Consider the following 51,845-nt stretch of genomic DNA (forward strand, 5'->3'; position numbering starts at 1 on the left):
TCAGTACCTCGAAAGAACTAAACCGGGACGTGCGCGTCTTTGCCTATGTGCGTCTTGAAAGCTACGCCGGCGCAGCCAACCTGGACAGCCCGCTGCACCTGCAATCGACTGGCAGTTCGGTCGGCCTGGCCGTGGCCTGGACGCTGGGCCGTTCCGAGCGCCGCGCCGCCAGCCTGTGACCGAATTTCGCGCCACGTAGCGGCAAGTCACGCACTGTTTGGCACCTTTGGTCGCATGGCGCTGGTGGGCAGCAGCAAGGCCCGGCACAGTCCAGTCATCGCCTGACACTTCAAGGACCTGACCGTGCCTTATCGAATTTTCACCATGCAGCCGGAGCCTGGCCCGGCCAATGGACCGGCGGCCGGGCACTATAGTAAGGGCTTGACCGGCCGCCAATGCCTGCACCCGACCATTTTTCGAAGGAACGCTCCATGAGCCCCGCCATGACCCCGGAAGAGATCGACCGCCTGGCGCGCAAGCGCGCCGGGAAAAAAATCGGCTGGTACATCCACGCCTTTGTTTATATCGTCGTCAACATCGGTCTGGCCCTGCTGTCGAGCTTCAGCGGTCGCCACTGGGCCGTGTTCCCGGCACTTGGTTGGGGTTTGGGGCTGCTGGTGCACGGTCTGGTGGTATTCGTCCAACCTTTCGGCAGCGGCTTTCGCGAGCGCCTGGTGCAGCAGGAACGGGAACGCTTGCAACAACAACAGCGCAAGCCCTGACTCCCATGACGTCAAAGACCGTCGAGCGCTGGGCGGCACTCACGCTGCTGCAGCACAGCCTGCCCAGCCTGACCATCAACACCGTCATCGCCCTGAGCCTGACGGCTTTTGGCGACGGCGATTTTGCCACCAACCTGGTCTATTCGCACTGCATCGGCATCAGCATCTGGCTGCTGATCGAAGTGGGCCTGCATTTCCTGATGCCCAACCGCAAACAGCAATGGCGCCGCCTCTATCTGATCGTGCCGCTGGCTGTCACCGCGGGCTACCTGGTGGGCCTGTACACGGCGGCCTGGCTGATGGGTCATCAAACCGAGGGCATCTGGTCCGAGCATCCGCGTCTGGTGCTTGGCTATCTGCTGATGAGCCTGGCCGCCGGCGGCGCCATGAGTTATTACTTCCTGAGCCGCGAGCAACTGGCGGCCGCGCGTGAAGACACGGCGCAGGCCGCGGCCCAGACCGAAACGGCCCAGCGTCAAGCGACCGAGTCGAAACTGCTGCTGCTGCAAAGCCAGTTGGAGCCGCACATGCTGTTCAACACACTGGCCAATCTGCGCGCCTTGATTGGCACCAATCCGGTCGCCGCCACCGACATGCTGGACCGGCTCAACGCCTACCTGCGCGCTACCCTGTCGGCCTCGCGCGCCAGCTCGCACAGCGTGCGCGCCGAATTCGACCGCCTGCACGATTACCTGGAACTGATGGCGGTGCGCATGGGGCCGCGCCTGCGCTACACACTGGACCTGCCGCCCGAACTGGCCGAGCTGGCGATGCCGCCCCTGCTGCTGCAACCGTTGGTGGAGAACGCCATCAAACACGGGCTGGAACCCAAGGTGGAAGGCGGCAGCATCACGGTGCGGGCGCGCCTTGCGGCGGGACGGCTGACGCTGGAAGTGCAGGACAGCGGTGTCGGCCTGCCTGCCGGTGCGGCCACGGCGCAGGGCTTTGGCCTGGCGCAGGTGCGCGAACGGCTGGCCACCAGTTATGGCGCGCAAGGCACGCTCGAACTGACCGCCGGCGCCGCTGCCGGCACCAGCGTCAGCGTCACATTTCCTTCCGAACCATGAGCCCGCCATGAGCCAAGCCGCCACCGCCCTGATCGCCGAAGACGAACCGCTGCTGGCCGCCGCGCTGCAGGCCGAACTGGCGCGCGTCTGGCCCGAACTGCAAATTCTGGCCGTGGTGGGTGACGGCGTGTCGGCCGTCACGCAGGCGCTGCGGCTCAAGCCCGACGTGCTGTTCTTCGACATCCGCATGCCGGGCCTGAACGGCCTGGAGGCCGCGGCCGAACTGGCGGACGCCTGGAACTCCGACGGCCAAGGCGGCACGCCGTTTCCGGCGCTGGTGTTTGTCACCGCCTACGACCAGTACGCCATGGCCGCCTTCGAGGCGCAGGCGATGGACTACCTGCTCAAGCCGGTGCAAAGCGGGCGGCTGCAAAAGACCGTGACCAAACTACAGCAGGCGCTGGTCAACCGGTCGCAAGCGGCTGCCAATTTCGAAACCACCCTGGGCCAGTTGCGCGGCCTGCTGGGCGCCAGTGCGCAGGCACCGGTGGCGCCGCTGAAAGTGATCCAGGCCAGCGTCGGCAGCACCATACGCATGGTGCCGGTGCCGGAGGTGGATTATTTCGAGGCCGCGGACAAATACGTGCGGGTGCTGACAGCCAGCCGCGAATACCTGATACGCACGCCCCTGAAGGAACTGCTACCGCAACTCGATGGCAACGCCTTCTGGCAAATCCACCGTGGCACGGTGGTCAACGCCGAACGCATCGACAGCGTGACGCGCGACGAAGCCGGCAAGCTCAGCGTCACCCTGCGCGGCCGGCCCGAGAAGCTGCCGGTAAGCCGCCTCTACGCACACTTGTTCAAGGCGATGTAGTTCCCGTTGCCAGGTTCGCAACGGGCGGCATCTGAGCCAGTTTTTCGCACGCCAGGCGCGTCTGATCATCCACGGGGAAGTAACTCTCCATGCGCAATTCATCCAGGGTGATCTGCTGCGGTGCAGAGAAACTGGTGACCACGGTCAAGAACCGCAGCGTGAGCGGACCACGTTCCAGCCACAGCGAGAGGGTCGGTTCACTGGCGCTTGAAAAGTCCGGCTGGCGCCAGTATTGCGGCACATCGGGATAGGCCAGCACGCGCTCCAGCAAGGCCCAAAGACCGGCATCGTCGGGCCGGCTCAAGGCCTCGCGATGCAGGCGAGCCACCATGTACTGCCCCACCTGTGACCAGTTCTTGAGAAAAGGGCGCGCCAATTGGGGGTCAAACACCAGCGCATACAGATTCAGCGGCAGCAACCAACGGGCCGGCTCCAGCACGAAGCGCGAGAACACGGCATTGGCGGCATGGTTGGCGCGAAGAACGTCATAGCCGGCGTTCATCACCACCAGGGGAAACGGTTCCTGCTGGTGCAGCATGCGCGCGATGGTCATGTCGATGGCCGGGTCGATGGCTTCCAGTGCCGGCTCAAGAAAGCGCTCCGCGAACAAAGCCGCGCGCAGCACCGTGTTTTGATCGCGCAGGGGAACCGCCAGCGTGCTCAGCAGGCGCAGCACCATCTCCTCGCTGGGGCGGGCTCGGCCCGACTCCAAAAAGCTCAGGTGGCGCGCCGACACGTCGGCCGCCAGGGCCAGATCGAGCTGCGACATGCCGCGCCGGCCGCGCCAGTATTTGAGCAATGCACTGAATAGTTTGTCGGCCATGCGGGCACTTTAGCAGCCACGTACTGACCGGCAATTACCTGCGCAGGTAATTGCCGGGCGTCGCCAGGATAGGCACCATCGGAAACCTCTTCACCAAGGAAATTGCCATGAACCGAAAAATCTTTCTGAGCCTTGCCGCCGTCATCGCCCTGGGCGTTGGCAGCGTCGCCCTGTTGTTCCCCGCCGACTTGCTGGCCAGCAAGGGCACCGTGCCCAGCGAAGCCGCCAACGTGTGGATGCGCGAGGTCGGCGTGCTGCTGCTCAGCCTCGGCGTCATCGCCGGCCTGATGCGCGGTCATGCCGACTCACCCACCCTGAAGACCTTGATGCTGGGCAACCTGCTGGTGCAACTGGGACTGTTTCTAACGGAGATTGTTGGTTATGCCAACGGCGTGATCACCAAGTTGTCCGGCGTGCTGCCGAGCTCCGCTTTGAACCTGCTGCTGGCAGCCGGCTTTGCCTACTTCTGGGTCACTATGGGAACTTCCAAAGAACCTGCCGCAAGAGGTTCTCGCTGATTCGGAACAACTGATGGCATGCCAAACCCCGTTCAGCGTACTGTGAGGATCAGGCTGGTGGGGCGCTCAGCGCAGCGGCATGAAGGAGGAGACCGAAGGTCGGGGGACAGCCGCGGAGCTGAGCGCCCCGCCAGCCTGATCTCTCATACAGAATTGGTGTGCGAGCAGCGCAAACCACCAGCGCTCGTTGCCGAGGGTGCCGCAGGCCTTCTACTGGTATCCGTTCCAGCGCATCAGCCGGTGGTCCTTGGCTTCCTTGAGCAGGTCGCGCGAATGCTTGGCCAGCACGGTGTCGGGACCGCCCAGGCCATCGAGTTCCAGCGCCAGCGCCTGGATGGCGACGCCGTAGTCGCCTTCGGCGGACTTGGTCAGCCAGCGCCGGGCCAGCATCACGTTGCGGCCGACCCCCTCGCCCTCGGCATAGGCGTTGGACAGCAAAAACATGGCTTGCGGATTGCCCTGCCGGCTAGCTTCCTGCAACCAGTAAACGGACAGCTCCGGGCTCGCCGCAACGCCCTGCCCGTACTTGGCCATTCTGGCCAGCATGAAGCTGGCTTGGCGGTCGTTCTGCTTGGCCGCCGCCTCGAACCAGACCCAGGCCTGGGTGAAGTCCTGCGGCAAGCCCAAGCTGCCTTCATGCAAAGCCTTGGCCAGATGAAACTGGGCTTTGGCGTCGCCCCCGGCAGCAGCTTTTTGCAGCCAGGCCACCGCTTCGGTCTGCGTCAGAGGCGTTTGCGCCCGCACCAAGCCCAACTCGCGTTGCGCCACCGGCAGGCCCTGACGCGCCCAGCGCGTCAGGCGGTCGATGGCAGCCGGCTGGTGGGCCTGCAAGGCCAGCATACCGGTCGATTCAATTTGCGAGCTGGTGGGCGGCCCGTCATCCGGCAGCGCACAGGAAAACAACAACACCAGCAGCGGAATCGAAAACCATGCCTTCATTGATTCAGATCGATGGCATATTTGGCAAAGCCGCTGGCATCCAGGACGCCCTCGGCCTTCACCCGGCTCAGGCCCAGCGTTTGCGCGATCGCCAGCTTGCCCGGTGCCGAGCGCAGGATCACGGGGCCGGCGGTAGCCACCTTGACAAAGCTCCAGCTTTGTGCCGTGCCGTTTTTGGCAGCCGTGACCTTGCCCTGTTTCCTGACATAGTTGCTGACCACGGCCTGGTTCGCATCGGGCGACTTGATGATGGTCTTGCTGCCATCGATGCCGGGGAAATTGCCGCCGCCGCTGGCGCGGTAATCGTTGGTGGCGACGATGAAGTCGTCGCCGGCGGCCACGGCTTTGCCGGCATAGGTGAGGTTGACGATGCGGCTGCCCACCGGTTTGGTGACGTCGATCTGGTACTGCAAGGCGTTGTTCTCGGCGTAGAACACATCGTAGTTGTAGATCGTCGAGTAAGACGGCACCAGGTCCTGCTCACCGCCCTTGTTCGGGTCAATGGTGGCGAACTGCTTGGCCGCCGCCTCCAGCCAGTTCTTGAGGTCCGAGCCCTTGATCTTGACGGCTTGCAGATTGTTATTGCCATACAGGTACAGGTCGCCCGGATTGCGCACCTGCAAGCCAAACGGTGCCGCCGCCGTTGCCCCCGGTGCCACGTCGGTGAAATCGGTCGGCCCGTTGCGTCCGGCCTTGAACGGCGCACTGCAGGAAATCACCGGAATCGATTTGTAGCTGGCGAGGGTGGCGTCGGTGGAACTGGCAATGAAGTTCTTCACGTAGTCGAGCTGGGCCTGATTCACGATCTGGATCGCACTGACATCGCCCACCAGTGCAAAGTAGGCCGACATCTCGAAGTCGGTGGTGGTTCCCAGCGGCTGCGTGGCGTAGGCGATGGTGGCCTTGTGCTCGGCATCGATCAGCGGCGCAACGCTGGCGTCGGCCGCCACATTGGTGACGCCGTCGGTGTATTTGAAGCCGCGCGATTCCACGCTGGCCTGGTCTTTTTGCACCACCCATTTGCCAGCCTGGTATTTCAGCACCATCTTGATGATGCCCAGGCGCCGGCCCCAGCTCTGCCCCATCACGGTGGGAACCCCGTTGACCAAGCCCTTGACGGCGTCCACCTGATCGGTTGGCAAGGCCGCCAGCGAAGCATCCAGGGCCGGGCCGCCCGGCTCCTTGGCCTTCGGAAAAATCAGATGCGAGTGCCCGACCATCAGCGCGTCGATGCCAGTGGTGGTCAAGTGCAGGCTGCCGTTTTCCATCTTCGGGCTGTAAGGCGAGGCATCCAGTCCGCCATGCGACAGCGCCACCACCAGGTCGGCGCCCTTGCTGCGCAATTCAGGCACATATTTTTTAGCCGACTCCTGGACACCGTTGACGGCCACCTTGTCGGCCAAATTCTTCTGGTCCCAGTCCATGATCTGCGGCGGCACAAAGCCCAGGATGCCGACGTTGAGCTTCACGCTGATCAAGGCGCCATCGGGCTGGGTCGCGGTGAATTGTTTTTCGATCAAGGCGTAGGGTTTGAAGATCGGCTGCTGGCTGCTGACGCCCACCACGTTGGAAAGTACCAGCGGGTAGTTGGGCGCGCCGCAGTTGGCGCCTTTTTGCACGCCGGGAACGCCGAAATCGGTGTTGCTGACCTGGCTCAGAAAATCCAGACCGTAGTTGAACTCGTGGTTGCCCAGGCCGCCGCCGTCGAATTTCAGGGCATTCATGACCTTGTGCAAGGCCAGCGTGCCGCTGCAGCTCACCGGCGACGCCACCGCCTGATAGTCGCCCAGCAAAGTGCCCTGGATATTGTCGCCATCGTCCAGCAACACCGTGTTGGCGTTTTCGGCACGCGCCGCCTTGATCAGCGTCGCGGTGCGCTCCAGGCCCAGACTGGTATCGGCTTTCAGGCCGTAGTAGTCGTAGCTGAGCAGGTTCTGATGGATGTCGGTGGTCTCCAGCAGTGCGACATTGAGCGTGGTGCCTTCGGGGATCCCGCTATCGCTGCCGCAAGCAGTCAAAACAGCCAGTGCGACAGCCGACAAGGATAATATTTTGTACATGCATTCTTTCGAAAAATGGGTCTGAAAAACAGCGGCGCAATGAGCCCGAAGAAGGGCCGGCGCACGCCGTCGGCCCCGATTGACGGGACGCACTTTGAATGTTGCAGATCAAAGTGACAGCCTCGTGACAGGCACCCTGGAGCGAGCTGCTTTTGGCCAGCCAAGCCCAGCAGAAAACTCAGTCGATCAGGCGATCGCCTTCATGAAACGGAAAAGGTCCGTTGAACAAGCCGCTGGCCACCTGGTGGCTGACCAGCCGACCACCATGCGGCAATGCATGCAGGCCAAAGCCGGGCGGCTCCAGCGTCCAGTTTGAGGCGGCATCCGCCGCCAGGTCCAGACAGACCTGGTGCGCCGGTGACGGTTGGGTCGCCGCCAGCGTGCCGCCAAAGCGCACCTGAATGGCGCGGTGCAAGTGGCCGCAAATCACACGCTCCACGTTGGGGTGCCGCGCCACCAGCGCCTCCAGCTCGGCCGCGCCGTCCAGCAGACCGATGGCATCCATGTGGCCGATCAGGGTCTGGAACGGCGGGTGATGCATGGCAATGACGACGGGTCGGCCCCGATGCGCCTCCAGTTGCTGCGCCAGCCATTGCAGACGCTCGCCGCACAGGCCGCCTTCGCTGGCGCCGGCGACCACGGTATCGAGCGCAATCAATTGCAGCGTGCCGACCGCCACGCCGAACTGGACAAAGCCGCTCACGCCCAGGTAGGCGTGCTCCGGAAATGCCTGACGCAGCTGAACGCGGTCGTCATGGTTGCCGGGCATCAGGTACACCGGCATCGCCAGCGGAGCCAGCAAGTCGCGCAGATGCCGATATTCGGCGGCGCGGCCGAAGTCGGTCAGGTCACCGGTGATGACCACGGCGTCGGGTTGCTGCGGCAGCCGACCGATGGTGGCTATGGCCTGTTTCAGATAGGGGGCCGTTTCGATCCGGCCATAGGCCAGACGGCCGGGCTCGCGGATGTGCAGGTCGGACAGTTGCAGCAGCAAGGTGGGCATGGGCAACTCCGCTCTCAGGCCGCTTCGTCGCAGGGGATCAGCCGGCTGGGCTGGATGCGCACGCCCACCGCATCGCCCGGCCGCGCGGCGTGATCGCGCCCTACATCGGCCGTCAGCGCGGGCTGGTCGGCCAGCGTCAGCGTGAGCTGCACCCGGTCGCCCAAAAAGCTGCGCCGCGCAATGGTGGCCCGGCCCCAGCCGTCAGCCATGGCGCCCACCTCGATGTCTTCCGGGCGCACCAGCAGCGTGGCGTGGCTGGCCCAAGCGTCCGGGCATGGCAGCGCCTGCCCGCCCAGCGGCACCACGTGGCCGGCGCGCGCCAGCGCGTCGCGCTGAAGCCGGTTGACGCGACCCAGAAAGCTCGCCACGAACGGGTGCCCCGGCGTGCGGTACAAGGTTTCGCCGTCGCCCACCTGCACGATGCGGCCGGCCTGCATCACGGCCAGCCGGTCGGCAATGGCCAGCGCCTCCTGCTGGTCGTGGGTGACGTAGATGGCGGTGATGTGCAGGCGGCGCAGCAGTTCGGCCAGCTCGTCGCGCAGCGATTCCTTGAGCTTGGCATCGAGCGCGGTCAGCGGTTCGTCCAGCAGCAAAACGCGCGGCCGCACCGCCACCGCGCGTGCCAGGGCCACGCGCTGGCGCTGGCCACCGGAGAGTTCCGCCGGACGCTTTTTCTCCAAGCCATTGAGGCGCACCAGGTCGACCAGTTCGCCGACGGTGCGCCGGCGCGTGGCTTCGTCGACGCCGCGAATGCGCAAGCCGTAGCCGATGTTGGCTTCCACCGTCATCTGCGGAAACAGCGCGTAATGCTGGAACACCATGCCGATGCCGCGCTTCTCGATCGGCGTGGCGGTGACGTCGCTGTTGCCGAACAGCAGGCGGCTGCCGCTGTCGGGCGTCTCCAGCCCGGCGACGATGCGCAGCAAGGTGGTCTTGCCGCAGCCCGATGGCCCCAGCAAGGCCAGCACCTCGGCCGGCTCGACCCGCAGCGACGTGGGCTGCAGGCCGCGCGTGCCATCAGGGTAGGTCTTGGCGCAGTCGATGATGTCGACGCGCGTGCGTTCAAATTCCATGGTGTCTTTCAATCAGGTTTCCGATCGCCTGCAAGCCCCATAGCACGGGCAGGATGACGAGCAGAAAGACCAAGGTGTAGGCGGAGCCGATTTCAATGCGCATCGAGGCGTAGCTGTCGGCCAGGCCCACCGGCAACGTGCGCGTCAACGGTGTATGCAGCATCCAGGTCAGGTTGAATTCACCGACCGACAGCGTGAACACCATCAGGCTGCCAGCCACGATGGCGGGCAGCACCACCGGCACCAGAATGCCCAGGAAGCGCTGGGCAAAGCCGGCGCCCAGCGAGCTGGCGGCTTCTTCCAGCGCGCGCAACTCGTCGCGTGCAAATGCAGCGCCCACGGTGCGCACCATGAACGGCAGGGTGAACACCATGTGGCCGACCAGGATGAAGGCAAAGCTTTGGCGAAAACCCCGCATCTGGCCGTAAGCCAGAATCAGCGCCAGCGCGGTGGCCAGGCCCGGCACCGCGACCGGCAGCGTCAGCAATTCCTCGAACAGACGCGCCGAGCGCGACTTGCTGCGCGCCAGCGCATAAGCGCAGGGCACGCCGATCAACAGGTTGCCCAACACGCACAGCAGGCCCAGCGCCAGCGACCAGACCACCGTGCCGCCGTAACTGTCCAGCACCTCCTGCAGCCAGCGCAGCGTGAGGCCGCTACTTAGCCCCAGGCTGTAGTTGTTGACCAGACCGGCCAATACCGACAGCCCCAGCGGCGCCAGCATGAAGACGCTGACCAGGGCGGTCAGCGCCAGCAGCAGCGGTGAGCGTTGACGGGCAATGCTCATGCTATCAAGCCCCCGCCGCCACCGGGCCGGCGGCCCGGCGCGCGGCAAACAAGGCCAGCCAGGTGATCAGGCCCAGCGTGATCGACAAGCTGGCCGCCAGCGCGAAGTTGGCGTAGTTGGTGAACTCGTTGTAGATCGTGATGGGCAACACCTCGAACTTGCTGGCCAGCGTGAAAGCAGTGCCGAAGGCGCCCATGGCAGTGGCAAACACGATCGCGCCGCAGGCCAGCGTGGTGGCGCCCAGCTCCGGCAGCCAGACGTCCCACACGACGCGCCAGCGCGAAGCGCCCAGCGAGCGCGAGGCCTCTTCCAGTTGCGCGTCCATCGCCGCCGCTGCCGCCGTGTAACTGGCAATCGCGCGCGGCAGTGAGAAATAGAGATAGGCTAGAAACAGCCCCGTCAGGCCATAGGCAAAAGTGCTGCGGCCCAGGCCCAGCCAGTCGGTCAGGTCGGCCACCAAACCCTGGCGACCGCCCAGCAGAATGATGAAGAAGCCGATGATGACGCCGGGAAAAGACAGCGGCAGCGTCAGCAGCGACAGCAGCAATTGCCGGCCGCGAAAGCGATGCCGCGCCAGCGCAATGCCCACGGCCGCACCCAGCACCAAGGTGAGCAATGTCACCGCCACTGAAAGTCCCAGCGTGTTGAGCAGACTCTGCAGATAGCGGCTGTCGCTCAACACGGCGAAGTAAGTGCGCCAGCCGTTCTGCGCCGGCAGCACCAGCAGTTGCACGATTGGCAGCAGCCAGAAGGCGGCAAAGAAAGCGACGGCGGGCGCCGCGCAGGCCCCCAGCCAGCGCCGGGAGGAAAGACTGCCGGAATGCATGTAGGGTCGCTTGCGCGCAGGCTTACTGCACTTGCTTCAGATAACGGTCGGAAAAGCCTTTTTGCGCCGCCGCCATCCGGGCATAGTCCACCGTTTTGGCACGCGCGTATTCGGCGGCCGGCAGGAAGCGTGATTTCACTTCGGCCGACATGGCGCTGGCGCGCACCGGGCGCAGATAGGCATTGGCCCAGATCGCCTGGCCTTCGTCGGACAGCACAAAGTCAAGCACCTTGCGTCCGTTGTCGGCCTGCGGCCCCTTGGCCACCAGGCTCATGACATACGGCACCACCAGGGTTCCCTCGACCGGGATCACGAACTGCACGTTCGCCTTGTCCTTGTACTTGGCGCGGTAGGCGTTGAAGTCGTAGTCCAGCAGGATCGCGATCTCGCCGGAGAGCACGCGCGCATAAGAGGTCTGCTTGGGCACGATCGGTTCGTTTTTCTGCAGCGCCTTGAAGTAGTCGATGCCGGGGCCGAAATTGTCCAGCGTGCCGCCGCGCGCCTGGTTCACCGCCACCGCGCCGACATAACCGACGAAGGCCGAGGCCGGGTCCAGGTAACCGATCAGACCTTTGTACTCGGGCTTGAGCAGGTCGGCCCAGGACTTGGGCACCGGCTTGCCCTTGAGCGCGTCGACATTGACCATGAAGCCCAACGTGCCTGAGTGAATGGTGAACCAGTGGCCTTGCGGGTCTTTCAGTCCGTCGGGAATGTCGTTCCAGGCGGCCGGCTTGTAGGCCGCAACGACGCCGTCTTTTTGCGCCTGAATGGCAAACGTGACGCCCAGGTAGGTCACGTCGGCGACCGGGCTGGCCTTCTCGGCCACCAGTTGCGCCAGCGACTGGCCGGAGTTCTTGTTGTCGGGTGGCACCGTGACGCCGGTCCTGGCCTTGATGGCGCGCAACTGGCTGCCCCAGTCGGCCCACTCCGGCGGGCAGTTGTAGCAAATGGCGGTTTGCGCCATCGCGGCAACACTGCCGGCCAGGCCCAGCGCCAGCAGGGCGCCGCGGGCAAATTTTTTCGACATGATCTTCACGGCTGATTCCTTATGAGTGATTGCGGGAAGTTCGCTGAACTGCGGCTTCTTCATTTCGATTAAAAGACATTCGTGTGACGAGCAGATGACAGAACCCGCCAACAGAAACACCCTCCGTGGGGATGCAAGCCGCCTTGCGTCCGCGTAAACTTCGCCCGGTAATTCGAAATCTGCATTTCGTCGCGTCCCGATGGCGACTCCGGCCCCGAAGGCGTACCTTCGCAGCCTCTGCGAAAGCACTTGAAACGTACCATCATGCCCATTCATCCCGCCCCTGCTCCCGAGCTGGCTGCCAGCCCTCTTCCCGGCCGTCGTCGTTGGGTCAAACTCACGCTGGCGGGCCTTTGCGTCGCCATCGCGATCGGCTCGCTGGTGGCCTGGCGGGTCAGTTCGGCCAAGAAGGAAGAGAAGAAACCGAACGCCCCGATCACCCTGGAATTCGCGCCCGCCGACCTGACCCAGGTGGAGTTGCGCAGCCTGTCCCGGACGCTGCCGTTTTCCGGCTCGCTGTCGCCGGTCATTCAATCGACGGTGAAGTCCAAGGTGTCGGGCGAAGTGCGACGGGTGCTGGCGCGCGAGGGCGAACGCGTCAACCAGGGACAGGTGCTGGCGCAGATCGACACCGCCGATTTGCAGGCCCGGCTGGATGCCCAGGTGGCGGCGCTGGAAGAAGCCAAGGCGCGCTGGTCGATGGCCGACAAGAACCGCGAATCCAACCTGAAGCTGCTGCAGCAGAACTTCATTTCGCAAAATGCCTTCGACACCGCCAACAGCACGTTCGAGGCCAGTGCGGCCTCGGTGCGCTCGGCCGAGGCGCAGGTGCGTCTGGCGCGCTATGCCATGCAGGACGCCGTGGTGCGCGCGCCGGTCAGCGGCATCCTGGCCAGGAAGATGGTCAACAGCGGCGAGAAGGTGGGGCCTGACAGCCCCATGTTCAGCGTGGTCGATCTCAGCAAAATGGAAATCGAGGCGCCGGCGCCGACCTCGGAGATTCCAGCCATCCAGGTCGGGCAAATTGCGTCATTCCAGGTCGATGGTTTCGGCGAGCGTGTTTTTGAAGGCCGCGTGGAACGCATCAATCCGATGACCGAGGCGGGATCGCGTTCCGTCACCCTGTACCTGTCGGTCGCCAACCGTGACGGCGTGCTCAAGGGCGGCATGTTCGTCAAGGGTTTGCTGGTGCTGGCCAGGACCCCGGCAACCCCCGTGGTGCCGATCACCGCGCTGCGCGAGGACGCCGGCCAGAGCTATGTCTTCACGCTCGAAGGCGGCAGAATAGTCAGACACAACGTCACGCTGGGTCTGCGTGAAGAGTCGGCCGGGCTGGTGCAAGTCAAGAGCGGACTGGCAGCCGGCGTGCAGGTGGTCAGCGCGCGCATGGTGGGGCTCAAAGCCGGCGCCAGTGCGCTGCTGAAGGCGCCGCAAACCGCCCCCGCAGTGCCACCCAGCGCCGCCAAAGCCGGCTAGGAGATCGGATCATGTGGATCACCAAGACCAGCATCAAGCAGCCGGTTTTCGCCACCATGGTGATGGTGGCGCTGCTGGTGCTGGGCATCTTTTCGTACAACCGGCTGCCGGTCGAACAGATGCCCAACGTCAGCAACCCCTATGTCTTCGTCTCGATCGCCTACCCCGGCGCCTCGCCGGAGCAGGTTGAAAACGACCTCATCAAGCCGATCGAAAATGTGCTCAACACCGTCAACGGTGTCAAGAAGATTTACGCCACCACGCGCGAGGGCGTGGGCTTTTTGCAAGCGGAATTCCGCTTGAGCACCGACATGGCGGCCGCGACCCAGGAAGTGCGCGACAAGGTGGCGCAGATCCGTCCCGGTTTCCCGCGCGAGGCAAAAGACCCGCTGGTCAGCCGCGCCGACTGGCAGGACCAGCAACCGGTGGTCAACCTGGCGGTGATCTCGGACCAGCACAACCCGCGCGAACTCTCCACCCTGACCGACCAGATCATCGTCAAGCGCCTGCAGAATGCGCCCGGCGTCGGCGCCGTCAACGTCAGCGGCAGCGTGGTGCGCCAGGTGCTGATCTACCTGAAGCCGGCGCAGATGCAGTCCCTCGGGGTCGGCGTCGACCAGGTGATTGCGGCGATCCAGGCCAGCAACCAGGACTTTCCCTCCGGCACCATCAGCAGCGGCGCCACCGAGCAACTGGTGCGGGTGGAAGGCAAGCTCAAGGAGCCCAAGGACTTCGAGAAAATCATCGTCACCCGCCAGGGCGGCGCGCCGGTCTATTTGCAGCAGGTGGCGCAAGTGGTCGATGGCGAACAGGAAGAAACCTCGATCGCCCGCATCAACGGTCAGCGCTCCATCGGCGTCGCTGTCTTCAAGGTGCAGGACGCCAATATCGTGGAGACCGGCGAAGGCGTGCGCCAGGCGGTTGAAGACCTGCGCAAGCTGCTGCCGCCGGGGGTCCAGATCAAGACCATCTATGCCACCTCGGACGGCATCAAGAGCTCGCTCGACAACGTCAAGGCGACGATTCTGGAAGGGGCCTTGCTGACGGTGCTGATCGTCTTCATGTTCCTGCATTCGTGGCGCAGCACCATCATCACCGGGCTGACCTTGCCGATCGCGGTGCTGGCCACCTTCATCGCCTTGTACGCGTTCGGCTTCACGCTGAATTTTCTGACCCTGATGGCCTTGAGCCTGTGCATCGGGCTGCTGATCGACGACGCCATCGTGGTGCGCGAAAACATCGTGCGCCATCTGGGCATGGGCAAGAGCCACTTCCGGGCCGCCAACGAGGGCACCGAGGAAATCGGCCTGGCGGTGATGGCCACCACCTTTGCCATCATCGCGGTGTTTGTGCCGATCGCCTTCATGAGCGGCATCATCGGGCGCTACTTCCTGCAGTTCGGCATTACCGTGGCGGTGGCGGTGCTGGTTTCCCTGTTCGTCAGCTTCACACTGGACCCGATGCTGTCCTCGATCTGGCTGGACCCGGCCGGCGACCGCTTCAAGCGCGCGCCCTGGCTGGGACGGCTGATGAACCGGGTCGAACAAGGGGTGCAGAAGGCGCACCGAATTTATGGCGCCCTGCTGAACTGGGCGCTGTTGCACCGGATCAAGGTGCTGCTGATCGCAACGGCCCTGTTCCTTGCCAGTTTCGCCATCGTGCCGCTGGTGGGCACCGAATTCGTGCCGGAGAACGACGAGGGCTTCATCTCCCTGCGGCTCAACACACCGATCGGCTCCAGCCTGGAATACACCGACGCCAAGGCGCATCAGGCGGAGGACGCCTTGAAGACCTTCCCCGAAATCGTGATCGCCGAAACCAATGTCGGCACCGACGACGGCAAGAACTACGCGCGCATCAACCTGAAACTCTCCGAGCAGAAGATCACGCACCGGCGCTCGCAGAAGGAACTGGAAAAAGCGATTCGCGCCAAGCTCGCCAGCATCGCCGGCGTCGAACTCTCGGTCGGCTGGAACAAGCCGATCTTCATCTCGATCCTCGGGCCCGATGCGCAGAAACTCACCGAGTTGTCGCAGGGCGTGATGAAGGAAGTGGCCAAGATCAAAGGCATCACCGACCTGGAAAGCAGCGAGCGCGGCGCCAACCCGACGCTGGCGATTCGCGTCAACAACGAACTGGCCAGCGACCTGGGCCTGAGCACGGCGCAGATCGGCCAGGCGCTGCGCCCGCTGATCGCCGGCGACACCATTTCGCACTGGCAAGCGGCCGACGGCCAGAACTACGACGTCAACGTGCGCTTGCCCAAATCCGGCCGGCGCATCGCCGGCGACCTGGGCGACCTGTACCTGACCAGCAGCCGCACTCATGCCGACGGCACGCCGCAGATGGTGCTGCTGCGCCAGGTGGCCGAGTTCGTCCCGACCTTCAGCGCGCAGCAGGTCAAGCGCATGGACCTGCAACGCCGCGTCTCGCTCTATGCCGGCGTCGAGGGCCGCCCTTCCGGCGACGCCGGCAGCGAGGTCGAGGCGCTGCTGAAAAAGATGGAGCCCGAGCTGCCGCCCGGCTACCGTTTCAACGTCGGCGGGCAAACGCAGGACATGAACGAGTCGTTCAGCGCCATGCTGGCGGCGCTGGGCATGGCCGTCATCTTCATCTACCTGATCCTGGCCTCGCAGTTCGGCAGCTTTGTGCAGCCGCTGGCGATCATGGCATCCTTGCCGCTGGCCTTGATCGGCGTCTTTCTGGCGTTGCTGATCACCGGAACCACGCTCAATCTATTCTCCATGATCGGCTTCATCATGCTGATGGGGCTGGTGACCAAGAACGCCATCCTGCTGGTCGACTTCACGAACCAGGGCGTGCGCGAGGGCAAGTCGCGCAACCAGGCGATCTTCGATGCCGGCCAGGTGCGCCTGCGCCCGATCCTGATGACCACCCTGGCGATGGTCTTCGGCATGCTGCCGATGTCGCTGGGCCTGGGCGACGGCGGCCAGACGCAAGCGCCGATGGGCCGCGCCATCATCGGCGGCGTCATCACCTCCACCCTGCTGACCCTGGTGGTGGTGCCGGTGCTCTACACCTATCTGGACGCCTGGGGCGCCAAGGCCAAGGCCTGGTTCACCCGCAACGCACAGACCCCCAGCGACGCCGCGCCGCAGCCGCACGCCGGCGGCGGCAGCGGCGCCGACCCGGTGCTGTCGGACAAGCATTCCGACTATTGATGTTTGCGGAATTCACCAGTTGTCATTGCGGACTTGATCCGCAATCCATGCGAGTTGTCATTGCGGACCTGATCCGCAATCCATGGATCCCGGGTCAAGCCCGGGATGACAGCTACCGGGCTGGGATGACAACTGTTGGCCCGGGATGACAACTACCGGGCCACGACGACAACTGGCGGGTCTGCATGACAACTGCCGGGCCGGTCCCGGACTTTGGCGGCTGCGGTCTGTTTTTCAGAAGGTCCAGGTGGCCGCGACGTAGGCTTGGCTGCGTGCCGGCAACTGCATCAAGATGGCGTTGGCCGGACCGCCGTAGCCGCGCCAGCCGCCTTGCAGCTGGACGCGGTCGCCTTTCCAGAGCAGCGCCGCCGTGACGATGCGGCCGCCGTCGGCCGGCTGGTACAGCAGGTCCAGCGAGGGCTGCCAGCCCTCGTGCTCCCAGCTCAGGCGCAGGTACAGGTTGCTGCGGCGCAGGCTGCTCGAAGCGTTGAAGGCATCGGCCTGCCAGGCCAGGTTGCCGGCCGCCGCGCTGGCCGGTGCGCCCAGCGCCGGCAAGCCGGCCAGCAAGGCATTGCGGCTTTGCCAGCGCTCCCACTCGCCATCGGACAAAGCCGTGCCGTCCCACCAGGCTTCCGCCAGCACACTGAGCTGGCTCTCGTTGGTCCAGGTGCCGCCGATCAAGGCCTGCCCGGTGTGCTGCACGCTGGCCGCCTGCCACGGGTTGCCGCGCAGCAGGCCGCTGGCCAGCGGATCCATGGCCAGGCTGTCGGCGCGCTCCAGGTAGCGCAGCGAGCCGTGCAACTCCAGCGCATCGCTGGCGACCCAGGCCGCAGCGGCGCCCAGGCTGGCACCGGTATGCGCGCCGACGCGGGCGAAGCCGTGCCAGTCCAGGCTGCCATCGCGCCGGTAGACGCGCGCCGCCAGCGCCGGCTCCTTGGCGCCCAGCGTATCGCTGGAGGCCGTCGGATTGACCCAGACCCAGGACCAGGCGGTGGCAGCGTTGAAGTGCTCCGCCATCAACACCGGGCGGCCCTCGGTCAAGGTGTTGACCAAGCTGCGGCGCTCTTCCTGCTGCACCACGTCGTTGGGGCGAAAAGCGTAGCCCACGTCCCAGGCCACGATCTTCTTGCCGGCGCTGAACTGCCAACTGCCGCCATCGTGGGTCGCCACCAGTTCGTTGAACCAGGCGCGGCTTTGCGTCGGCAAGCCCTGTGGCATTTGCTGCTGTAGCGTGGCGCTGGCGTTCCAGCCACGGCCGCTGCTGCGCAGTTCGGTCTCCAGCGTGGCGCCGTTGCCTGGCGTGCTGGAGGTGCCGGGGGCCAGCTCATTGGCCACTGCCAGCGGCCCCATCGTGTTGGCCTGGCGCTGGTCCCATTGCAGCCGGACCTGGCCGCTGATTTGCGGACCGGCGCCGGAAGTCTGCGCGCCGCAGGAGCAGGCAGAGGCCAGCGCCAGCGCGCCCAAGGTGATGCGGTGCATGGCTTACTCCAGGGGCGGGTTGCGCACCAGGAACATCGGGTTCAGCCACTGCGGCGGCACCTGGCGTTCCTTGCGGCTCAAGTAGCGCACATGGGTGGTCTTGTGGTTGCTGACCTGATCGGCCAACACCATCTCGGTCACCATGGTCGGCGCGCCGGGCTTGTCCATGACAAAGCGCGCCTGCTTGGCCAGCTTGTCCGACAGCACGTACAAATCGGCGCGCACCGGCTCATGCCGCGTCTTGCCTATCCACAGCTCGATGCGCTGGTAGGTCACGCCCTTGCGCCGCGCGTTCAGGCTCAGGTGCAGGCAGGTCTGCTTGGCCGCCGCGGCGCCCTCCTCGCACGCTTCCTCGCCCGCAAGCTTGCCGTTGTAGTCCTCGGCCCAGCTCATGGTGGCGACGTCGCCGGTGGAGGCATCGCCCAGCAGCTTTTGCATCGGCGTGATGCGCAGCGGGCGCTGGCTGCTGGGCATCAGGAGCCAGAAGTCGTCGCCCAGCATCAGCACTTTCTGGCCTTTCTCGGCCGGGCTTTGCATCAGCACCAGCGACTGGCGCCCGGTCTGCGCAAACACGGTGTAGCGGCGCTCCTTGTCGGGCGAGCCGTCGGCATTGAGCACATTGATCTGCGTCTCCACCTGCAGGTTGTCGGCGCTCATGCGGAACTTGTCGGTGGCTTTCAGCAAGGCCGTGACGTCCTGCGCCTGGGCCGCCAGTGCGGCCAGCGTGAAGGCGGCCGCGATGAAGTATTGAATTGGTTTCATGGAAGTCTCTTGTAGACAAAATTGAAGTTGGCTGTCATCGCAAGCTCACTTGACTGTCATCCCTGGCTTGCTTGACTGTCATCCCGGGCTTGACCCGGGATCCATGGATTGCGGGTCAAGCCCGCAATGACAGAATTGGCGGCATTGACAGAGCTAGTCGCAATGACAGAAGTGGCGGCAATGACAGACGTGGCGGCAATGACCATCCTTATCCTCAAGGTTTCAGGTATGGGCCAGGGCATCCACCACTGGCATGTTGACGGTCTTGCGGGCCACCCAGACCGAGGCCAGCACGGTCAGGGTGACCATGGTCAGCATCGTCACCAGGTAGACGGTCAGGTCGAAGGTGATGATCAGCGGATAGCCTTTCGACTGGCCTGGCGGCGGCGGCATCTCGACCGGCACCACCAGCAAGAACACGGTGACCGCGATCGCCACCAGGGCGCCCGCCATGGCACCGACACCGCCCAGCACCATGCCCTCCAGGCCCAGCGTGCGCAGCAACTGGCGCGGCAAGGTGCCCATGGCGCGCAAGGTGCCGATTTCACGGGTGCGCTCGATGATCGCCATGGCCATCGCATTGGTCACCACAAACACCACGATCAAGCCGATGATGAGTCCCAGCGCGCCGAAGATGCGGTTGTACAGGTCGCGCACCGACTTGTAGAAGAAAGCCTGGTCCAGCCAGGTCTGCACCGTCAGCGCCGGATTGGCCGCGGCAAAGCGCTGCCGGGCCGCGTCGGTCAGGTCCATCCGGCTCAGGAAGACACCCAGAGTGGAGACTTTTTGCGTGTTGAGCAACTTCTGCGCGGTCGCAATGTCGGTGTAGACGAGGCGCCGGTCCATGTCCGGCACGCCGGTGGAAAAGACGCCCTTGACCCGCACGTCCATGGCGTTCAGGGCGCCCTCGGTGGTGCTGGCCAACAGCGTCAGGCTGCTGCCCGGCTTGGCTTTGAGGCTCTTGGCCAGGCCTTCGCCCAGCATGACCTCGGCCTCTTTGGAGCCGCTGGCCAACACGTCGCCGGCGGTGACGGTCAGAAACGGTCCCTTCACGGCAAACTCGCTGTCCGGGTCGATGCCGGCGGCCAGCATCACGGTGGACTTCTCGCCGTTGCTGATCAAGCCGCTGAACTCCACGCGCGGCAACACCTGGCGCACTTGGGGGTCGGCCAGCAGACGGCTGCGCAGCTCGCCGGCATTGTCCAGCCCATGCTGCAAGGGGATGTCCTCGTCCTTGTTGAACTGGTCCGGCTTGCCGATGATCAGATGCCCGGTGCTGCGCGCCGCCATCTCGGACAAGCCCCGGTAGGTGGACAAGGCAAACCCTGCCGCCACCAGAATGGCCGCCGTGCCCAAGGCCGCAATCGACACCGTGACCAGCGAACGGCGCCGGTTGCGCAAGGTGTTCTGCACCGCAAATTTCAACCACTTCGTCGAGATCATTGCAGCCTCCCGTCGAGCAGCGCCAGCACCCGGTCGCAACGGCCGGTCAGGCGGCTGTCGTGGGTGGCAATAACAAAAGCGGCGCCCTCGGCATGGCCCAGTTCGCGCATCAGGTCCAGCACCTGGTCGGCGGTGTGCGAATCCAGGCTGGCGGTCGGCTCATCGGCAATCACCAGCCGCGGGCGCTTGACCAGCGCACGGGCAATGGCGACGCGCTGGCGCTGGCCGCCCGACAAGGCATCGGGCCGGTGCTGCGCGTGCTCTTGCAGGCCTACCGCCTTGAGTTGCGCCGCCACCCGGTCGCGCCGCTCGGCCATCGGCACACCGGCGATGAACAGCGGGTAGTCGACGTTGTCAAACACCGTCATGACCGGCACCAGATTGAAGTTCTGGAACACAAAGCCCAGCGCGTCGCGGCGCAGCAAGGTGCGCTGCACTTCGTCCAGGCCGTTGACCTTTTGACCGCCCAGCACGATGTCGCCCGAGTCGGGCGTATCGATCAGGCCGCACAGGTTCAGGATGGTGCTCTTGCCGCTGCCCGAGGGGCCGGTCAGCGCCAGCAGCTCGCCGCGCTGCACGCTCAGGTCCACGCCGCGCAGTGCCGGTATCACGTGCTGGCCCAGATGGTAGGTCTTGTGCACCGCGTGCAGTTCAACAACGCTGGCGCTCATGATGCCAGCGCCTTGAGTTGGGCACGGGCCGCTTCCGCCTGCGGCGCACCGGTCTGGATCACCTGATTGAGGTATTTGTGCGCGTCGTCCAGGCGCTTTTCCTTGGTGGCCAGCGCGGCACCGGCCAGCCAGACGTTGCCCCGGAACTCCAGCGGGCTGCTGGCCAGCAAGGGGCTCGACAAGACCTCGTTCAAGAGCTTGGCGCCGCGCGCGCCGCGGTTCATGAAACCGGGCACCGCCAGAAAAGTATTGGCCGCCACAAAACGCACTTCCAGTACCGCCGGGGTGCTGTGCTGCAAGGGGGCGTTGTGCGCGGCGGTCAACAGCGCCAGCGCCTTGTCCAGCAGCGCCATGCCGTCTTCGGCGTAGCTCATCTTCTTCCAGGGCAGCCAGGTGGTGGTGGCCAGCATCGCCGTGCTGGCGCCGGCGTAAGCCATCAGCACCGGATTGGCGGGCTCGCTCCTGAGCAAGGCGTTGAAGCTATCGGCGGATTTTTCGATCGCCGTGTCGCCGCCCTTGGCGGCTTGCAGAAACTGCTCGAAAGCCGGCTGGAACTGCGCCTCCGGCAGCGCCTGCGCCGAGACCGACAGCAGCACGGCCGCGCCGACCGCCAGCAGGCGAAGCGAAAATTTGGGTGTCAATTTGAATGTCATGGGTAAGTCCTCTTGATGAGAAATGATGCGAACGGGCTGAAGCGTATTCAGCCCGTGCTACCCATGCACCCGGATTGCGACGAAGCGCCTTGCGCAGGCGCGAAACGTCTAGAAAGTGGCGTGAGACAAAACGACCTCAGTCACGGCGATCATGCCCGCCATGGCCGCCGCGCTCGCCGTCACGGCCTTGATACTCATGGCGCTCCTGCCGCTGCCAGCCGCGGCGGTAGCCGGGGTAGCGCCAGTCGGCCTGAAGGTAGACGGGCGGTGCCACATACATAGTCGCCGGGCGCGCATAGACCACCGGACGCGGCGCCACATACACCGGGCGCGACTCGTACACCGTTTCGTAGACCGGCTGGTAGCTGGGTTGCACCACCATCATGGGCGGCGCGCTGCTGACCCCCAGTTGCACACCGGGCGAGGACAGGCCCAGCGACCAGAACACGTTTTGCGCCTGTGCCGTACCCGCCATGCCCAACGTCGCCAGGGCCACGCCGGCCGCCACCACCAAGCCAGATGTCAAACGCTTGATCTTCATGAGAGTTCTCCTTCTAAGAAACACACGGGGCAGAGGTTTGCCCGTGTGTGTCTAACGCGGCCGGGGCGCCTCAGGATGGCGTCGTTTGTGTGAAATAGATTGCCAGACGTAACAGAGGCGGCTTCTCCGGGGCCGCTTCAGGCCAGTCGAAAAGCGCTACTTCAGCGTATATCGGCGTCTAAAATCGCCCAATGAGCTCCCCTACCCCCGCAACACCCAAGCCAGCCGCAGCGGCTGCCAGCGAAACCGTCAAACCCAGCAACTTCCTGCGCCAGATCATCGAGCACGACCTGGCCAAGGGCACCTACGCCACGCGCCACTGGGGCGGTAGCCCGGGCGACGCGGCGCACCATGCCCAGGGTGGCCTCGACCCGGCCAAGATCCGCACCCGCTTTCCGCCCGAGCCCAACGGCTACCTGCACGTGGGCCATGCCAAGAGCATCTGCCTGAACTTCGGCCTGGCACGCGACTATGGCGGCGTCTGCCACCTGCGCTTTGACGACACCAACCCCGAGAAGGAAGATGTTGAATACGTCAACTCCATCCTCGACGCCGTGCGCTGGCTGGGCTTCGAGTGGAACGGCGCAGCGGATGCCGCGCCCTACCAGGCCAGCGACTACTTCGACTTCATGTACCGCGCGGCGGAATGCTTGATCGAGGCCGGCCACGCTTACGTGGACGAGCAAAGCGCGGAAGCCATGCGCGACAACCGCGGCGACTTCGGCAAGCCCGGCGTCGACAGCCCGTTCAGGGGCCGCACGCCCATCGAGAACCTGGCGCGATTCAGGGAAATGCGCGATGGCCAACACGAAGACGGCGCCATGGTGCTGCGCGCCAGGATCGACATGGCCAGCCCCAACATCAATATGCGCGACCCGGCCATCTACCGCATCCGCCGCGCCACGCACCACAACACCGGCGACAAATGGTGCATCTACCCCATGTACACCTACGCGCACCCGATCGAGGACGCGCTGGAGCAGATCACGCACAGCATCTGCACACTGGAGTTTGAAGACCAGCGCCCGTTCTACGACTGGCTGCTGGACCGCTTGTGCGAAGGCGGCCTGCTGGCGCAGCCGCATCCGCATCAGTACGAATTTGCGCGCCTCAATCTCACCTATGTCATCACCAGCAAACGCAAGCTCGCGGCCCTGGTTTACGACAAGCGCGTGAGCGGCTGGGACGACCCGCGCATGCCCACCATCGTGGGCCTGCGTCGGCGCGGCTACACGCCCGAAGCGATTCAACTGTTTGCCGAGCGCATTGGCGTGACCAAGAGCGACAGTTGGATCGACTACAGCACTTTGGAAGGCTGCCTGCGCGAAACGCTGGACGTGTCGGCGCCGCGCGCCATGGCCGTGCTGGACCCGCTGAAGCTGGTGCTGAGCAACTGGGACGAGGTGATGGGCGCCGGTACGCTGGATGATTGCAGCGCCCCGCTGCACCCGCACCACCCGGAACTGGGCCAGCGGCAATTCAAGATCGGCAAAGAGGTGTGGATTGACCGCACCGATTTCGAGGAAGTGCCGCCCAAAGGGTTCTTTAGACTCTATCCCGGCAACAAGGTGCGCCTGAAATACGGCCATGTGATCGAGTGCACCGGCTACAGCAAAGAACCCGAAGGCAAGATCCGCGAGGTGCACGCGGTGCTGGTACCCGACACCAAGAGCGGCACGCCCGGCGCCAACGCCGTCAAGGTCAAAGGCGTGATCACCTGGGTCGCGGTGGCCGACGGCATCCCGGCCGAAGTGCGCCTCTACGACCGCCTGTTCACCGACGAACAACCCGATGCCGGCGGCAAGGACTTCATCGAAAGCCTGAACCCCAACAGCCTGAAAGTGGTGCGCGCCATCGTGGAGCCGTCACTGGCCAGCGCGAAGACTGACGACAAGTTCCAGTTTGAACGCCACGGCTACTTTGTGGCGGACCGAGTGGATCATGCGGCGGGCAAGCCGGTGTTTAATCTGGCGGTGGGGTTGAGGGATGGGTGGGGGAAGTAATGCACAGCACGCGCTTTGATTTGCCGGTGGTACTGACAGAACATGCCAGACTGCGCATGGCAGAGCGCGACATGAATGCCGCTTTGGTGCTGGAAATCATTGATACCGGCAACCTCAAAGATGCAGGCAACGCCCACTATTGGCTATACAAATATCTGCCCGCCCGCACAGACAACTTGCTTTGTGTCGCCGCTGTGATTGAAAATGCGGTAGTGGTCAAAACCATCATGCACCACTGGGAACCCTTGCCATGAAAAGTATCTACTTCGAAAACGACGACATTCTGCAAATCCGCGTATCGGACAAGCCCATCGTGCGCGAAGTATCGCAAGACTGGCATACCAACGTCAGCTACGCCGAAGACGGCACGATTGTCGAAATCGTGCTACTTGATGCCAAGAAGGAAGGCCTGCTGCCACTTGAGTTCAGGAAAGCAGCTTGACCTCTGGCCTGGCAATTGTGTCGGGAAGCAACAACGTCTTTCGCGACTTGGGGTTTCCGAAAGCCGAAGCACAAAACTTGTTGCTGCGCGGTGATCTGGTCATACACATCCGCAAAGTGATAGACAAGCTCGGCATCACGCAAGCCGAAGCCGCCAAGCGCGCGGGCATCACGCAACCGCGCATGAACGATCTGATCAAAAACCGTACGCACAAATTCACGCTGGATGCACTGGTGAACGTCGCCGCGCAGTTGGGCTACACCGTGAAGTTGTCTTTGAAGAAAGCTGCCTGATGCATCGCATCACTGCCTCGGTCCTGCCCGACGCCAATGGCTGATCGCTTGCCAGCTCTGGAAATGCATCTGGCACACTCAAGCCAATTGCCCACGGTACTGCACGTCGCACTTATGCGGAGGAACCAGAAAAATGGCTCAGTCTAAAACAACTCGCTCTGTGAAGAGCACCGCCTTAACCCGCCCGGCGACGGCGCAAGGCAAAATTGCTCAAGCATTGAAACACGCATCCAGCCAAGCCAAGAAGCACCTCGCAGCGCAGGGTCTGAAGTTGCCTACCCAAAATTGGGCCGGCTCAGCCGTGCGCAACCCCGTTTGCTGAAAGCGGTGAAAGCGATTGTCGAACCCTCACTGGCCAGCGCAACGGCGGATGACAAGTTCCAGTTCGAGCGGCATGGCTACTTTGTGGCGGACCGGGTGGATCATGCAGCGGGCAAGCCGGTGTTTAATCTGGCGGTGGGGTCGAGGGATGGGGGAAAGTAATGAAACCGCCGAAAGGGAAGAAGGCTCCACATGAAAAATCTAGTATCACCACATGTCTTACTCATAGGAAATCCGTATACAACAATAAATAACCTCAAGGGAATACTTGACGATATTGCATTAGAAAACATTAAGAAAGCGGTAATTCTGGAGATTCAACTGCTATTTCAACTTGGCATGGATCATTATTCGTTTGCAAAGAATATTGATCAAAAATACTGGCGACAAAAAGTATCACGCCTTTATTATGCTGCTTACAACATACGGCGAGCAATTCAACTTCAAGACAGTGGTAAGTATTCAACTGATGTAAGTGATCACAAAGATATAGATAACCTGCCACCCAGCCTGAATCAACGAACAATTCACGGCTCGATGCTTAGACAATTGCGAGATGATAGAAATTTGGCGGACTACAGTCACCTCGGACAAGAAGGAGATCTGTTCGCAACCACAAAAGAACTAGAGCAAAAGGTTGATGAGTTCTTGATCGATTGTAGAAATTATCTTAAAAAGGCTGGGATTATTTTATGATTACGAAAACCATCGAACAATCCGCAGGAGGAGTTGCTGAAAAAGTGGCGGCTCAACTTGGTGGTATAAGCCTCGACTGGAGTATAAAACGTCGTCCAGATGGTGAATACATTGTTTTTGAGTCAGCCTCACCCAGTGCAAAAATTATTGCCGCATGCGACATTGTCAATGAAAATCTTGAAGATACTTCTGATTTCAAAGATAGACTGATAGTTGGAAAGAGAAAGGTAAAGCCGGCCTCTAGGCTTTCACTTCCTGAAACGAAGCTATTTCGACGAGAAATATCGGAAAGCCTAACTGTCGACAAAAATACCTTTGGACCGGAATTCTTGGAACGCTACACTCCATCGGTTTCAAATTTCGAGGAGATAGTAGTAAGTAATGCCAATTGCATTGTTTTTGGTCGACGTGGCGCCGGCAAAAGTAGCCTTTTGGGATATGCGATGCATCAACTAAGGCGTATTGATGGTCAGTATGCATGGATTGCAATGCAGACATACAACGGGCGTAAGGATTTCCACTCAATCCCGTCAATATTGGTTGAAATAATTCAACAACTCAAATCCAGTGGAGCCAACGGAAGCGACGCAGACGAAATATCTATGAAATTTGGTGAAATTGCCGAATCCGAGTCTTCAAACAACAGGACTCAAGCAAGAACGCTAAAACTAATACCAAAATTGAGGGCATTGATTGCAACTATTGCTTCGCCCAAGCGGGCATTTACTATTTTTATTGACGATTTGCACCTACTCGACAGAACGCTTCAGCCTCAACTACTCAGCGCTCTATACGCATGCACGAGAGGTAATTCATCCTACATTAAAGCGTCTGGAATTGAACAACTTTGCAACCTATGGAATGCCGCTGAACAAACCGGTCTTCAAGCACCACATGATGCGCAGATACTTCGGCTTGATTACAACTTGACGATGCCTCATAAATCCCTTGAACATATTGAGGGGATTTTAGATGCGCACGCTAAGTATTGTGGACTGCCGGGCATAAGATATTTAATTGAAGATGCCGCTATGGCTCGATTAGTTCTTGTTGCTGCTGCCGTACCCAGGGATGCACTAAGTTTATTTTCTCAAGCAATAGCAAAGGCTTTAGTTAAATCACAAAGAATGGTGACTGTAACTGCAGTAAATACTGCAGCATCAGAAGCTGCGCAAATAAAATTACAAGATATTCAGAGTGATATTCCGTCAGGTGACGATTCCATTTCAGAACTCCTAGATCGCGTGAAGGATTTTTGTATTGCAAGAAAGAAAACTAACGCTTTTCTATTCAAAATTGATCATAATACCAGTGACTGGGGTGCGATGCAAAAGCTTGTTGCTCTTCGTTTAGTGCATACCCTCCACGAGGGTATTACACCATCGAGTGCTGGAGTTGTTTACCAGGCTTTGATGCTCGACTTCGGATTCTACGTTGGTATTCGAGCCGCTCGAAGCGTTAAAATATTCCCAGCAGATTTATCACAGTTGCTCGCTAAGGATTTACGGCGCCTTCCAGTTTTCGTATCCGATTGAATTCACATAGGGGAAATTGGGGGAAATCGGGGACAGATTCCGATTATTCGATGATGTCACCATGAATATTGCATACGACAAAGCAACCGACTCGCTCTATATCCACTTGGGCGACTGCGCATCGGTGGCCTCAGACGAGGTGACCGATGGTGTGGTGCTTGATTTCGATGCCAGCGGCACATTGGTCGGCCTTGATGTGCAACAGGCCGGTCAACGGGTAGACGTCAATAATTTGGCCGTGCAATCCAACTACGCTGAGCAGGACGACATCTTGCACCTCCGTATGTCGGACAAGCCCATCACGCGCGAAGTGTCGCGGGACTGGAACACCCATATCGGCTATGCAGCGGACGGCACGATTGTCGAAATCGTTTTGCTTGACGCCAAAAGAATGCATCGCAGCCGCATGGTTTCAGGAAGCCACCACGCGTAACCAAGAACAAGAACAGTTGACCCCACCATGCCTCTCTCCTGGAACGAAATCAAATCCCGCGCGCTGACCTTCAGCCGCACCTGGGCAGACGCCGCCAATGAAGACAGCCAGGGCAAGCCGTTCTGGATTGACTTCTTTGAAATCTTTGGCATCACCGACAAGCGCGTGGCCACCTTCGAGCACGCCGTCAAAAAATTGTTGGGTGAGAAAGCCCGAGTAGACGGTTTTGTCGATCTGTTCTGGCCCGGCATGCTGCTGGTGGAGCAAAAATCGCGCGGCAAAAATCTGGATGCGGCGCTGACGCAGGCGCTGTCGTACTTCCCCGGCATTGCCGAGCGCGACTTGCCGCAACTCGTCATCGTGTGCGACTTCGCTCATTTCCGGGTCCATCGCCTCACCACCAATGAGACCTTTGAATTTGCGCTCAAGGACCTGCACAAAAACATCAAGCTCTTTGGTTTCATCGCGGGCTACAAGGCGCTGGAGATCAAGCCGCAAGACCCGGTCAACATCAAGGCCGCCGAGCGCATGGGGCGGCTGCACGATGCGCTAAAAGCCAGCGGCTACACCGGGCACCCGCTGGAAGTGCTGCTGGTGCGTCTGCTGTTTTGTCTGTTTGCCGATGACACCGGCATCTTTCAACCCGCGCAATCGTTTCGTACTTTTATCGAGGAGCGCACGTCAACTGATGGCTCCGACCTGGGCTCACGGCTGGCGCAGTTGTTTCAGGTGCTCAACACCGAGGACGGCACCGGGGGCGCTGGCCCGAGCAAACGCAGCCAGGCGCTGGACGAGCAGGTCGCCGCCTTCCCCTATGTGAATGGCAAGCTGTTTGAGGAACCGTTGCCCATGGCCGATTTCACCAGTGCCATGCGCGAGGCCCTGTTGGACGCTTGCGCACTTGACTGGTCGGCCATTAGCCCCGCCATTTTCGGCAGCCTGTTCCAGAGCATCATGGATGACAAGGCGCGCCGCAATCTGGGCGCGCATTACACGTCCGAAGAAAACATTCTCAAGCTGATCAAGCCGCTGTTTCTGGACGATCTGTGGGCAGAGTTCAACAAGGTCAAAGGTAACCGCAACAAGCTGTTTGAGTTTCACAAAAAACTGCGGCTTCTGACTTTTTTTGACCCAGCCTGCGGCTGCGGAAACTTCCTCGTCATCAGCTACCGCGAGCTGCGCCTGCTGGAGCTGGAAGTGTTGCGCAGCAGTATTTCCGACAGGCAAATGGGCGTCGACATTCATGGACTCATCGGCATCAATGTCGATCAGTTCTACGGCATTGAGATTGAGGAGTTTCCGGCCCAGATTGCGCAGGTGGCACTGTGGCTAATGGACCACCAGATGAACCTGCGCGTGAGCGAAGAGTTCGGCATGTACTTCGCCCGCATTCCGTTGCGCACCACGCCGCATATCGTGAACGGGAATGCGCTGCGCTTGGATTGGAATGAAGTGTTGCCAGCGGAACGGTGTAGCTTTGTGCTTGGGAATCCACCGTTTGTGGGCGCCAAGTTCATGGATGACGTGCAGCGCGAAGACACGCGTGCCGTGTTTGCTGGTATCGACAACGCCGGGCTACTGGACTTTGTCGCGGCTTGGTATGTGAAGGCAGCGCAATACATAAAGGTGCCCAGGAAGGGACTCGAACCATCCGCCCGGTGTGCCTTCGTCTCCACCAACAGCATCACGCAAGGCGAACAAGTTGGCGTACTGTGGGGTTGGTTGCTAGCGCAGGGCATGCACATCCACTTTGCGCACCGCACTTTCAGTTGGAACAACGAGGCACGAGGCAAGGCAGCCGTGCATTGCGTGATCATAGGTTTCGGGTTGGAAGACCGGCCGGGCAAGGTGATTTACGAGTACGACAACATCAAGGGCGAACCGCATGCAGTGCCAGCGGCCAACATCAATCCTTACCTGGTCGATGCGCCCGACGTGGTGCTGCCGCGCCGTTCATCACCCATTTGCAACGTGCCGGAAATCGGTATCGGAAACAAGCCGATTGATGATGGCAATTACCTGTTTACCCGTGACGAAAAACTGGCTTTCATCGCCGTCGAGCCCGCCAGCACCAAGTGGTTCCGCCGCTGGATTGGCGCCGATGAATTGATCAACGGGTATGAACGCTGGTGCCTGTGGCTAGGCGACTGCCCGCCCGGCGAACTGCGTGCCATGCCGGAAGCCATGAAGCGGGTGCAGGCGGTCAGGGTATTTCGGCTGGCCAGCAAGAGTCCACCAACACAGAAGCTAGCTGCCACACCGACGCGCTTTCATGTTCACAACATGCCAGTGAAGTCGTACCTGGTATTGCCTAGACATTCTTCGGAAAATCGTCCATTTATCCCAATCGGTTTTGTCGAGGCATCGATGATCACAGGAGACGCTTGCCTAATGACAAGCGACGCCTCGAAGTACGATTTCGGCATTCTTTCAAGCAGCATGCACAACGCATGGATGCGCTATACCTGTGGCCGCCTTGAAAGTCGGTATCGCTACTCCAAAGACATCGTCTACAACAACTTCCCCTGGCCCGACTTGTCCCAAAATTCAAAATCAAATCAGCCGGTAGCCACAGTAGATAGATCGCAAACAGCTATCGAAACTGCTGCCCAGGCGGTGCTCGACGTGCGTGCCAAGTTCCAGTCTGGCGAACAACCCACCACGCTGGCCGACCTGTACGACCCGTTGACCATGCCGCCCGAATTGCTCAGAGCGCATCAGAAGTTGGATGCCGCCGTCGACAAGGCCTATGAGCGCAGTGGCGGCAAAAAGAGCTACAGAAGTGACGCCGAGCGCGTGGCCTTTTTGTTTGAGCTGTACCAGAAGTACACCAGCCTGCTGCCCACCGATTCCGCCCGCCCCAAGCGCCGCGCAAAAGCTGCCGCATCGCAGTAAAGTATCGCCTCCCAGGAGAACCCAAATGTCACAAACGCAAGTCCTGCATCAGCAAATCGCGCAACTCCCCGCGTTGGAGCAGATCGCCCTGGTCGAAGAAATTCTGCATCGGCTCGATGCACCCGATGTCTCGGTCGATGCCCTGTGGGCTATAGAAGCTGAAAACCGCCTCACGGCTTACCGACAAGGACAAGTCCAGGCCATTCCCCTGTCTGAAGTTTTGGCCAAATACCACTTGCCATGAACCTCAGCCTGCTACCCGCTGCCCAGGTTGAATTGGATGAGGCGGTGCAATGGTACGAAGTTCAAAGCGCCGGACTGGGTGAACGATTTTTGGTCGAGGTTGTCCACGCTTTAGCTTTGATTCGGCAGTTTCCCACGGCCTGGCATCCCCTGAGTGCCAGCACCCGGCGCTGTCGACTGAAACGTTTTCCTTATGGTGTGATTTACGCCATTGAAGACAACAACATTCTGGTGATTGCAGTTGCCCATTTACATCGCAAGCCTGAGTACTGGTCTGAGCGGGTTGGATGAAGGCGAATACAGGCGCCCGACCTGCGCCAGTTGCGGCATCAAGCTCTGCGGTCAAAAACCCCATTTAAGGTATGATCAACCCCATTATGGGTATTGCAACCAAACTTGAAAGAACGTCCAGCCTCGCAGACGCACTCTTCCCCAAGGGGCGACAGCGCGTGCTGGCGGTGTTGTTTGGCAACCCGGGCCGCAGTTTTTACGCCAACCAGGTGATTGCACTGGCGCAGTCGGGCACAGGTGCTGTACAGCGTGAACTGGCGGCGTTGTCCGAGGCTGGTTTGCTCACGGTCACCAAGCAGGGCAATCAGAAGCACTATCAGGCCAATCCGAGTGCGCCTGTGTTTGCTGAACTGCGCGGGCTGGTACTCAAGACCATGGGGTTGGCCGATGTGCTGAGGGTAGCCTTGGCGCCACTCAGCGGCCAGATTGATCTGGCGTTTGTTTATGGCTCGGTCGCCAAGCAGCAGGACACGGCCCACAGCGACGTTGACGTGATGATCGTGAGCGCAAGTCTGGGTTATGCCGACGTATTCGGCGCGCTCGAAGGCGCCGCCGCCACGCTGGGTCGCAAGGTCAACCCCACGCTGTACACGCCGACTGAAATCGCCAAGCGAATCAAACTCGACAACGCGTTTGTCACGCGTGTGCTCAAGCAACCCAGGATATGGCTGCTAGGAAGCGAGGAACAACTCCATGCACCCAGAGCTTGAAAACCTGTGCGGGGCCGGCAACCGGTACATCGTGTTTCAGGTGCTACCCCACACGCTGGGTTTGGGACCGGAGGTTTGGCGGGTGCTGGACAAGTGCCACAACACGCGCAACCTGGGCGAATACGAGGGCTTGCTCGATGTGGATGAACGCTTGGTCAAAGACCTGATCGCTGCCACTCAGGCCGTAGCTCAAGCGCTGAGCAAAAGCTGACCCCACCATGCCCCTTTCCTGGCAAGTCGCGCAACTCCCCGCGTTGGAGCGGATCGCCCTGGTCGAAGAAATTCTGCACTGGCTGGAATCAGCCCAAATTGGACCGTACAGTGGTGTTGTATGAAATATGCGGGCTTGTACGGCAAAGCCGTATAATTCGCCAATGATGCTCACCATCGTCGAAACGCCGTTGTTTCAGAGCCTTTGGCCCGACTATTGGGACGAAGACGAAAGAGGTGAATTCGCGTCGTGGCTTGCGCACACGCCCGAGGCCGGTGACGTCGTTCCCGGCTCAGGCGGCGTGCGAAAAGTTCGGTGGAATCGCAAGGGAACAGGCAAACGGGGCGGCGTACGGGTTGTGTATTTCAACCGACTTGCCAACGGTGAGATTTGGTTGCTGCTGATGTACGCCAAAAGCGCACGCGACAACGTACCCGCCAATGTGTTGAAACAGATCAAGCAGGAGATTGAAAATGCCGATGACTGAAAAGCAATTGCGAGCCCGTGACGCCAAGCGGGACATAGGCGCAGAGCTGCTGGCTTCAGTGCGTCAGATGAAGGCGGGCAAAGGCCGGGTGGTTGCCCGCGTGGAAGTTCCGCCGGTAACGGCTGCGCGCATGAAGTCTGGTCTTTCGCAGGCCGAGTTTGCCGGTTTATTGGGCGTATCCGTGCGCACGCTGCAGGATTGGGAGCAAGGCCGCAGGCAACCTTCGGGCGCGGCGCGCAGCCTGATTACGATTGCTGAGCAGCAACCAAAAGTTTTGCGACAGGTATTCAAGTCTTTGGCGGCGGCGTAGCGATCCAGAGATTTCAACAAACCCATTTAGGATCGAGGCCTTCTGAATTGTCCTCACCCATGGCCGCGTCCAACCCCACCAACTGCCCCTCCTGTCGCGCTGCCATGGCGGCGCACGTGCTGTCGAGCGTCAACGGCGGGACGGTCGAGCTGGACCTTTGCTACCCCTGCCAGGGCATCTGGTTTGATCCGCAGGAGAACCTGAAGCTGGCCCCGGCGGCGGTGGCAGAGCTGTTTCGGCTGCTGCATGAACACCGTGACGACGCGCGCCAGCCGCTCGCGCCGCAGATCCATTGCCCGCGCTGTCGCGATTCGTTGACGCAGGGTTTCGATGTGGTGCGCAGCGGGCGTTACGTCACCTACCGCTGCCCCAATCGCCATGGGCGCTTCAGCGCGTTTTCGTCTTTCATGATCGAAAAAGGTTTTGTGCGCCTGCTGACACAGCCCGAAATTGACGACATCGCGCGGCGCGTGGCCGTGATCCATTGCTCCAGTTGCGGCGCACCGGTGGACCTCCGCAAGGACAGCGCCTGCCCGTATTGCCGGGCAGCGTTCTCCCTGCTCGACCCCAAGGCCGTGGAGCAGGCACTGCAGGGCTATGCCAACGCCAGCAAGAGTGCCGCCAGCATCAAGGTGCCGGAACTGGCCGACGCGCTGGTCATGCTGGAGCGCGACCGCCAACGTACACTGCGGGACCAGAGGGCCAGCCGCGGCTCGCTGTTCACCACCGAGGTCGGGCCGGCTCTGGATTTATGGGCGCTGGGCGTCTCCATGGTCGCGAACATACTGGATTAACGACAGGCAAAGGAACCATCATGAAGAAACTCAACGTCACCATCACGCTGGAGCTGTCTGTCCCGGATGACTGGGAACTTGTCGAAACCTCTGAAGGCGGGCAAGTGGTGAAACTGCCCAACCAGCAATTTCTCGACATTGCCGTCGAACCCCTGTTTGCCAGCGATCCCGAGGAAACGTGGAGCATCAGCGAGGACGATGATGTGCTGAACGACTTTCTGGACATGATCGAGATTGAGGATGTTGCCTACGAGTTCGTCACGCACTAGGCTGAATCAGGCACTTGGCTATTGCCTCATGTTGCCAAGCTTGCCCACTGACACACGCAACGGATAGCCGTCGCCCTGCGCATCGCGATAGACGTTGGTAGTGCCAGGAATGACGATGGTGGTGGCGTGGCCCGCGCTGTTGAGGATGTTGGTCTGGATGACCAGTGCCGGGTGGCCTCGTTTGCCGGGCTCCTCTTTCTGGGTTTGGGGTTCAAAGTCCACCTCCCACACCTGGGCGCGTTTGAGCTTAGGCAAGGCCGTCTCCCGCGCTGGCGTCCATGGCCTGGTTCTCGGCCAGATGCTGTGCCGACAGCTGTTTTGAGAGGAACACCATGCGCGCCTTGATGGCGCGCTCGTTCTTCTCGAGGACGGCCTCGCGGACGTAATCCGAGGCGGACATGCTCAACGCGCTGGCCAGCGCCTTGGTCTGCTCGGCAAACTCGGCAGGCGCGCGAAAAGAAAGGGTAACGCGACTCATGGTTTGTGATTCAAATTTGCAAGACGCAACTGTGGTCACCTTTGTGTTTTAAATCGCGTGTGTTTCAGTTGCTTGCCACTTTGTTTGGATTGATCAGGTACTTGGCGCCGGTGGCGCGCTGGCCGTAGACCGCGATGGCTTCGGGTTGCAGCGCCTCGGCCAGTGAAATCTCCTTCGAGTAGCTGCTGGCAAAAGTGGTCTTCAGTTCCGCCGCCACGCGTTGCCGCAGCGCCTGCGCGGCCGGCGCGCCGATGCGCTGCAGAAACGGAAACAACAGCCAGCCGCCAATACCCCAGGCCATGCCGAAGTTGCGGTTGAACTCCGTCGGGCCGGTGTCGAGCCCGCCGTAGAGGTAGACCTGCTTGTGGGTCGTCGAGCCGTAGCGGCTGTACTCGGTGGCGCTGCGGTTCAGGGCCGCCTCCATGCAGCTGAGGATTTGCCCGGCCAGCTTGCCGCCGCCGGTGGCATCGAAGGCGATGGTGGCGCCGGTGTCCACCAGCGCCTGGGTCAAGTCCGCCATGAACGTCGGCGCGGAAGAGTCGCAAACATGGCTGGCACCCAGGCTCTTGAGCAGCGCCACCTGCTCGGGCTTGCGCACGATGTTGACCAGGCCGATCTGGTCCTTCAGGCAGATCTTGTTCAGCATCTGGCCCAGGTTGGAGGCCGCCGCCGTGTGCACCAGGGCTTTGTGGCCCTCGCGCCGCATGGTCTCCACCATGCCCAGGGCGGTCAGCGGATTGACGAAGCAGGAGGCGCCCTCGGCCGGCGTGGTGCCCGGCGGCAACAGCAAGCATTGCTCGACCTTGATGCAGCGGTACTGCGCATACATGGCGCCACCGATCAGGGCTACCGTCTTGCCCAGCAAGGCCTGCGCCGCCGGCGACGCGCCGGCCGCGACGACCACACCGGCGCCTTCGTTGCCGACCGGCAGCGACTGGCCCAGCCGCGCCGCCATGCCCTTCATCGCCCGCTCGGGAATCCGGGCTGTGACGACCGGGCTGGCCGGCGTGCCGGACACTTTTGCCGTACTGATGTCGGCCGCGCCAAACAACAGCCCGATGTCGGACGGGTTGATCGGCGTGGCTTCGATGCGCACCACCACTTCGTCCGGCGCCGGCTCGGGCGTGGCGACATTCTGTAGCGACAGTTCCAGCTCGCCGCTGGGTTTGACCAGGGAGCGAAGCTCAAGCCCTGTGAAGGCGGGATGGTGACTCATGACAGACTCCTGTGATTGAAAACCACTCTAGCACAGGGCCGAAATCAGGGTCGCAGCCAAGCCCTTGAGAAACCCGGGCTTCGCCCCAAGCTGTTTTAATTGCTACAGCCAACCGGCGGTAACAACTCCAAATTTCCATGAAAGTTTTCCATGTCTGAACTGCTCCAAAAGCTCCAATGGCGCTACGCCACCAAAAAAATGAACCCGGCCAAGGCGGTACCGCAAGAAAAAGTCGATCGCATTCTGGAAGCTGCGCGTCTGGCACCCACTTCCAGCGGCTTGCAGCCCTTTGAGATCATCGTCGTCACCAACAAGGACGTGCGCGAACAGATCAAGCCCAAGGCCTGGGGCCAGGGGCAAATCACCGACTGCTCGCACCTGCTGGTGTTTGCCGCCTGGGACAACTACACGCCAGAGCGCATCAACATGATGTTCGACCTGACCAACGCGCAGCGCGGTTCCACCAACGAAGGCTGGGAGAACTACCGCAAGATGCTGCTGGGCAACTACCCGGCGCGCGACGCCCAGACCAACTTCGAGCACGCCGCCCGCCAGGCCTATATCGGCTTGGGCGCGGCCTTGATCGCCGCCGCCTTCGAGGAAGTTGACGCCACGCCCATGGAAGGCTTCGACCCGAAGGCGCTGGACCAGATCCTGAACCTGTCGGCGCGCGGCCTGCGCAGTGTCGCCATCCTGCCGCTGGGCTACCGCGAGGAAGACAAGGACTGGCTGGTGAACCTGAAAAAAGTGCGGCGTCCGCGCGAGCAGTTCATCACCGAAGTGGCGTAAGCCACCAGTACCGTAGGCTCTTCACCGGAGCCGCCGGCGCACTGGCGGGAGTTGGGTGACAATCAATTCATGAACGCACCCGACCCCACCCTCCAGACCTCCAGCAATCCCCTGCTGCGCGAGTGGCTCGCGCCCTACGGCCTGCCGCCTTTCGAGCAGGCCCGACCCGAGTATTTCGAGAGCGCTTTCGAGGTCGCCATGGCGGCCCGCTGCGCCGAGCTGGACCTGATTGCGGCAAATCCCGAGCCGCCCACTTTCGCGAATACAGTGCAGGCGCTGGACCAGTGCGGACGCTTGTACAACCGCCTGGAATTGCTGTTCAGCAACCTCACCGTGAGCGAAACCAGTCCGGCCTTGCAAGCGGTGGAGCGCACCATGGCGCCGCGCCTGGCGGTCCATGAGAACGCGGTCTACATGCACGCCGGCCTTTTTGCCCGCATCGACAGCCTGTACCGGCAACGCCGGCAGCTTGCGCTGGAGCCGCAGGACCTGCGCCTGCTGGAGCGCGTGCATCTGGATTTTGTGCGCGCCGGTGCCCAATTGAGTGGCACCGCCCGGCAGCGTTACAGCGCCGTGGTGCAGGAGTTGGCGGAGTTGTGCACGGCGTTTTCGCAAAACGTGCTGGCCGACGAGAACGGCTTCCTGCTGGAGCTCAAGACCGAATCCGATCTGGCCGGTTTGCCGGAGTTCTTGCGCGAGGCCACACGCGCCGCCGCCGCCCAACGCGGCCTGGGCGACAACCGCCATGCCGTCACCCTGTCGCCGTCCCTGACCGAGCCGTTCCTGACCTTCTCGGCGCGGCGCGATCTGCGCGAAACGCTGTGGCGCCAGCGTTCGCTGCGCGGCGCTCACGAGGGCGCCAACGACAACCGCCCGGTGGCCGCGCGCATCATGGCGCTGCGCCAGGAGCAGGCCGGGCTGCTGGGCTACGCCAGCTATGCCGACTACGAGTTGGCCGATCGCATGGCCGGCAACACCGCGGCGGTATTGGACTTGCTCGGCAAAGCCTGGGAGCCGGCCAAGGCCAAGGCGCAGGAGGACCGAGTGGCCCTCACTGCCATGGCCCGGAGCCTGGGCCAGCCGACCCCCATTGCCGCCTGGGACTGGCGCTACCTGGCGGAAAAAGTGCGGGAGCGGGAGTTTGATCTGGACGACGGCGCGCTCAAACCCTACTTCACGCTGGACAACATGATGGCCGCCATGTTCGACTGCGCGGGCCGCCTGTTCGGAGTGCGCTTTGTCGAGCAGCAAGGCCTCGCGCTGTACCACCCGGACGTGCGCGCCTGGGAGGTGCAGCGCGCCGACGGCAGCCTGGTCGGGCTGTTTCTGGGCGACAACTTCGCGCGGCCGGCCAAGCGCAGCGGCGCCTGGATGAGCATCTTCCGCAGCCAGTCGGGCCACCGGGGTGGCACGCTGCCTATCGTCATCAATAACAACAACTTCGCCAAAGCCAGCCCGACCCTACTCAGTTTTGAGGACGTCAAAACCCTGTTTCACGAGTTCGGCCACGCTCTGCACGGCCTGCTGTCGCAGGTGCGCCACGAGCGGCTGGCCGGCACCAGCGTGCTGCGCGACTATGTCGAGTTGCCCTCGCAACTGTTCGAGAACTGGGCGCTGGAGCGTGAGGTGCTGCAACGCCACGCGCGCCATTTTCAGACTGGCGAGCCGCTGCCCGACGCCCTGCTCGACAAGCTGCAGGCGGCACGCCGCTTCAACCAGGCCTGGACCACGCTGATGTACACCGGCCCGGCGCTGATCGACATGGCCTTGCACAGCCTGCCCAATGGCACGGCGGTGGACATTGCCGCCTTCGAAACCCAGCAGTGCGACTTGCTGGGGGTGCCGCTGGACATCGGCTTGCGCCACCATCTGAGCCATTTTCAGCACCTGTTTGCCGGCTCGGGCTACGCCGCCGGCTATTACGTCTACATGTGGGCCGAAGTGCTGGAAGCCGACGCTTTCCAGGCCTTCAGCGAGAGTGGCGACGCCTTCGACACATCGACTGCCCAGCGCCTGCTGCGCCACATTTACAGCGCCGGCAACGGCCAGGAACCGGCACAGGCGTTTCGCGACTTCCGGGGCCGCGATCCGCAGGTCGAGCCGATGCTGCGCAAGCGCGGCCTGTTACCAGACTGAAAAAGACCTCAAACCGTGGCGCGCGGGCAATCGGTCCCGGGAATGAGCCGGGTCAGTCTGGCAGCGCTTCGGTCCGCGCCGCACGTCCCAGCGCGCCCTCAATCATCCGGTTGAGTTTCTCGCCGGCGCCGGTGACGGCCAGGTACAGGGTTTCGGCGTGCTGTGTCACCACCATCGGTGGGCGACCTTGCAAATGGGCTTCATGGCCTTCGATGTGATGGTCGGTATGGATCAGGATTTGCATGGTTTCTTCCGCAGTTTTGGGTAAAGGCGCAAGCCGCCTGCGTGGCAGGTGAGGCCGATCTGTCGAAAGCCAAGCTGGACACTCCACTCTAGCCGGCTAGGGTGCGGTCACTACGGAAGATTCGCACAATTGACGGGTTCAAATCAGCTTTACAAAGGAAATACCATGAGTGCCAAGAATCTCTCCACCGTCGCCAATGAAGTCATCGAGTCCTACGGCAACACCGCCAGGCATTTGATTCACGCCTCGCGCGTCGGCGGCGAGCGTGCGGTCGGTCTGGTCGAGCAAAACTGGAACCGCGCCCTGCGCGAGTCGCGCTCCCAACTGGCCGCCGGCGTGGCCCAAAATGCGACGGCGCTGCAACAAACTTTCTGCGGCTACTACCGCAAGGGCCTGAGCATGACGACCAACGGCGCGCAGGATGCGGTGAACCAGGTGGTCAACCTGGCCGCCTCCGGCGTCGATCGCGTGGCCGCCAACGCCAGCCGGTTTGAAGAAAAGACCGGCGTCACTGCCTTGAACACACTGGCTCACGCCACCCTGCCCGGTGCGCTGGCTCTGTCCACGCTGGCGGCCAGGATTGAGAAGAGCTCTGCCGGACTGGCGCGCAAGATTGCCGGTGACAAGGTGGTGGCCAAGGCCAAGCGCGCTGCAACGACGGCGCGCAAGCCACACGCGGCCAAGGCGGCCTGAATAGTCCCAGGCGCCTGGCGGCGCCGGGGCGGTGGCATCACTGCGCGCGTGAGGGTTCTGTCAGCGGTGGACACCCGTCGCCGCTGATCCACGGATAATCCAGGGCCATGGATATTTCCCTTTCTCTCTTTCCCCTGGGCTGGCAGCATTACCTGCTGGGCGGGCTGCTCATTGGCGCCGGAGCGGCGCTGCTGTTCGTGCTGACGGGGCGCATCGGCGGCATGAGCACGGTGTTCTCCAGCACCTGGTCTTACCTGGTGCGGCGGCCGTTTTTCCAGCAGTCTCGCTTTGTCGATTCGCGCAGTTGGCGGTTGGTCTATGCGCTGGGCTTGATTCTGGGCGCACTGCTGTGGTGGCTGGGCTTTGCCGGCGGCAAACCGGAGGCCACGGCGGTGCCGGCATGGCAGTTGCTGGTGGGCGGTTTTTTTGTCGGCTACGGTTCGCGCCTGGGCAATGGCTGCACCTCGGGCCACGGCATTTGCGGCCTGGGTTCGCTGCAGTTGCCATCGCTGCTGGCGGTGCTGACCTTCATGGCCACCGCATTCCTCACGGCCAACCTGGCGGCGCGGTGGCTGGCATGAGCGCCGCGCCGAGCCGCCTCAAGCAAGCGGGCGCCCCCTCGGGGGGCAGCGAGGACACGCAGTGCCGAGCGTGGGGGCTGGCATGAGCGCCAGCAACGAGACCCTGCCCCGGGCGCTGGCGACGCTGGCGGCGGGCGCGCTGTTCGGCTTTGGCTTGTCGTACGCCACCATGATCCGGCCCGAGGTGGTGCTGAGCTTTCTGCGTTTTCGGGACTTCGGCCTGATGCTGGTGATGGGTGGTGCCGTGCTGGTGGTGCTGCTGGCCTACAAGCTGACGCCGCGCCTGCTGAAGAAGCCTTTGCTGGACGACCACTTCCATCAACACCCCAGCGTCTGGAACCGTGACACCGCCGTCGGCGCCGCCTTGTTCGGCGTCGGCTGGGGCTTGTGCGGCGTCTGTCCGGGTCCGGCCATTGCCGGCCTGGGCGCCGGCAACTGGAGCCTGCTGTGGGCGCTGGGCGGCATCGCGCTGGGCGCGCTGGTACAGGGGCTCAGGGCCAAGTGAACAGGCCCTACCCCGATCGCCTGGTCCTTGGCGCCGGCGCCGCCTTGCGCCGCACAAAGACGTGCACCTGGGTCGAGCCATCGCCCACCGGCACTTCTTTCACTTCCAGATAGATCTGCTTGCGCATCAGCTCGCCGAGCTTGGCGACGCCGTAGTTGCGCGGGTCAAACGACGGGTGGTTGCGCGTCAACTGGCTGCCCAGGGCCGACAGCGACGACCAGCCATCGTCGCGCGCGGTGGCCTCCAGCGCGGTCAGTACCATGGGTTTGAGTTTGGGTAACTCGGCGGCCACTTCAACCACCACTTCGACGCCTTTTTGCTCTTCCGGCTTGGCGCGCAAAATTTCGGTGTAGATGAACTTGTCGCAGGCCGCCACAAAGGGCTCGGGCGTCTTGCGCTCGCCGAAGCCGTACACCACCAACCCGGCCTCCCGGATGCGCGTGGCCAGGCGCGTGAAGTCGCTGTCGGACGAGACCAGGCAAAAGCCGTCCACGCTGCCGGTGTGCAGCACGTCCATGGCATCGATGATGAGGGAGGCGTCGGTGGAATTCTTGCCGGTGGTGTAGGCGAACTGCTGGATCGGCTGGATCGCCAGCTTGTGCAGCACGTCCTTCCAGCCCCTGAGGTTTTGCGTGGTCCAGTCGCCATAAGCGCGCTTGATGGTGGCGGTGCCGTAGCGCGAGACCTCGGCCAGCAGTTCCTGAATCACAGACGCCTGTGCGTTGTCGGCATCGATCAGAACCGCGAGTCTTTCATTGTTGCTGGTAGCCATGGGACCTCCTGCGTACTGGGTTGACGATGTTAACTTGCTCCGACGGTTCGCCAGGGACAAAGGCATCCGGGCAGCATCTATCAAGCGGTTTGCCGCGGCCTTCAAAGTCGGCCCAACTCCATCGTCCAGTACAACCGGTAGCTGGAGGCCTCGTTGCGCGTGCAGGCCACGGCAATATCGCGAAATTTGGGGTTCATCAAGTTCTTGCAATGCTCCGGGCTGTGCGTCCATTGGGAGACGACGCTCTGCACCGTCGGCTGCCCGGCCGCAATGTTCTCACCCACATAGCTGGAGTTGTAGCCGGCCGCCCGTATCCCTTGCGCCGGGGTGCTTCCATCGGGGCGCTGGTGCGAAAAATAGTTGTTCTCCGCCATGTTGTTTGAATGCGCCCTGGCGACCTCCAGCAACTGATTGCTCCAGGTGAGCGGCGCGGCGGCGGCATAAGCAGTTGCTCCACACACCGCGCCCAGTGCACGCAAGGCATTGACCCTGTGCAACACCTCGGTCTCGATACCCGGTTTGCCATCGAGGCCGCAGTTGGCAGCCCTATCGGTATTTTTTGCGGCGGGCACCGCTGCCGTGGCCTCGGCCGCAGGGTGATAAACGCCGGCAGCAGCAGCGGTTACGCTACAACACAGGCAAAGCAGCAGAATGGGACGCATCGCCCATTTTGCGCTTGATCAGTGATCGGACGCTTACACGGATGGAACTTTTGCAAGTGAACGTATCCGTCCAAACTGGAACCGCAGTCCGACAATTACACTCGACACAGCCGCACAAGCCGTTCAACTCACCTTGAAAGTCAGCCATGAAAGCGATCTGGAACAACACCGTCATTGCCGAGAGCGATGACACCGTGCTGGTGGAGGGTAACCACTACTTTCCGGCCAGCGCGCTCAAGCGCGAGTTCATCACCTTCAGCAACCACAAAACCTCCTGCGCCTGGAAAGGCCAGGCCAGCTATTACTCGCTGCTGATCAATGGCGAACTGGTCACCGACGCCGTCTGGTACTACCCGGACCCCAAGCCCGAGGCCGCCATGGTGCGCGACCGCGTGGCTTTCGCCAACAGTGTCAAAGTCGCATGAGCGTGGGGGTAACCATGAGCGCCACCGGAGCGGTCCAGTTGCTGGTTTTTGACGTCTTCGGCACGGTGGTGGACTGGCACAGCGGCATTGCGCGCGAGGTGCAGGCGCTGCGTCCGGCAGTCGACGGCGCTGCCTTCGCGCTGGCCTGGCGGGCCGGCTACCGGCCGGCCATGCAGCGGGTGCGCTCGGGGGAGTTGGGCTGGACCCGGCTCGACGAGTTGCACCGCTTGATGCTGGACGACATTCTGGAAAAGTTTGACCTGGCCGACCTGAGCGAAGCGCAAAAACAGCATCTGAGCAAAGCCTGGCATCGCTTGGACCCCTGGCCCGACGTGCTGGCCGGTCTGACGCGGCTGAAAACGCGCTACACCATTTGCACCCTCTCCAATGGCAACATCGGCCTGCTCACGAACATGGCCAAACGCGCCGGCCTGCCGTGGGATTGCATTCTGTCGGCCGAAGTGTTCAGGGCCTACAAACCCGACCCGGCGGTCTACCTCGGCGCCGCCAAGGTATTCGACCTGGCGCCGGCGCAAGCCATGCTGGTGGCGGCGCACCAGGACGACCTGGCCGCCGCCCGCGCCTGCGGCCTGCAAACCGCCTACATCGAGCGCCCCGCCGAGTTCGGCGCGGCCAATCCGAAGGACGTATCGCCAGAGCCCGCCAACACCTGGCATGCCAGGGACTTCCTGGCCCTGGCAGACCAGTTGGGCTGCTGATCGAGCGGCCAGCCGACCACTGCGTATATAATACCCCACGGGGTATGTAAGCACATCCCGGTTTGCAGAGTGAGGCAACACTATTCTTCACTGCTTTCATAGGACACCATTCATGAGCACGTTTGACCATATCGGCCTGATTCAAAACATCAACGAGAATCTGGCACCCTTGAGAACAGCGCAGCCGCAGGCCATGCAGGCCTTTGGCAACCTGGCGCGCGCAGCCATGAGCGAGGGCGCCATCAGCGCCAAGAACAAGGAACTGATGGCCCTGGCGATCGGCATCACGCAACATTGCTCCGGCTGCATCGGTTTTCACGTCAAGGCCTTGCACAAGCTGCAATGCACAAAGGCTGAACTGGAAGAAATGTTGAGCGTCTGCGTTTACATGGGCGGCGGACCGGCCTTGATGTACGCCGCCGAAGCGTTGAAGGCATGGGACACCATGGCGCCGCAATGATCACTCAAGCCGTATCCCGCCGCCTCGCCATCGCCGGCTTGGCGAGCGCATTCACCAGTCTGGCCTTCGGTCAAATGGAGACCGAATCCGTCACGCTGGAATACGCCCGCAAGGAATTGGAGGCTGGCAAGGCCATGCTGTTCGACGTTCGCGAGCCGCAGGAACACGCCACCGGCGTGGCCAAGGGCGCGCGCTTGCTGCCGATGCGCCAGCTGGCTGCCAGGGTGAGTGAAATTCCGAATGATCCAAAGACCCCGGTCTTGCTGATCTGCAACACGCAAAACCGCTCCAGCGCAACGCTCAAATTCCTGCTCGGCAAGGGTTACACCAATGTGCGTTATGTGCAAGGCGGAATGAGCGAATGGGGCCGGCGCGGCTGGCCGCTGATCCGGCCCTGAGATGGGCTCTTTTTATCGGGACAACGCGCGTGCGAGTTGAACTATTTCAGGAAAGTGGAACATGAATTGGACAGCAAACTTATTCTCCGGCGCAACCAACTCGGCGTCGCCCGCGTGGGATGAAGACGCCTTGATCATCGACGTGCGCTCGCCGGGCGAATTCGCTTCGGGCCATGTCGACGGCGCCCTGAACCTGCCGCTGGACCGCTTTGCGCAAGACTACGCCAATGCGGCGCCCGACCAGTCACGGCAAATCATTGTCTACTGCCAGTCGGGTGCACGCTCCGGACAGGCGGCGCGGTTTTTGCAGCAGTTGAATTATGAAAAAGTGGTCAACGGCGGCTCGCCGGGCGCTGTTGCTTTGAAAACCAATCGATCCATCATCCGCGATTGATCGCTTGATCTGCCACGGGTAATGTCACTGCGCCGCAATCTGGCGCAGTGCCTGCTCGAACACCGCCACCGGCTGGCCACCCGAGATCAGATGCCGGTCGTTGATGATGACGGCCGGCACCGAATGAATGCCCTGACCGGTGTAGAAGTTTTCCCGCTCGCGCACCTCGTCGGCAAATTCATCGCCGGCCAAAATGGCACGCGCGCGCTCCAGATCCAGGCCCGCCTCCTGCACCGCGCGCAACAGTACCTCGTGCGACTCCATGTTTTGACCCTGGCTGTGGCAGGCCACCAGCAGCGCCATTTTTAGCGCCCGCTGTTTCGCCAAGTCTTCCAGCGCGGCCCAGTGCAGCAAGCGGTGCGCGTCAAAAGTGTTGTAGATACGGCCACGGCCACCTGGGTTGAAACTGAAACCGACGTCCGCCCCACGCTGGCGAATCGTGTCGCGGATCTGCGCTTGTTGCTCAGGGGTGGAGCCGTATTTTTGCGCCAGATGCTCGCCGATGTCCTGGCCACCGACGGGCATTTGCGGATTCAGTTCGAACGGCTGGAACTGGAGCTGGGCCTGCACCTCGCCTTGCAGCTTGGCCAGGGCCTGCTCCAGCGCCGACAAGCCGATGGCGCACCAGGGGCAGGAAATATCGGAAACAAAATCGATCTTCAGGGTATGACTCATGGGATGAACCTGCTGTTGGGGTCTCAGGTGGTTGGCAGCGGCTTGGACAGATAAACCGCTTCGCGCCCGACAATGGCGGCGCGCGCCGGCATCAGGATGGTGCAGTCGTCGCAGGGGGCGCGGATTTCGTCCGGGCCGTCGGTGGCTATCAGTTCGCCCTTGGCGAAGACTTCAAAGCCGACGCAAGGACGGGTGAACTTGAATTCGGGCGTCTTGATGACGCAGGTTTGCAGCAACTGGAAGCGTCTGGGCACCGGCGCTGGCGCCACCGGGTCGGCCGCCATCAGACCAAAATGCGCCAGGAAGGCGCGCGCCACGCGGGTCGCCAGATCGCTGGTGGCCTGGCGAAAATGCTGGCCGCATTCGACCACCATGGCGGCGCCGCTACCGTTTGCTTCGCCAAAATGACCGTGCTGGATCAGCGGTGTGCCGGAGCCCAACCCATCGGGCATGACCAGGTGCACGGCCGGGCGGCCGATCGCCAAAGCGACAGCGCTGTTGCGGGGAAATCCGGCATAGACCCAGAACGGCTCCACATCCTGGCTGGTGGAGTGGATATCGAGCAGATGATCGGCCTGCGCCACCAGCGGGCGCAGTTCGCGGGCGCGCCGCAGTTCGGGGCTGTCCAGCGTGCCGTCCAGCCATTCGGGCGACCAGACCCGGTTCAGGTTGTGCACCAGTTGGCGGCTCTCGAACGGATTGGCGGCATCGAACGTTTCGTACGCCGCCACATTGGCAAAGCTCAGCGTCAACGTGCCGATCAGCGGACGCACTCCGGAGTCAAGCAGATGCGTGACCGCCACCATGCCGCAGAACTCGTTGCCATGCGTCAGGGCATTGATCAGCACGTGCGGCCCCGGCTTGCCGGACTCGAAACTGTGCACGTAATCGACCCCCACGTTGCCCTGGCGGTAGCTTGAGAGGTCGCGCGGCAGCACTTCCAGTGGCGGTTGGGGCGGGGTTACAGCTTGACTCATCATGTCTCCGGTTTTGGTGGGGGCAGACGGCTCAAGCCGCGCCGCGTCCCTTCTGGCTTTCGAAATACACCACTTTGCGGGCGCGCTGCACATCGCCCAGCGGGCGGTGCTGGGCCAGTGCCTGCCAGGGGTCGAACACTGCGGCTTCCACCTGCGCCAGCAAGGCCTGACCCTTGCGCGATGCGCCGTCCTGCAGAGGCAGGGTGAGGCGGGCCACGCTGCTATAGGGGCTGCTCCAGTTGACAGAGGCGTCCTCGATCGGCGTCAGCGCCTCGTTGACAAACGGCTGCAATTGCAAATCCCATTGCAGTTCCTGGCGCGCCAGACGTGCGGCAAAGTCGGCCCCCCAGTCGGCGTTGGCGCCGGGCGTGGCGACACCGTTGGCGGCACTGGGCAGCAGCCGCACCCGCACCGCGTACGGCCCGCAGGCCATCGGCGCGGCGCTGTACAGGGGCTCGGTGGCAAAACCGCCAAACGGCTTGCCCATGGTCTTGATCATTTTGAGCAGCCGTGCCGGGCCGCCCAGCAAGCCGTAGCGCCGCAGCAGGTATTTCAGCAGTGCGCCATTCCCGTCGGACGCGGCGACCACGAAGGCGACGAATTCCTCGCTCTTGGGAAAGCCAAAGGTTTCCTGGTTGATGAGGGTGAAATCCTGGCTTTTGGCCGGGCCATTGCCCAAGGCCGAGTCGCCCTGAACACCCAGCACGCGCAGCGCAAAACCGCGGATGTCGGGGGTGCGGTCCGGTGCCCGGTCCAGGCCGCCGTTGGACAGGCGCACCTGGACGTCGAACTTGCCGGGCGCCGCAAACAAGCCATGCCGGGCGAAAGGGGGCAGATCGGCCAGTACTTCCAGTTGGCCCTGGGCCGCCGTCAACTGCTTGCGGTGCAGGGCGCGGCCAGTGCCGTATTTCTTCGACTTGCGCGCCTGAATCGCCGCAAACTGCTGGCCGTAGCCCGCAAAGCGATGGGCTTCATCGGCAGCGACTTGCTCTTGCCATTGGGTGCTGGGGGTCAGGTCCTGTTTCATGAGCGCGGCATCCTTTGGAAAATGGGCTCCGCATGGTACAGGAGCGAGCCCATTTGTGCTGCCCGCGGGTTAATGGCCCGCGTCAAAGCTGCCGCTGAGCAACTCGGGCAGGCGCTCCCGCCCCATCTTGAAGCCGCAGGCTTGCGCATGGCCGCCGCCGTGCATGCTCTCGGCCAGCGCAATGCAGTTGAAACCCTGCCGCGAGCGCAGACCGACCTTGATCAGGCCGCTTTTGTCGACGCTCCACAACAGGGCAAAAGTGCCGCTGCGTTGACACAGGATATCGCCCACCAGGCTGTGGAAAGCGCCCGGTGCATTGACCATCAGGCCGGCCGTGCCATTGAACACCAGGGCTTGCGCGCCCTCGGCAATGTCGGTGGCAAGTTGGCGGAACTTCTGGTCCATGGCGCGTCCGCGCTCAAGGTATTTGGACAATTGGGGCGCATCGAAGGCCACGATCTCGTTCCAGCGCGCAAACTCGAACGGTTCCATGTCCAGCGCCGCCAGAAAAGCGGCGCTCTCGGGGTACTGCCAGGCCCAGATGTCGCGGTCTTCGACAAAGCGCACCAGATCGGGCAGTGCCCGCTCGCTCTGAAAGAACTCCCAGGCCAATCGGGCGCCCGATTTTTTCATGTCGAAATGCACCACGCCGCAGCGGCTGGCAAAGCCGTTCAGCTTGTCGGCCGCGCTCTTGTGGTGGTCCAGCAGCACCAGCTTGGCGGCGCGTTCCTCGATGCCGTGCATGAGGGCTGGCGAAAACGAAAAATCCAGAATGTAGACGGCCCGGCCGGCGAGTGCCGGCAGGTCGTCCAGCGACTTGATATCGCCGTGGTCTAGCCCCAGAAATTCGGCCTGACCCTGGTAGAAAAGCCAGGCCGCCAGCGCCGCCGCAAAGCCGTCCGGGCAGCTGCGGCCATGGTAGATGATGAGAGGTTGAGGATCGTTTTTATCGGGTGCAATCAATAGACGCAGGGGAAGAATGGTGTTCATGAGGGAAATGATACCGCCCTGCCTGATGCAGATTGCTTTCGCAAGTCAAGAGCTGAGGCTCAAGCGTCTGTGGTCCGAGGGCGCCGGGGTGAGTGGTTTGCGTTGGTCGCATACCAACCCTGCATGAAAGATCAGGTTGGTGGGGCGCTCAGCGCAGGTAAAGGAGGAGCCCGCAGGGCGGGGGACACGGAGCTGAGTGCCCCTCCAGCCTGATCCACCCGGCAGGTTGAACAGGGTTTGACACATCATCATTTCAGGAAAGATCCATAAAATCGACGCATGGATGCCCGCACCACCCCGCCATTTTTCACCGCCCGGGTCGAGCCCGACGGGCTCCAGTTTGACGCCTGGCGCCAGCAGCCGCTGCTGGTCTCGCTGGAGCAAGGCGGCATCGATTGGCCCAGTTCCTGCCGCAACGGCACTTGCCGCACCTGCATCGGGCACCTGGTGCGCGGCCAGGTGCGTTACGAGATCGAATGGCCGGGCCTGAGCGCCGAAGAAAAAGCCGAGGGCTATGTGCTGCCCTGCGTTGCTTTTCCGTGCTCGGATTTGGTCCTGAAAATCTGATCAGTCGGCAGCCGGTTTCGCCGGCCGTGGTATTTTTTTGAACCTGATCATGCGGTCCAGCTCGATCGCATCCTTCTTCAGTTGACGCTGCGCATCGAGCTTCTTCCCGGCCGCCAGCCACTGGGCAAATTCTTCCGGCGTTTCCAGGCTGACGCAGCCGATCGCGGCGGCGCGAAAATCGTAGATCACGATCTCGGCGGCTTTTTGCAGATTGACGCGCTTGCCGCCCTGCAGCGCGCCGCGTTTGCGGCCAATCGCTTCCAGCAGGTCTTCGTCGCTCAGGGCGGCCACGGCATCGAGCTTGAAGCGCGCCTCGAGTTGCGCGGCGTAATGGGTTTTCAGGTAATCGAGCAACTCCAGCGCCACCTCTTCCTCGTTGAAGGCATTGCGCCCGATGGCGCCGCTGGCGGCCAGGTTGTAGCCGCTCTTGGCCACGATGATGCGCGGCCACAGCACGCCAGGCGTGTCATACAGGTAAAAGTCGTCGGCCAGGGAAATGCGCTGCTCCAGCTTGGTAATGCCCGCTTCGTCGCCGGTCTTGGCGGCGCGCTTGCCGGTCAGCGTGTTGATAAGGGTCGATTTGCCGACGTTGGGGATGCCGCAAATCAGCACCCGCATCGGCTTGACCATGCCGCCCCGGTTCGGCGCCAACGCAAAACAGGCCGGCAGCAGCGCCTTGGCCGGCGTTGCCACACTGGCGTCCAGCCCCAACGCCCGGGTGTCGGGTTGGGCGTTGTAATGCGCCAGCCACAAGGCGGTGCAGGCCGGATCGGCCAGGTCCTGCTTGTTCAAGACCTTCAGCGTCGGCTTGCCGGCAATGAGCTCGGAGAGCATCGGATTGGCGCTGGAACCAGGCAGCCGGGCGTCCAGCAACTCGACCACCACATCGATATTCTTGATGCGTTCGCCTATGGCTTTTTTGGTCAAATGCATATGACCCGGAAACCACTGGATAGCCATGTATTCGTTTTCTCCTGTTGCCGACGAAAGCGGGACCGTCGAGCGTGTGAGGCAGCATTATGGGTCATCCCCACGCGCCGATCGGCACGCGTTGAGGCCGGGCCGGGCCCAATGCAGATAAACTGCTGGCACCGCCTACGCACCCATCCATGACCACCGACGAAATCATCCAGTTGCTGAACCAGAACAAGCCAGCTTGCGTGCAGACGCTCCATGGCCAGGTACTTGCATTCAACCCCGAGAAAAACCAGTTGACCATGCAGTTCGAGCCGGGCCTGGACTGCTGTCACTCGGTCGATATTGTCCAGGGCGGCTACATCACCGCGATGCTGGATGCGGCGATGGCGCATATGACCATCGCCAGCGAAAAATTCCGTGTCGCACTGTCGTCGATCGACATCAACGTCAGCTTTCTCCGGCCCTCGCGCGCCGGTCGCTACACGGCCGTCGGTTCGATCGTCAAGCTGGGCAAAACGGTAGGCTATCTGAGGGCCGAACTGTTCAACGACAAAGGCGAACTGACGGCCAGCGCCACCTCCTCCGTCTACCTCACCCGCCACGCCAAATAGCGGTGACGGGCGGTCCGCTGCGCCCTAAAAATCCAGCGCCGGCCGCATCGCCGAGGCTTTGACAAAACGCCAGCGCCCGACGACGCAAGCCATCAACGCCGCCAGCGCGGCGGCCAGCACCACCAGCCACAGCGAGGTGTGCCACTGGCCGTCGTAGGCCCCGAACATGCAGGCCTTGATCGCCTTCACAACCCAGGTAATCGGCAGCCAGGGACTGATCTTGGCAAACAGGCCGCCGCTCAGTTCTATCGGCAGCACGCCACCGGAGGAAGAGATTTGCACGGCCAAAAAGATCAGGGCCAGTGCCTTGCCGGCGTCGCCCAGGGCGCGTGTCAGTGCGAACACGATGAGCAAAAACGTTGCCGCCGCAAGCGCCAGCGTCAATGCCAGGGCGCCGACATGGGCCACCTGTACCTGCAGGACGAACAGCACCGCCAGCCATACCAGCAAGGCCTGCAGCAGCACCACCAGCAGTGGAATCAGGATCTTTCCCAATACCTGCGCCGGGCGTGAAAAAAAGACCGCGCGCCGCGGCAGCAAGCGCACCTGAATCAGGAATACCGCCAGGCTGGCACCCAGCCACAAGGCGCCGGGAATGATGTTGGGCGCAAAGCCGCTGCCATTGTTCTGCACCGCGGCATCGACTTCCATGACCGGTTGCACGGAGTTGGCCAGCCCCTGCGCGCTGCCGTCCATCTTCCGGACCGATTGCGGCAGCGAGCCGGCCAGCAGGTCCAGGCCGCCGGCCAGATGCTGGGCCGCGGCACTGACTTTTTGCGTGCCCTTGCTCAGCGTCGCGGAGCCCGCCGCAAGGGTGTCGGCCCCTTTGGCCAACTCATCGAGATGAGCATCCTCCGGCAGCTTGCCGACGGCGCTGCGAATACCGCCGCTGAGCGCCCGCATGCCGGTGGCAAGAGTGCCGACGCCGCTGCTGAGCTGCTTGGCGCCCTCGGTCAATTTCTCCTGTGCCAGGCCGGCGCTCTTGAGCCCGCCATCCAGACCGGCCAGCCCGCTGCCCAACTGATCCAGGCCCTCGGTAAGGCGCCCACTGACCAGCAGGCTGTTGCCGACTTCCTCGCGAAAGCCCGCCACCGCGCCCTGCATGCGCGCGTTGCCGCTTTGAAGTTCCTCCAGGCCGCGGCCCAACTCGACGTGCCCGGCCGCCAGTGCCTCGGCGCCATCGCGCAGCCGGCTCAGCTCGGAGTTGCGCGGCCGCCTGGCATCCATGGTGCGAAGCCCGACGCCCAGTTCCTTCAAGCCGGAGGTCAATTGCGTCACCGCCGGGTCGAGCCGGCCGCTGCCCGACGACAGCGCCTCGGCGCCCTTGGCGGCTTGATTGGCGCCACTGGCAAGCTCTTTGGCGCCCAGGCGCAGTTGATTGACGCCGTCGTTCAGGCGTTCGATGTTGCTCTGCGAGCCGGCGGCATCGGACAGCACCAAGGCCCAGCGCTGTTCGTTCAGGCTGCCGTTGACCTGGCGCCCCAGGTCTTCGGCAAAACGGCGCGCCAAACCGGCGCTCTGGTAGCTGTTGCCCTCCGAGGTGTAGATCACCAGCTTGCCGCCGCCCACCTGGGCGCCCGGAATGGCATTCGAGCTGAAGTCGGCCGGAATGATCAAGGCAAACGCCAGGTCGCCCTGGCGCACCGCACGGCGCGCCTGCTGCTCATCAGTGAAATCGACATAGCCAAAGGTATGCCGGGCGCGCAGTTTGGCCACCACTTCCTGACCGACGTTGAACACGTGCTTCTGGTATTCGATGCCTTGATCGAGGTTGACGATGGCCACCGGCAAGGCACCGGTCTTGCC

61 protein-coding genes are annotated in these 51,845 nt (G+C 62.4%); 35 read left to right on the forward strand and 26 right to left on the reverse strand.

The window, feature by feature from the left end; translation table 11 throughout:
- The first annotated feature begins 431 nt into the window (after positions 1–431).
- From PHS32_RS16285 to PHS32_RS16295, 3 genes are read left to right on the forward strand one after another with little or no spacing between them, the layout of a single operon-like run.
- The gene (locus tag PHS32_RS16285; RefSeq protein WP_301080104.1) at positions 432–722 is read left to right on the forward strand and encodes a 2TM domain-containing protein; all 291 of its coding nucleotides are present in this window, start codon (positions 432–434) and stop codon (positions 720–722) included.
- Positions 723–727: 5 nt separating this feature from the next.
- Positions 728–1,789 carry a histidine kinase gene (locus PHS32_RS16290; protein ID WP_301080105.1) on the forward strand — a complete coding sequence of 354 codons (1,062 nt, stop codon included), beginning with the start codon at positions 728–730 and terminating at the stop codon, positions 1,787–1,789.
- A gap of 7 nt (positions 1,790–1,796) precedes the next feature.
- Positions 1,797–2,606, forward strand: a complete 810-nt coding sequence (locus tag PHS32_RS16295; RefSeq protein WP_301080106.1) for a LytTR family DNA-binding domain-containing protein — start codon at positions 1,797–1,799, stop codon at positions 2,604–2,606.
- On the opposite strand, the gene PHS32_RS16300 is transcribed toward PHS32_RS16295, so the two are convergent.
- Positions 2,593–3,429, reverse strand: coding sequence for a helix-turn-helix transcriptional regulator (locus tag PHS32_RS16300; RefSeq protein ID WP_301080107.1), 837 nt, complete (start codon positions 3,427–3,429; stop codon positions 2,593–2,595). The two genes, PHS32_RS16295 and PHS32_RS16300, sit on opposite strands and share 14 nt — an antisense overlap.
- Positions 3,430–3,536: 107 nt before the next feature.
- Between PHS32_RS16300 and PHS32_RS16305 the strand changes: the two genes are divergently transcribed.
- Positions 3,537–3,947 (forward strand): hypothetical protein, encoded by a 411-nt coding sequence (locus tag PHS32_RS16305; RefSeq protein ID WP_301080108.1) that lies wholly within the window; start codon positions 3,537–3,539, stop codon positions 3,945–3,947.
- A 210-nt stretch (positions 3,948–4,157) separates the two neighbouring features.
- On the opposite strand, the gene PHS32_RS16310 is transcribed toward PHS32_RS16305, so the two are convergent.
- The 7 genes from PHS32_RS16310 to PHS32_RS16340 all read right to left on the reverse strand — a co-directional run bounded on the left by PHS32_RS16310 (position 4,158) and on the right by PHS32_RS16340 (position 11,662).
- Positions 4,158–4,886, reverse strand: a complete 729-nt coding sequence (locus PHS32_RS16310; RefSeq protein WP_301080109.1) for a tetratricopeptide repeat protein — start codon at positions 4,884–4,886, stop codon at positions 4,158–4,160.
- The gene (locus PHS32_RS16315) at positions 4,883–6,946 is read right to left on the reverse strand and encodes a bifunctional 2',3'-cyclic-nucleotide 2'-phosphodiesterase/3'-nucleotidase (protein WP_301080110.1); all 2,064 of its coding nucleotides are present in this window, start codon (positions 6,944–6,946) and stop codon (positions 4,883–4,885) included. The genes PHS32_RS16310 and PHS32_RS16315 overlap by 4 nt, the downstream gene beginning before the upstream one ends.
- Positions 6,947–7,124: 178 nt before the next feature.
- Positions 7,125–7,949: a phosphodiesterase gene (locus tag PHS32_RS16320; protein WP_301080111.1), complete on the reverse strand. Its 825-nt coding sequence runs from the start codon at positions 7,947–7,949 to the stop codon at positions 7,125–7,127.
- Positions 7,950–7,963: 14 nt separating this feature from the next.
- On the reverse strand, positions 7,964–9,022 hold the full coding sequence (locus PHS32_RS16325; protein ID WP_301080112.1) for an ABC transporter ATP-binding protein: 1,059 nt from the start codon (positions 9,020–9,022) through the stop codon (positions 7,964–7,966).
- Entirely contained in the window at positions 9,012–9,809 is a 798-nt protein-coding gene (locus PHS32_RS16330; RefSeq protein WP_301080113.1) for an ABC transporter permease subunit, read from the reverse strand. Before PHS32_RS16330 ends, PHS32_RS16325 begins: the two co-directional genes overlap by 11 nt.
- 4 nt (positions 9,810–9,813) lie before the next feature.
- Positions 9,814–10,635 (reverse strand): ABC transporter permease subunit, encoded by an 822-nt coding sequence (locus tag PHS32_RS16335; RefSeq protein WP_301080114.1) that lies wholly within the window; start codon positions 10,633–10,635, stop codon positions 9,814–9,816.
- A gap of 22 nt (positions 10,636–10,657) precedes the next feature.
- Positions 10,658–11,662, reverse strand: a complete 1,005-nt coding sequence (locus PHS32_RS16340) for an ABC transporter substrate-binding protein (RefSeq protein ID WP_301080115.1) — start codon at positions 11,660–11,662, stop codon at positions 10,658–10,660.
- A 264-nt stretch (positions 11,663–11,926) separates the two neighbouring features.
- Here PHS32_RS16340 and PHS32_RS16345 point away from each other — a divergent pair, with 264 nt between their 5' ends.
- On the forward strand, positions 11,927–13,138 hold the full coding sequence (locus tag PHS32_RS16345; RefSeq protein WP_301080116.1) for an efflux RND transporter periplasmic adaptor subunit: 1,212 nt from the start codon (positions 11,927–11,929) through the stop codon (positions 13,136–13,138).
- Positions 13,139–13,149: 11 nt separating this feature from the next.
- Positions 13,150–16,320: an efflux RND transporter permease subunit gene (locus PHS32_RS16350; RefSeq protein WP_301080117.1), complete on the forward strand. Its 3,171-nt coding sequence runs from the start codon at positions 13,150–13,152 to the stop codon at positions 16,318–16,320.
- Between the two features lie 234 nt (positions 16,321–16,554).
- Here the strand turns inward: PHS32_RS16350 and PHS32_RS16355 are convergent, their stop codons facing one another.
- The 6 genes from PHS32_RS16355 to PHS32_RS16380 form a co-directional block, all read right to left on the reverse strand.
- Positions 16,555–17,799 carry a hypothetical protein gene (locus PHS32_RS16355; protein ID WP_301080118.1) on the reverse strand — a complete coding sequence of 415 codons (1,245 nt, stop codon included), beginning with the start codon at positions 17,797–17,799 and terminating at the stop codon, positions 16,555–16,557.
- 3 nt (positions 17,800–17,802) lie between these two features.
- Positions 17,803–18,561, reverse strand: coding sequence for an outer membrane lipoprotein-sorting protein (locus PHS32_RS16360; protein ID WP_301080119.1), 759 nt, complete (start codon positions 18,559–18,561; stop codon positions 17,803–17,805).
- Positions 18,562–18,783: 222 nt separating this feature from the next.
- Positions 18,784–20,004: an FtsX-like permease family protein gene (locus PHS32_RS16365; RefSeq protein ID WP_301080120.1), complete on the reverse strand. Its 1,221-nt coding sequence runs from the start codon at positions 20,002–20,004 to the stop codon at positions 18,784–18,786.
- Entirely contained in the window at positions 20,001–20,675 is a 675-nt protein-coding gene (locus tag PHS32_RS16370) for an ABC transporter ATP-binding protein (RefSeq protein ID WP_301080121.1), read from the reverse strand. Before PHS32_RS16370 ends, PHS32_RS16365 begins: the two co-directional genes overlap by 4 nt.
- Complete coding sequence (locus PHS32_RS16375; protein WP_301080122.1) at positions 20,672–21,328, reverse strand: hypothetical protein; 657 nt, start codon at positions 21,326–21,328, stop codon at positions 20,672–20,674. The genes PHS32_RS16370 and PHS32_RS16375 overlap by 4 nt, the downstream gene beginning before the upstream one ends.
- 136 nt (positions 21,329–21,464) lie before the next feature.
- Complete coding sequence (locus PHS32_RS16380; protein ID WP_301080123.1) at positions 21,465–21,869, reverse strand: hypothetical protein; 405 nt, start codon at positions 21,867–21,869, stop codon at positions 21,465–21,467.
- A 191-nt stretch (positions 21,870–22,060) separates the two neighbouring features.
- On the opposite strand from PHS32_RS16380, the gene PHS32_RS16385 reads away from it, so the two are divergent.
- The 17 genes from PHS32_RS16385 (at position 22,061) to PHS32_RS16465 (ending at position 33,802) form a co-directional block, all read left to right on the forward strand.
- A complete protein-coding gene (locus PHS32_RS16385) occupies positions 22,061–23,872 on the forward strand; it encodes a glutamine--tRNA ligase/YqeY domain fusion protein (protein WP_301080124.1) in 1,812 nt (603 codons plus the stop codon).
- Complete coding sequence (locus tag PHS32_RS16390; protein WP_301080125.1) at positions 23,872–24,126, forward strand: DUF4258 domain-containing protein; 255 nt, start codon at positions 23,872–23,874, stop codon at positions 24,124–24,126. The genes PHS32_RS16385 and PHS32_RS16390 overlap by 1 nt, the downstream gene beginning before the upstream one ends.
- Entirely contained in the window at positions 24,123–24,314 is a 192-nt protein-coding gene (locus PHS32_RS16395) for a DUF2283 domain-containing protein (protein ID WP_301080126.1), read from the forward strand. Before PHS32_RS16390 ends, PHS32_RS16395 begins: the two co-directional genes overlap by 4 nt.
- A complete protein-coding gene (locus PHS32_RS16400) occupies positions 24,311–24,607 on the forward strand; it encodes a helix-turn-helix transcriptional regulator (RefSeq protein ID WP_301080127.1) in 297 nt (98 codons plus the stop codon). The genes PHS32_RS16395 and PHS32_RS16400 overlap by 4 nt, the downstream gene beginning before the upstream one ends.
- 315 nt (positions 24,608–24,922) lie before the next feature.
- Complete coding sequence (locus tag PHS32_RS16405; RefSeq protein WP_301080128.1) at positions 24,923–25,090, forward strand: hypothetical protein; 168 nt, start codon at positions 24,923–24,925, stop codon at positions 25,088–25,090.
- A 30-nt stretch (positions 25,091–25,120) separates the two neighbouring features.
- The gene (locus PHS32_RS16410; RefSeq protein ID WP_301080129.1) at positions 25,121–25,624 is read left to right on the forward strand and encodes a hypothetical protein; all 504 of its coding nucleotides are present in this window, start codon (positions 25,121–25,123) and stop codon (positions 25,622–25,624) included.
- Complete coding sequence (locus PHS32_RS16415) at positions 25,621–27,159, forward strand: ATP-binding protein (RefSeq protein WP_301080130.1); 1,539 nt, start codon at positions 25,621–25,623, stop codon at positions 27,157–27,159. The genes PHS32_RS16410 and PHS32_RS16415 overlap by 4 nt, the downstream gene beginning before the upstream one ends.
- Before the next feature lie 61 nt (positions 27,160–27,220).
- Positions 27,221–27,592: a DUF2283 domain-containing protein gene (locus PHS32_RS16420; protein WP_301080132.1), complete on the forward strand. Its 372-nt coding sequence runs from the start codon at positions 27,221–27,223 to the stop codon at positions 27,590–27,592.
- Positions 27,593–27,619: 27 nt separating this feature from the next.
- The gene (locus PHS32_RS16425) at positions 27,620–30,487 is read left to right on the forward strand and encodes a DNA methyltransferase (protein ID WP_301080133.1); all 2,868 of its coding nucleotides are present in this window, start codon (positions 27,620–27,622) and stop codon (positions 30,485–30,487) included.
- A 25-nt stretch (positions 30,488–30,512) separates the two neighbouring features.
- A complete protein-coding gene (locus PHS32_RS16430) occupies positions 30,513–30,731 on the forward strand; it encodes an addiction module protein (protein WP_301080134.1) in 219 nt (72 codons plus the stop codon).
- Positions 30,728–31,021, forward strand: a complete 294-nt coding sequence (locus PHS32_RS16435; protein WP_301080135.1) for a type II toxin-antitoxin system RelE/ParE family toxin — start codon at positions 30,728–30,730, stop codon at positions 31,019–31,021. Before PHS32_RS16430 ends, PHS32_RS16435 begins: the two co-directional genes overlap by 4 nt.
- A gap of 71 nt (positions 31,022–31,092) precedes the next feature.
- A complete protein-coding gene (locus PHS32_RS16440) occupies positions 31,093–31,731 on the forward strand; it encodes a transcriptional regulator (protein ID WP_301080136.1) in 639 nt (212 codons plus the stop codon).
- Positions 31,715–31,942, forward strand: coding sequence for a hypothetical protein (locus PHS32_RS16445; RefSeq protein WP_301080137.1), 228 nt, complete (start codon positions 31,715–31,717; stop codon positions 31,940–31,942). The genes PHS32_RS16440 and PHS32_RS16445 overlap by 17 nt, the downstream gene beginning before the upstream one ends.
- 166 nt (positions 31,943–32,108) lie before the next feature.
- Positions 32,109–32,429, forward strand: a complete 321-nt coding sequence (locus PHS32_RS16450) for a type II toxin-antitoxin system RelE/ParE family toxin (RefSeq protein WP_301080165.1) — start codon at positions 32,109–32,111, stop codon at positions 32,427–32,429.
- Complete coding sequence (locus PHS32_RS16455) at positions 32,416–32,739, forward strand: helix-turn-helix domain-containing protein (RefSeq protein ID WP_301080138.1); 324 nt, start codon at positions 32,416–32,418, stop codon at positions 32,737–32,739. Before PHS32_RS16450 ends, PHS32_RS16455 begins: the two co-directional genes overlap by 14 nt.
- 59 nt (positions 32,740–32,798) lie before the next feature.
- Complete coding sequence (locus tag PHS32_RS16460; RefSeq protein ID WP_301080139.1) at positions 32,799–33,533, forward strand: zf-TFIIB domain-containing protein; 735 nt, start codon at positions 32,799–32,801, stop codon at positions 33,531–33,533.
- A gap of 20 nt (positions 33,534–33,553) precedes the next feature.
- Positions 33,554–33,802, forward strand: a complete 249-nt coding sequence (locus PHS32_RS16465; RefSeq protein WP_301080140.1) for a hypothetical protein — start codon at positions 33,554–33,556, stop codon at positions 33,800–33,802.
- Between the two features lie 18 nt (positions 33,803–33,820).
- Here the strand turns inward: PHS32_RS16465 and PHS32_RS16470 are convergent, their stop codons facing one another.
- The 3 genes from PHS32_RS16470 to PHS32_RS16480 form a co-directional block, all read right to left on the reverse strand.
- The gene (locus PHS32_RS16470; protein ID WP_301080141.1) at positions 33,821–34,057 is read right to left on the reverse strand and encodes a type II toxin-antitoxin system PemK/MazF family toxin; all 237 of its coding nucleotides are present in this window, start codon (positions 34,055–34,057) and stop codon (positions 33,821–33,823) included.
- Positions 34,050–34,280, reverse strand: a complete 231-nt coding sequence (locus PHS32_RS16475; RefSeq protein WP_301080142.1) for an antitoxin of toxin-antitoxin stability system — start codon at positions 34,278–34,280, stop codon at positions 34,050–34,052. The genes PHS32_RS16470 and PHS32_RS16475 overlap by 8 nt, the downstream gene beginning before the upstream one ends.
- A 64-nt stretch (positions 34,281–34,344) precedes the next feature.
- The gene (locus tag PHS32_RS16480; protein WP_301080143.1) at positions 34,345–35,496 is read right to left on the reverse strand and encodes a zinc-binding dehydrogenase; all 1,152 of its coding nucleotides are present in this window, start codon (positions 35,494–35,496) and stop codon (positions 34,345–34,347) included.
- Between the two features lie 150 nt (positions 35,497–35,646).
- On the opposite strand from PHS32_RS16480, the gene PHS32_RS16485 reads away from it, so the two are divergent.
- The gene (locus PHS32_RS16485) at positions 35,647–36,285 is read left to right on the forward strand and encodes a nitroreductase family protein (RefSeq protein WP_301080144.1); all 639 of its coding nucleotides are present in this window, start codon (positions 35,647–35,649) and stop codon (positions 36,283–36,285) included.
- Between the two features lie 69 nt (positions 36,286–36,354).
- A complete protein-coding gene (locus tag PHS32_RS16490) occupies positions 36,355–38,421 on the forward strand; it encodes a M3 family metallopeptidase (protein ID WP_301080145.1) in 2,067 nt (688 codons plus the stop codon).
- A 52-nt stretch (positions 38,422–38,473) separates the two neighbouring features.
- Here PHS32_RS16490 and PHS32_RS16495 read toward each other — a convergent pair whose 3' ends face one another.
- Positions 38,474–38,665, reverse strand: coding sequence for a hypothetical protein (locus tag PHS32_RS16495; RefSeq protein WP_301080146.1), 192 nt, complete (start codon positions 38,663–38,665; stop codon positions 38,474–38,476).
- A gap of 165 nt (positions 38,666–38,830) precedes the next feature.
- On the opposite strand from PHS32_RS16495, the gene PHS32_RS16500 reads away from it, so the two are divergent.
- The 3 genes from PHS32_RS16500 (at position 38,831) to PHS32_RS16510 (ending at position 40,444) form a co-directional block, all read left to right on the forward strand.
- Positions 38,831–39,358, forward strand: coding sequence for a hypothetical protein (locus tag PHS32_RS16500; RefSeq protein WP_301080147.1), 528 nt, complete (start codon positions 38,831–38,833; stop codon positions 39,356–39,358).
- A gap of 107 nt (positions 39,359–39,465) precedes the next feature.
- Positions 39,466–39,939: a YeeE/YedE thiosulfate transporter family protein gene (locus tag PHS32_RS16505; RefSeq protein ID WP_301080148.1), complete on the forward strand. Its 474-nt coding sequence runs from the start codon at positions 39,466–39,468 to the stop codon at positions 39,937–39,939.
- 82 nt (positions 39,940–40,021) lie between these two features.
- On the forward strand, positions 40,022–40,444 hold the full coding sequence (locus tag PHS32_RS16510) for a DUF6691 family protein (protein ID WP_301080149.1): 423 nt from the start codon (positions 40,022–40,024) through the stop codon (positions 40,442–40,444).
- A gap of 7 nt (positions 40,445–40,451) precedes the next feature.
- On the opposite strand, the gene PHS32_RS16515 is transcribed toward PHS32_RS16510, so the two are convergent.
- Positions 40,452–41,216, reverse strand: a complete 765-nt coding sequence (locus tag PHS32_RS16515; RefSeq protein ID WP_301080150.1) for an NYN domain-containing protein — start codon at positions 41,214–41,216, stop codon at positions 40,452–40,454.
- 101 nt (positions 41,217–41,317) lie between these two features.
- Positions 41,318–41,878, reverse strand: a complete 561-nt coding sequence (locus PHS32_RS16520; protein WP_301080151.1) for a CAP domain-containing protein — start codon at positions 41,876–41,878, stop codon at positions 41,318–41,320.
- A 146-nt stretch (positions 41,879–42,024) separates the two neighbouring features.
- On the opposite strand from PHS32_RS16520, the gene PHS32_RS16525 reads away from it, so the two are divergent.
- The 5 genes from PHS32_RS16525 (at position 42,025) to PHS32_RS16545 (ending at position 44,274) form a co-directional block, all read left to right on the forward strand.
- Positions 42,025–42,303 (forward strand): DUF427 domain-containing protein, encoded by a 279-nt coding sequence (locus PHS32_RS16525; protein ID WP_301080152.1) that lies wholly within the window; start codon positions 42,025–42,027, stop codon positions 42,301–42,303.
- A gap of 14 nt (positions 42,304–42,317) precedes the next feature.
- Positions 42,318–43,022, forward strand: a complete 705-nt coding sequence (locus PHS32_RS16530; RefSeq protein WP_301080153.1) for a haloacid dehalogenase type II — start codon at positions 42,318–42,320, stop codon at positions 43,020–43,022.
- A 112-nt stretch (positions 43,023–43,134) separates the two neighbouring features.
- On the forward strand, positions 43,135–43,482 hold the full coding sequence (locus PHS32_RS16535; protein ID WP_301080154.1) for a carboxymuconolactone decarboxylase family protein: 348 nt from the start codon (positions 43,135–43,137) through the stop codon (positions 43,480–43,482).
- A complete protein-coding gene (locus tag PHS32_RS16540; protein ID WP_301080155.1) occupies positions 43,479–43,880 on the forward strand; it encodes a rhodanese-like domain-containing protein in 402 nt (133 codons plus the stop codon). Before PHS32_RS16535 ends, PHS32_RS16540 begins: the two co-directional genes overlap by 4 nt.
- Positions 43,881–43,941: 61 nt before the next feature.
- Positions 43,942–44,274, forward strand: a complete 333-nt coding sequence (locus tag PHS32_RS16545; protein ID WP_301080156.1) for a rhodanese-like domain-containing protein — start codon at positions 43,942–43,944, stop codon at positions 44,272–44,274.
- A gap of 24 nt (positions 44,275–44,298) precedes the next feature.
- Here the strand turns inward: PHS32_RS16545 and PHS32_RS16550 are convergent, their stop codons facing one another.
- From PHS32_RS16550 to PHS32_RS16565, 4 genes are all read right to left on the reverse strand, one after another.
- Positions 44,299–44,949 (reverse strand): DsbA family oxidoreductase, encoded by a 651-nt coding sequence (locus tag PHS32_RS16550; RefSeq protein WP_301080157.1) that lies wholly within the window; start codon positions 44,947–44,949, stop codon positions 44,299–44,301.
- A gap of 23 nt (positions 44,950–44,972) precedes the next feature.
- Entirely contained in the window at positions 44,973–45,926 is a 954-nt protein-coding gene (locus PHS32_RS16555; protein WP_301080158.1) for a succinylglutamate desuccinylase/aspartoacylase family protein, read from the reverse strand.
- Between the two features lie 31 nt (positions 45,927–45,957).
- Positions 45,958–46,953: a catalase gene (locus PHS32_RS16560; RefSeq protein ID WP_301080159.1), complete on the reverse strand. Its 996-nt coding sequence runs from the start codon at positions 46,951–46,953 to the stop codon at positions 45,958–45,960.
- A 69-nt stretch (positions 46,954–47,022) separates the two neighbouring features.
- Positions 47,023–47,943: a DHHA1 domain-containing protein gene (locus tag PHS32_RS16565; protein ID WP_301080160.1), complete on the reverse strand. Its 921-nt coding sequence runs from the start codon at positions 47,941–47,943 to the stop codon at positions 47,023–47,025.
- Positions 47,944–48,222: 279 nt separating this feature from the next.
- On the opposite strand from PHS32_RS16565, the gene PHS32_RS16570 reads away from it, so the two are divergent.
- Positions 48,223–48,510 carry a 2Fe-2S iron-sulfur cluster-binding protein gene (locus tag PHS32_RS16570; protein WP_301080161.1) on the forward strand — a complete coding sequence of 96 codons (288 nt, stop codon included), beginning with the start codon at positions 48,223–48,225 and terminating at the stop codon, positions 48,508–48,510.
- Here PHS32_RS16570 and ylqF read toward each other — a convergent pair whose 3' ends face one another.
- Positions 48,511–49,470 (reverse strand): ribosome biogenesis GTPase YlqF, encoded by a 960-nt coding sequence (gene ylqF, locus PHS32_RS16575; RefSeq protein WP_301080162.1) that lies wholly within the window; start codon positions 49,468–49,470, stop codon positions 48,511–48,513.
- Positions 49,471–49,619: 149 nt separating this feature from the next.
- On the opposite strand from ylqF, the gene PHS32_RS16580 reads away from it, so the two are divergent.
- Positions 49,620–50,039, forward strand: coding sequence for a PaaI family thioesterase (locus PHS32_RS16580; RefSeq protein ID WP_301080163.1), 420 nt, complete (start codon positions 49,620–49,622; stop codon positions 50,037–50,039).
- Between the two features lie 24 nt (positions 50,040–50,063).
- On the opposite strand, the gene PHS32_RS16585 is transcribed toward PHS32_RS16580, so the two are convergent.
- On the reverse strand, positions 50,064–51,845 hold a 1,782-nt coding region (locus tag PHS32_RS16585; protein WP_301080164.1), incomplete at its 5' end, for a YhgE/Pip domain-containing protein.

The organism is Rhodoferax sp. (assembly GCF_028714215.1).
In the GTDB taxonomy this organism is placed as follows: Bacteria; Pseudomonadota; Gammaproteobacteria; order Burkholderiales; family Burkholderiaceae_C; genus Rhodoferax.

Bases quoted from the DNA above. Each gene is read 5' to 3' on its own strand.
- PHS32_RS16285 (WP_301080104.1), top strand. From the start codon at position 432: ATGAGCCCCGCCATGACCCCGGAAGAGATCGACCGCCTGGCGCGCAAG.
- PHS32_RS16290 (WP_301080105.1), top strand. From the start codon at position 728: ATGACGTCAAAGACCGTCGAGCGCTGGGCGGCACTCACGCTGCTGCAG.
- PHS32_RS16295 (WP_301080106.1), top strand. From the start codon at position 1,797: ATGAGCCAAGCCGCCACCGCCCTGATCGCCGAAGACGAACCGCTGCTG.
- PHS32_RS16300 (WP_301080107.1), bottom strand. From the start codon at position 3,429: ATGGCCGACAAACTATTCAGTGCATTGCTCAAATACTGGCGCGGCCGG.
- PHS32_RS16305 (WP_301080108.1), top strand. From the start codon at position 3,537: ATGAACCGAAAAATCTTTCTGAGCCTTGCCGCCGTCATCGCCCTGGGC.
- PHS32_RS16310 (WP_301080109.1), bottom strand. From the start codon at position 4,886: ATGAAGGCATGGTTTTCGATTCCGCTGCTGGTGTTGTTGTTTTCCTGT.
- PHS32_RS16315 (WP_301080110.1), bottom strand. From the start codon at position 6,946: ATGTACAAAATATTATCCTTGTCGGCTGTCGCACTGGCTGTTTTGACT.
- PHS32_RS16320 (WP_301080111.1), bottom strand. From the start codon at position 7,949: ATGCCCACCTTGCTGCTGCAACTGTCCGACCTGCACATCCGCGAGCCC.
- PHS32_RS16325 (WP_301080112.1), bottom strand. From the start codon at position 9,022: ATGGAATTTGAACGCACGCGCGTCGACATCATCGACTGCGCCAAGACC.
- PHS32_RS16330 (WP_301080113.1), bottom strand. From the start codon at position 9,809: ATGAGCATTGCCCGTCAACGCTCACCGCTGCTGCTGGCGCTGACCGCC.
- PHS32_RS16335 (WP_301080114.1), bottom strand. From the start codon at position 10,635: ATGCATTCCGGCAGTCTTTCCTCCCGGCGCTGGCTGGGGGCCTGCGCG.
- PHS32_RS16340 (WP_301080115.1), bottom strand. From the start codon at position 11,662: ATGTCGAAAAAATTTGCCCGCGGCGCCCTGCTGGCGCTGGGCCTGGCC.
- PHS32_RS16345 (WP_301080116.1), top strand. From the start codon at position 11,927: ATGCCCATTCATCCCGCCCCTGCTCCCGAGCTGGCTGCCAGCCCTCTT.
- PHS32_RS16350 (WP_301080117.1), top strand. From the start codon at position 13,150: ATGTGGATCACCAAGACCAGCATCAAGCAGCCGGTTTTCGCCACCATG.
- PHS32_RS16355 (WP_301080118.1), bottom strand. From the start codon at position 17,799: ATGCACCGCATCACCTTGGGCGCGCTGGCGCTGGCCTCTGCCTGCTCC.
- PHS32_RS16360 (WP_301080119.1), bottom strand. From the start codon at position 18,561: ATGAAACCAATTCAATACTTCATCGCGGCCGCCTTCACGCTGGCCGCA.
- PHS32_RS16365 (WP_301080120.1), bottom strand. From the start codon at position 20,004: ATGATCTCGACGAAGTGGTTGAAATTTGCGGTGCAGAACACCTTGCGC.
- PHS32_RS16370 (WP_301080121.1), bottom strand. From the start codon at position 20,675: ATGAGCGCCAGCGTTGTTGAACTGCACGCGGTGCACAAGACCTACCAT.
- PHS32_RS16375 (WP_301080122.1), bottom strand. From the start codon at position 21,328: ATGACATTCAAATTGACACCCAAATTTTCGCTTCGCCTGCTGGCGGTC.
- PHS32_RS16380 (WP_301080123.1), bottom strand. From the start codon at position 21,869: ATGAAGATCAAGCGTTTGACATCTGGCTTGGTGGTGGCGGCCGGCGTG.
- PHS32_RS16385 (WP_301080124.1), top strand. From the start codon at position 22,061: ATGAGCTCCCCTACCCCCGCAACACCCAAGCCAGCCGCAGCGGCTGCC.
- PHS32_RS16390 (WP_301080125.1), top strand. From the start codon at position 23,872: ATGCACAGCACGCGCTTTGATTTGCCGGTGGTACTGACAGAACATGCC.
- PHS32_RS16395 (WP_301080126.1), top strand. From the start codon at position 24,123: ATGAAAAGTATCTACTTCGAAAACGACGACATTCTGCAAATCCGCGTA.
- PHS32_RS16410 (WP_301080129.1), top strand. From the start codon at position 25,121: ATGAAAAATCTAGTATCACCACATGTCTTACTCATAGGAAATCCGTAT.
- PHS32_RS16415 (WP_301080130.1), top strand. From the start codon at position 25,621: ATGATTACGAAAACCATCGAACAATCCGCAGGAGGAGTTGCTGAAAAA.
- PHS32_RS16420 (WP_301080132.1), top strand. From the start codon at position 27,221: ATGAATATTGCATACGACAAAGCAACCGACTCGCTCTATATCCACTTG.
- PHS32_RS16425 (WP_301080133.1), top strand. From the start codon at position 27,620: ATGCCTCTCTCCTGGAACGAAATCAAATCCCGCGCGCTGACCTTCAGC.
- PHS32_RS16430 (WP_301080134.1), top strand. From the start codon at position 30,513: ATGTCACAAACGCAAGTCCTGCATCAGCAAATCGCGCAACTCCCCGCG.
- PHS32_RS16435 (WP_301080135.1), top strand. From the start codon at position 30,728: ATGAACCTCAGCCTGCTACCCGCTGCCCAGGTTGAATTGGATGAGGCG.
- PHS32_RS16440 (WP_301080136.1), top strand. From the start codon at position 31,093: ATGATCAACCCCATTATGGGTATTGCAACCAAACTTGAAAGAACGTCC.
- PHS32_RS16445 (WP_301080137.1), top strand. From the start codon at position 31,715: ATGCACCCAGAGCTTGAAAACCTGTGCGGGGCCGGCAACCGGTACATC.
- PHS32_RS16450 (WP_301080165.1), top strand. From the start codon at position 32,109: ATGCTCACCATCGTCGAAACGCCGTTGTTTCAGAGCCTTTGGCCCGAC.
- PHS32_RS16455 (WP_301080138.1), top strand. From the start codon at position 32,416: ATGCCGATGACTGAAAAGCAATTGCGAGCCCGTGACGCCAAGCGGGAC.
- PHS32_RS16460 (WP_301080139.1), top strand. From the start codon at position 32,799: ATGGCCGCGTCCAACCCCACCAACTGCCCCTCCTGTCGCGCTGCCATG.
- PHS32_RS16465 (WP_301080140.1), top strand. From the start codon at position 33,554: ATGAAGAAACTCAACGTCACCATCACGCTGGAGCTGTCTGTCCCGGAT.
- PHS32_RS16475 (WP_301080142.1), bottom strand. From the start codon at position 34,280: ATGAGTCGCGTTACCCTTTCTTTTCGCGCGCCTGCCGAGTTTGCCGAG.
- PHS32_RS16480 (WP_301080143.1), bottom strand. From the start codon at position 35,496: ATGAGTCACCATCCCGCCTTCACAGGGCTTGAGCTTCGCTCCCTGGTC.
- PHS32_RS16485 (WP_301080144.1), top strand. From the start codon at position 35,647: ATGTCTGAACTGCTCCAAAAGCTCCAATGGCGCTACGCCACCAAAAAA.
- PHS32_RS16490 (WP_301080145.1), top strand. From the start codon at position 36,355: ATGAACGCACCCGACCCCACCCTCCAGACCTCCAGCAATCCCCTGCTG.
- PHS32_RS16495 (WP_301080146.1), bottom strand. From the start codon at position 38,665: ATGCAAATCCTGATCCATACCGACCATCACATCGAAGGCCATGAAGCC.
- PHS32_RS16500 (WP_301080147.1), top strand. From the start codon at position 38,831: ATGAGTGCCAAGAATCTCTCCACCGTCGCCAATGAAGTCATCGAGTCC.
- PHS32_RS16505 (WP_301080148.1), top strand. From the start codon at position 39,466: ATGGATATTTCCCTTTCTCTCTTTCCCCTGGGCTGGCAGCATTACCTG.
- PHS32_RS16510 (WP_301080149.1), top strand. From the start codon at position 40,022: ATGAGCGCCAGCAACGAGACCCTGCCCCGGGCGCTGGCGACGCTGGCG.
- PHS32_RS16515 (WP_301080150.1), bottom strand. From the start codon at position 41,216: ATGGCTACCAGCAACAATGAAAGACTCGCGGTTCTGATCGATGCCGAC.
- PHS32_RS16520 (WP_301080151.1), bottom strand. From the start codon at position 41,878: ATGCGTCCCATTCTGCTGCTTTGCCTGTGTTGTAGCGTAACCGCTGCT.
- PHS32_RS16525 (WP_301080152.1), top strand. From the start codon at position 42,025: ATGAAAGCGATCTGGAACAACACCGTCATTGCCGAGAGCGATGACACC.
- PHS32_RS16530 (WP_301080153.1), top strand. From the start codon at position 42,318: ATGAGCGCCACCGGAGCGGTCCAGTTGCTGGTTTTTGACGTCTTCGGC.
- PHS32_RS16535 (WP_301080154.1), top strand. From the start codon at position 43,135: ATGAGCACGTTTGACCATATCGGCCTGATTCAAAACATCAACGAGAAT.
- PHS32_RS16540 (WP_301080155.1), top strand. From the start codon at position 43,479: ATGATCACTCAAGCCGTATCCCGCCGCCTCGCCATCGCCGGCTTGGCG.
- PHS32_RS16545 (WP_301080156.1), top strand. From the start codon at position 43,942: ATGAATTGGACAGCAAACTTATTCTCCGGCGCAACCAACTCGGCGTCG.
- PHS32_RS16550 (WP_301080157.1), bottom strand. From the start codon at position 44,949: ATGAGTCATACCCTGAAGATCGATTTTGTTTCCGATATTTCCTGCCCC.
- PHS32_RS16555 (WP_301080158.1), bottom strand. From the start codon at position 45,926: ATGAGTCAAGCTGTAACCCCGCCCCAACCGCCACTGGAAGTGCTGCCG.
- PHS32_RS16560 (WP_301080159.1), bottom strand. From the start codon at position 46,953: ATGAAACAGGACCTGACCCCCAGCACCCAATGGCAAGAGCAAGTCGCT.
- PHS32_RS16565 (WP_301080160.1), bottom strand. From the start codon at position 47,943: ATGAACACCATTCTTCCCCTGCGTCTATTGATTGCACCCGATAAAAAC.
- PHS32_RS16570 (WP_301080161.1), top strand. From the start codon at position 48,223: ATGGATGCCCGCACCACCCCGCCATTTTTCACCGCCCGGGTCGAGCCC.
- ylqF (WP_301080162.1), bottom strand. From the start codon at position 49,470: ATGGCTATCCAGTGGTTTCCGGGTCATATGCATTTGACCAAAAAAGCC.
- PHS32_RS16580 (WP_301080163.1), top strand. From the start codon at position 49,620: ATGACCACCGACGAAATCATCCAGTTGCTGAACCAGAACAAGCCAGCT.